The organism is Bifidobacterium subtile (assembly GCF_000741775.1).
GTDB lineage: Bacteria > Actinomycetota > Actinomycetes > Actinomycetales > Bifidobacteriaceae > Bifidobacterium > Bifidobacterium subtile.
In genome coordinates, this window is sequence record NZ_JGZR01000003.1 from 230,461 (window position 1) to 288,131 (window position 57,671).

At 62.0% G+C, this 57,671-nt stretch carries 40 protein-coding genes and 2 pseudogenes (1 of these 42 running past the window's edge); 10 read left to right on the forward strand and 32 right to left on the reverse strand.

Features of this window, described 5'->3' with window-relative positions; translation table 11 throughout:
* Positions 1-266 precede the first annotated feature (266 nt).
* The 4 genes from BISU_RS02855 (at position 267) to BISU_RS02870 (ending at position 3,581) form a co-directional block, all read left to right on the forward strand.
* Complete coding sequence (locus tag BISU_RS02855; protein WP_226839184.1) at positions 267-1,010, forward strand: amino acid ABC transporter permease; 744 nt, start codon at positions 267-269, stop codon at positions 1,008-1,010.
* Positions 1,011-1,012: 2 nt separating this feature from the next.
* Positions 1,013-1,804 (forward strand): amino acid ABC transporter ATP-binding protein, encoded by a 792-nt coding sequence (locus BISU_RS02860; protein ID WP_024462720.1) that lies wholly within the window; start codon positions 1,013-1,015, stop codon positions 1,802-1,804.
* A 41-nt stretch (positions 1,805-1,845) separates the two neighbouring features.
* Entirely contained in the window at positions 1,846-2,628 is a 783-nt protein-coding gene (locus BISU_RS02865; RefSeq protein ID WP_152599017.1) for a FadR/GntR family transcriptional regulator, read from the forward strand.
* 158 nt (positions 2,629-2,786) lie between these two features.
* The gene (locus tag BISU_RS02870) at positions 2,787-3,581 is read left to right on the forward strand and encodes a DUF4391 domain-containing protein (protein ID WP_033502452.1); all 795 of its coding nucleotides are present in this window, start codon (positions 2,787-2,789) and stop codon (positions 3,579-3,581) included.
* Here BISU_RS02870 and BISU_RS13085 read toward each other — a convergent pair.
* A complete protein-coding gene (locus BISU_RS13085) occupies positions 3,559-4,089 on the reverse strand; it encodes a very short patch repair endonuclease (RefSeq protein ID WP_404801791.1) in 531 nt (176 codons plus the stop codon). The genes BISU_RS02870 and BISU_RS13085 overlap by 23 nt on opposite strands.
* A gap of 185 nt (positions 4,090-4,274) precedes the next feature.
* On the opposite strand from BISU_RS13085, the gene BISU_RS02880 reads away from it, so the two are divergent.
* A complete protein-coding gene (locus BISU_RS02880; RefSeq protein ID WP_024462716.1) occupies positions 4,275-5,318 on the forward strand; it encodes a Gfo/Idh/MocA family protein in 1,044 nt (347 codons plus the stop codon).
* A 160-nt stretch (positions 5,319-5,478) separates the two neighbouring features.
* Positions 5,479-7,344: a hypothetical protein gene (locus tag BISU_RS02885; protein WP_024462715.1), complete on the forward strand. Its 1,866-nt coding sequence runs from the start codon at positions 5,479-5,481 to the stop codon at positions 7,342-7,344.
* A gap of 213 nt (positions 7,345-7,557) precedes the next feature.
* Here the strand turns inward: BISU_RS02885 and BISU_RS02890 are convergent, their stop codons facing one another.
* The 3 genes from BISU_RS02890 to BISU_RS02900 form a co-directional block, all read right to left on the reverse strand.
* Positions 7,558-8,211 (reverse strand): peptide deformylase, encoded by a 654-nt coding sequence (locus BISU_RS02890; protein WP_024462714.1) that lies wholly within the window; start codon positions 8,209-8,211, stop codon positions 7,558-7,560.
* Positions 8,211-9,596, reverse strand: a complete 1,386-nt coding sequence (glmM, locus tag BISU_RS02895; RefSeq protein ID WP_024462713.1) for a phosphoglucosamine mutase — start codon at positions 9,594-9,596, stop codon at positions 8,211-8,213. The genes BISU_RS02890 and glmM overlap by 1 nt, the downstream gene beginning before the upstream one ends.
* Before the next feature lie 231 nt (positions 9,597-9,827).
* On the reverse strand, positions 9,828-10,406 hold the full coding sequence (locus tag BISU_RS02900; RefSeq protein WP_024462712.1) for a GNAT family N-acetyltransferase: 579 nt from the start codon (positions 10,404-10,406) through the stop codon (positions 9,828-9,830).
* A 195-nt stretch (positions 10,407-10,601) separates the two neighbouring features.
* Here BISU_RS02900 and BISU_RS02905 point away from each other — a divergent pair, with 195 nt between their 5' ends.
* Positions 10,602-10,976, forward strand: coding sequence for a hypothetical protein (locus BISU_RS02905; protein WP_024462711.1), 375 nt, complete (start codon positions 10,602-10,604; stop codon positions 10,974-10,976).
* Complete coding sequence (locus tag BISU_RS02910; protein WP_024462710.1) at positions 10,973-11,353, forward strand: hypothetical protein; 381 nt, start codon at positions 10,973-10,975, stop codon at positions 11,351-11,353. Before BISU_RS02905 ends, BISU_RS02910 begins: the two co-directional genes overlap by 4 nt.
* Before the next feature lie 397 nt (positions 11,354-11,750).
* Here BISU_RS02910 and BISU_RS02915 read toward each other — a convergent pair whose 3' ends face one another.
* From BISU_RS02915 to alsS, 15 genes are all read right to left on the reverse strand, one after another.
* The gene (locus BISU_RS02915) at positions 11,751-12,719 is read right to left on the reverse strand and encodes a C-terminal binding protein (protein WP_024462709.1); all 969 of its coding nucleotides are present in this window, start codon (positions 12,717-12,719) and stop codon (positions 11,751-11,753) included.
* 116 nt (positions 12,720-12,835) lie between these two features.
* On the reverse strand, positions 12,836-14,236 hold the full coding sequence (locus BISU_RS02920) for an aspartate aminotransferase family protein (protein WP_024462708.1): 1,401 nt from the start codon (positions 14,234-14,236) through the stop codon (positions 12,836-12,838).
* Positions 14,233-15,441 carry a phosphotransferase gene (locus BISU_RS02925; protein ID WP_034532925.1) on the reverse strand — a complete coding sequence of 403 codons (1,209 nt, stop codon included), beginning with the start codon at positions 15,439-15,441 and terminating at the stop codon, positions 14,233-14,235. Before BISU_RS02925 ends, BISU_RS02920 begins: the two co-directional genes overlap by 4 nt.
* Before the next feature lie 12 nt (positions 15,442-15,453).
* Entirely contained in the window at positions 15,454-16,497 is a 1,044-nt protein-coding gene (locus tag BISU_RS02930; protein WP_024462706.1) for a zinc-binding dehydrogenase, read from the reverse strand.
* Between the two features lie 160 nt (positions 16,498-16,657).
* Positions 16,658-18,307, reverse strand: coding sequence for an amidohydrolase (locus BISU_RS02935; RefSeq protein ID WP_024462705.1), 1,650 nt, complete (start codon positions 18,305-18,307; stop codon positions 16,658-16,660).
* 80 nt (positions 18,308-18,387) lie between these two features.
* Positions 18,388-20,409, reverse strand: a complete 2,022-nt coding sequence (locus BISU_RS02940; protein WP_024462704.1) for an amidase — start codon at positions 20,407-20,409, stop codon at positions 18,388-18,390.
* Between the two features lie 169 nt (positions 20,410-20,578).
* Positions 20,579-22,144 carry an ABC transporter substrate-binding protein gene (locus BISU_RS02945; protein ID WP_081672595.1) on the reverse strand — a complete coding sequence of 522 codons (1,566 nt, stop codon included), beginning with the start codon at positions 22,142-22,144 and terminating at the stop codon, positions 20,579-20,581.
* A 15-nt stretch (positions 22,145-22,159) separates the two neighbouring features.
* Positions 22,160-23,029: an ATP-binding cassette domain-containing protein gene (locus BISU_RS02950; RefSeq protein ID WP_024462702.1), complete on the reverse strand. Its 870-nt coding sequence runs from the start codon at positions 23,027-23,029 to the stop codon at positions 22,160-22,162.
* Positions 23,026-24,090 carry an ABC transporter ATP-binding protein gene (locus BISU_RS02955; protein WP_024462701.1) on the reverse strand — a complete coding sequence of 355 codons (1,065 nt, stop codon included), beginning with the start codon at positions 24,088-24,090 and terminating at the stop codon, positions 23,026-23,028. Before BISU_RS02955 ends, BISU_RS02950 begins: the two co-directional genes overlap by 4 nt.
* A 4-nt stretch (positions 24,091-24,094) precedes the next feature.
* On the reverse strand, positions 24,095-24,979 hold the full coding sequence (locus tag BISU_RS02960; RefSeq protein WP_033502451.1) for an ABC transporter permease: 885 nt from the start codon (positions 24,977-24,979) through the stop codon (positions 24,095-24,097).
* Positions 24,980-24,981: 2 nt separating this feature from the next.
* On the reverse strand, positions 24,982-25,935 hold the full coding sequence (locus BISU_RS02965) for an ABC transporter permease (protein ID WP_051245931.1): 954 nt from the start codon (positions 25,933-25,935) through the stop codon (positions 24,982-24,984).
* A 46-nt stretch (positions 25,936-25,981) separates the two neighbouring features.
* Positions 25,982-27,304, reverse strand: coding sequence for an aspartate aminotransferase family protein (locus tag BISU_RS02970; RefSeq protein ID WP_051245930.1), 1,323 nt, complete (start codon positions 27,302-27,304; stop codon positions 25,982-25,984).
* A 447-nt stretch (positions 27,305-27,751) separates the two neighbouring features.
* Positions 27,752-29,371 (reverse strand): helix-turn-helix domain-containing protein, encoded by a 1,620-nt coding sequence (locus tag BISU_RS02975; protein WP_024462698.1) that lies wholly within the window; start codon positions 29,369-29,371, stop codon positions 27,752-27,754.
* A 148-nt stretch (positions 29,372-29,519) separates the two neighbouring features.
* On the reverse strand, positions 29,520-30,356 hold the full coding sequence (gene budA, locus BISU_RS02980) for an acetolactate decarboxylase (RefSeq protein WP_081672593.1): 837 nt from the start codon (positions 30,354-30,356) through the stop codon (positions 29,520-29,522).
* A 152-nt stretch (positions 30,357-30,508) separates the two neighbouring features.
* Positions 30,509-32,332 (reverse strand): acetolactate synthase AlsS, encoded by a 1,824-nt coding sequence (alsS, locus tag BISU_RS02985; protein ID WP_024462696.1) that lies wholly within the window; start codon positions 32,330-32,332, stop codon positions 30,509-30,511.
* Positions 32,333-32,750: 418 nt separating this feature from the next.
* Here alsS and BISU_RS02990 point away from each other — a divergent pair, with 418 nt between their 5' ends.
* Positions 32,751-33,203 (forward strand): MarR family winged helix-turn-helix transcriptional regulator, encoded by a 453-nt coding sequence (locus BISU_RS02990; protein WP_024462695.1) that lies wholly within the window; start codon positions 32,751-32,753, stop codon positions 33,201-33,203.
* 234 nt (positions 33,204-33,437) lie between these two features.
* Here BISU_RS02990 and pepN read toward each other — a convergent pair whose 3' ends face one another.
* The 6 genes from pepN to BISU_RS03020 all read right to left on the reverse strand — a co-directional run bounded on the left by pepN (position 33,438) and on the right by BISU_RS03020 (position 42,701).
* The gene (gene pepN / locus BISU_RS02995; RefSeq protein ID WP_024462694.1) at positions 33,438-36,062 is read right to left on the reverse strand and encodes an aminopeptidase N; all 2,625 of its coding nucleotides are present in this window, start codon (positions 36,060-36,062) and stop codon (positions 33,438-33,440) included.
* Positions 36,063-36,297: 235 nt separating this feature from the next.
* Entirely contained in the window at positions 36,298-38,355 is a 2,058-nt protein-coding gene (locus tag BISU_RS03000) for a ribonuclease J (protein WP_024462693.1), read from the reverse strand.
* Positions 38,356-38,495: 140 nt separating this feature from the next.
* On the reverse strand, positions 38,496-39,410 hold the full coding sequence (dapA, locus tag BISU_RS03005) for a 4-hydroxy-tetrahydrodipicolinate synthase (RefSeq protein ID WP_226839083.1): 915 nt from the start codon (positions 39,408-39,410) through the stop codon (positions 38,496-38,498).
* A 108-nt stretch (positions 39,411-39,518) separates the two neighbouring features.
* Positions 39,519-40,397, reverse strand: a complete 879-nt coding sequence (gene gnd / locus BISU_RS03010) for a phosphogluconate dehydrogenase (NAD(+)-dependent, decarboxylating) (RefSeq protein WP_024462691.1) — start codon at positions 40,395-40,397, stop codon at positions 39,519-39,521.
* Between the two features lie 172 nt (positions 40,398-40,569).
* Positions 40,570-41,157, reverse strand: a complete 588-nt coding sequence (locus tag BISU_RS03015) for a gluconokinase (RefSeq protein WP_024462690.1) — start codon at positions 41,155-41,157, stop codon at positions 40,570-40,572.
* 125 nt (positions 41,158-41,282) lie between these two features.
* Positions 41,283-42,701, reverse strand: coding sequence for a GntP family permease (locus tag BISU_RS03020; protein WP_024462689.1), 1,419 nt, complete (start codon positions 42,699-42,701; stop codon positions 41,283-41,285).
* A 278-nt stretch (positions 42,702-42,979) separates the two neighbouring features.
* Between BISU_RS03020 and BISU_RS03025 the strand changes: the two genes are divergently transcribed.
* Complete coding sequence (locus BISU_RS03025) at positions 42,980-43,840, forward strand: FadR/GntR family transcriptional regulator (protein ID WP_024462688.1); 861 nt, start codon at positions 42,980-42,982, stop codon at positions 43,838-43,840.
* 292 nt (positions 43,841-44,132) lie between these two features.
* Here BISU_RS03025 and dapB read toward each other — a convergent pair whose 3' ends face one another.
* The 7 genes and pseudogenes from dapB to BISU_RS03055 form a co-directional block, all read right to left on the reverse strand.
* Positions 44,133-44,885, reverse strand: a complete 753-nt coding sequence (gene dapB, locus BISU_RS03030) for a 4-hydroxy-tetrahydrodipicolinate reductase (RefSeq protein ID WP_024462687.1) — start codon at positions 44,883-44,885, stop codon at positions 44,133-44,135.
* A 331-nt stretch (positions 44,886-45,216) separates the two neighbouring features.
* Positions 45,217-46,776: an MFS transporter gene (locus BISU_RS03035; protein WP_024462686.1), complete on the reverse strand. Its 1,560-nt coding sequence runs from the start codon at positions 46,774-46,776 to the stop codon at positions 45,217-45,219.
* Between the two features lie 152 nt (positions 46,777-46,928).
* A complete protein-coding gene (locus BISU_RS12775; protein WP_161787721.1) occupies positions 46,929-47,627 on the reverse strand; it encodes a GNAT family N-acetyltransferase in 699 nt (232 codons plus the stop codon).
* Between the two features lie 436 nt (positions 47,628-48,063).
* A pseudogene (locus tag BISU_RS13635) lies at positions 48,064-48,324 on the reverse strand (PD-(D/E)XK nuclease family protein); the annotation flags it as partial.
* Between the two features lie 110 nt (positions 48,325-48,434).
* A pseudogene (locus tag BISU_RS13640) lies at positions 48,435-52,653 on the reverse strand (ATP-dependent helicase); the annotation flags it as partial.
* A gap of 11 nt (positions 52,654-52,664) precedes the next feature.
* Positions 52,665-57,452: a PD-(D/E)XK nuclease family protein gene (locus BISU_RS03050; RefSeq protein WP_024462683.1), complete on the reverse strand. Its 4,788-nt coding sequence runs from the start codon at positions 57,450-57,452 to the stop codon at positions 52,665-52,667.
* Between the two features lie 218 nt (positions 57,453-57,670).
* A protein-coding gene (locus BISU_RS03055) for a DNA-directed RNA polymerase subunit beta' (RefSeq protein ID WP_024462682.1) crosses the window boundary here: on the reverse strand, position 57,671 shows a 1-nt sliver of it. The gene runs 4,007 nt beyond the window's last position; only 1 of the gene's 4,008 nt is visible here; its start codon lies off the right edge, out of view; the stop codon is cut by the window's right edge — 1 of its three bases falls inside, at position 57,671.

Genomic DNA, 57,671 nt, shown 5'->3' on the forward strand with positions numbered 1-57,671 from the left:
TTGCGCATGCGCTTCGCGCCGCCCCCCCCTCCGCCTTCGTGACTCTGTGCCACTGTGTGCCATTGCATGTGCGCCCGCGACAAGATCAGATTCAGCAATATCCGGGGAAACGCCGAGTCACATCCATCACGTCAAGTCACATCCATCACGTCAAGTCACATCCATCACGTCAAGTCACATAACGCCGTTGCCGAGCAAATTGGTTCACTGGTTTATTTACTGTACCATTTATCCGAAAACTCCTCGAAACATTCCATAACATTTCCATCCTCGCGATGGCCCTTGGCGTAGTGCTCGGCCTGGTGCTTGCGCTCATGCGCCTGTCGCACAATCGGATTCTGAGCACGATTTCCGCAGTGTATGTGTGGATTATGCAAGGCATACCGCTGCTGGTGGTGCTCGTGGTGATTTATCTGGGCCTCGCGGCGGCGAATATCTACAAGTTCCAAAACGTGCACGCCTTCGGCCTGGTCGTGGCAGGCTCGGTAAGCGCCGCAATCGTAGGGCTCACGATGAACAACGGCGCATACGTATCGGAAATCATCCGCTCCGCGATAACCGCCGTGCCCGAAGGGCAGGCCGAGGCATCGAAGGCGCTGGGGCACACCGGCTTCTCCTCGATGCGCTGGATCATTCTGCCGCAGGCCGTGCGCACCATGATTCCCCCGCTAGGCAATCAGTTCAACACCTTGATGAAGAACACGTCGCTGCTGAGCATCATCGGCGTAAGCGAGTTGTTCCTCGTCACGCAGGCCGTCAGCTCCGCGACTTTCAAGACCTTCGAGATCTTCCTGGTCACCGGCATCTACTATCTGCTGCTCACCACGGTCTGGACGATCGTGCAGAACGAAATAGAGTGCCATTTGAGCAGGCAACTCGGCATCCCCGCGCAGAGCATGCTGCACAAGGCTTTTTTTGCAATCGCATCAGTGTTTTCGCGCAAATCCGGTAAAGCCGCCAAAGCCGCGCCAAGTCCTGCATTGAACAGTTCCGAATCGAAAGAGGCGTAACGATGATTTCCGACAGCACGCTGCCTGACGGCGGCACCATCGTCAGCGCACGCAATATCTCCATGGCTCGCGGCGACAACGTTATTCTGCGCGATGTCTCGCTCGACGTAAAGAAGGGCGAGGTCGTGGTGCTGCTGGGGCCTTCGGGCGCTGGAAAGACCTCGTTCCTGCGCACCATCAACCTGCTGAACTCCTTCGAATCGGGAGAGATGTATGTCGACGGCCATCGCATGGGATACAGGCGCACCAAGTCGGGCGCCTACACCAAGGACAGCAAGCATCTCGCCGAGCAGCGGCGCAACATCGGCTTCGTGTTCCAGCACTTCAACCTGTTTCCTCATATGACGGCACTGGAAAACGTCTGGCACACGCCGGTGCGCATCATGAAGGCGCCCAAGGAGCAGAGCATAGCGGAGGCGGCCCAGCTGCTCGAAAAGGTCGGCCTCGGCGACCGCATGGATCAGCATCCGCGCTCGCTGTCCGGCGGCCAGCAGCAGCGTGTGGCCATTGCCCGGGCGCTGGCGATGCATCCTGCGCTCATGCTGTTCGACGAGCCGACCAGCGCACTAGACCCTGAAATGACCGGCGAGGTGCTGGGCGTCATGCAGAACCTCGTTGCCGAAGGCAATACGACCATGGTCATCGTCACCCACGAGATCGCGTTCGCCCGCCAAGTGGCGGACCGGATCGTGGTGATGGCCGACGGTCATATCGTCGAGCAGGGATCACCTGCAGCAGTGCTGGACAATCCGACGAATCCACGGACGCGAGAGTTTCTCGCCAAAGTGGTCTGAACCAATTGGGTTATACTTTCCAGTCAGTGCATGGTGATGAATTGACTGGAAAGGTAGCCATAAAAGACAACGACAACGCAGGAGGCGACGTTTTCCTGAAGACCGGCATGGGAAAGTCTGCGGAAATCGCGGCTTTGCTCGAACAGCGCATACGGCAGGGCGACTATCCGATAGGCTCGCAGCTGCCCAGTGAGCGCAAGCTTGCCGCAGGTTTCCATGTGTCCCGCAATACGCTGCGTGACGCAATCGCGATTCTGGCCGAAAAGAATCACGTCGCCACGCGATGGGGAGCTGGCACGATCGTGCTCGGCGCCGACGAAACGACCAAGGCCATCGAAGCGAAGTTCAGCGAAGTGCTCCCGGAGTGGGACAACATCATCGAGTTGCGCAATATGGTCGAGCCGCATGTGGCCGCCTTGGCGGCACGCAAGGCCGGAGCGTCTGATCTGCTTACGCTGAGCACCATTCTTGAGCGATCGACTCCAAGGATGCAGCCACGCGAGTCGCTTAAAATGGATATGGAATTCCATCTCGCCATCGCCAAAAGCACAGGGAATCCGCTGGTGGCGGCCTTGCTGGAATTCGTGAACGAGGCCACAGAAGAGACACGCGGAAAAACGCACGAGACCGTGGCCAGACGCAAGCTGTCGATTGACGGCCATACCAGAATTTTCGACTGCATCCGCAAAGGCGACGTCCAAGGTGCCGAGGAGGCTATGCGGCGACATCTGCAGGAAGTCGGCGCCGTAAAAAAAACGGTGGACGATAAGGGCGCTACTAAAACCGACGAAACCGCGCAGAAGAGCGAGCAGGACGAAGCATAGCGGCACGTCAGGCTCATAGCGCGCAAGGGATCGCGGCATGACGATTTTGCGGGCGGTGACGCGCCAGGGAAATCGCGCGGGCTGCGATCGCGTATACGATGGGGCAAGAGGCCGGCGCAGGTTGAAACCGGTGAAACAGCTTGGAAAGAAGGCCGCTGATGACCGTGGCACATTGTGGTTCCGTTTCGGCGCTCTCTCTCGGGCTGCCTGCTTCCTGCGCCATTCCCGAGGCGAAAGGCACGCTGCCCAAGCAGATGTTCACCGCCAGGACGCCGGTTTCAGCCAAGCTCAAGCAGCGTTTCGCCAACGACATCGAGAGCGTCACCATGCTGGCGCTGCTGCGGCCGAATACCATCGGCGTCGCCGCGGCCCCAGAGGGCAAAGGGCCGGCAGAGGTCATGGTCATCGGGATTCAGCATCGGGGCGCAACTGCTCCGGTCGAGGTTATCGAGCATATCGCCGGGATGCGTCGCTCCGGCATCGTGTTCGTCTGCGTGAGCGACGAGGTGCCGGCGGAAGCCCAGGAGTCGCAGCCGCAAGGGTCGCAGTCGCGGTCTGACAGCGGCGAGCGCGAGGCGAAGTCCACGACTTCCCATGACGAATCCTGCGCCTTCGCGGTGCGGCGGGCGATGCCAGGCAAAGCGGGGCGTCCCCGCGTCAACAGGATATTCGTCAGCGACTATCAGCCAAGCGGCAAAGCGGCACTCGCGATTAGCGGCACCACGCTCGATGAAGTGTGGGAAAGCCTCGACGCCCAGATCATTCTCGGCAGCGCTGACGCTCATGACCTTGACGCGCGTATAGCGAATCGCGACAACCTTGTGTCCTTGCGCGCCGACGAAGCCAAGCTCGTCAAGGACCATGCCCGCGCCAAGCAGCCGGCGCAGCGCAACGAACTCTATGCCAAGCTGCACAAACTGCGCGCCGAAATCAGTCGGCTGGAAGCTGAGTAGCTTCTTCCGTTATCTCGTCGTACAGCCGCTCCAGCCTTTCCTCGCGTACGTTTTTCTTAAGCTCGCACTCCCAGACGTCAATCACGCGCCAGCCCATCGCCGCAAGCTGGGCATGCTGCTCGTGGTCACGCTCGCGGTTGCGCAGCAGCTTGGCGCTCCAATACTCCACGTTGGATTTGGGCATCGTATGCTTGGCGCAGTGCTCGTGAGCGTGCCAGAAGCACCCGTTCACGAAGACAATCACATGCCATTTCGGCAGCACCACGTCGGGATGGCCAGGGTAGCGTTTGTCGTTTTTGCGGAAACGCAATCCTCGCGCGAACAGGTAACGGCGCACTTCCACCTCGATGGCCGTATCCTTGCCGTGGATATGCGACATCGTGTAGCTGCGCGTGCCCCGGGCGTATTTCTCGGCAACCCCCTTCGTTGCGCGGTCCTTCTTGAGACTTGTCTTGCTCTTCTTCCTACGCTTGGCAGACCTAGGCTCTGGCAAGCTGGCCGGCTCCAGTGGCGAAGCCGCCTTTATCGCTTCACGTTGCGCAGTTGATGGCAGCACTTCCCCGCTGTCTGGCGCCTCATCCTGCACGATGGATTCCTCAGCTTCATTCACACTGTCCATTATCTCTCGTCGGATCACAACGTAAAGCGGGGTTCCTAGACTGGAATCACGACCCTACGATTCAAGGAGGAATGATGAGCAGACTCAATGGCAAGCGCGCCGATGCCGAACGAGACGGTTTGAAGGTCAATGTCGCGATACTCGGCGCCGGCAGCATTGCGAACGCGATGGCCACGACGCTCAACGCAATGATCAAAGATCCCCGATACAGCGGTCTCGTCGCGCCGTATGCCGTAGCCGCACGGGACGGCGCGCGGGCAGCGGCCTTCGCCAAGCAATACGGCATTCCGGTCTCGTATGGCTCGTATGAGGAGCTGGCGGCCGACCCGAACGTCGATCTGGTCTATATCTCCACGCCGCACAGCCTGCACGCCGAGCAGGCGATCCTGTGCCTCAATGCCGGCAAGAACGTGCTGGTCGAGAAATCCTTCACCGCCAACGCCACGCAGGCGGCGGCCGTGCTGGACACGGCCCGTGAAACCGGGCTGCTGTGCACCGAAGCCATTTGGACGCGGTACATGCCCTCACGCGGCATCATCGACCGTATCATCGCCTCGGGCGCCATCGGCGAAGTGCACACCGCGCGGGCGAATCTGGGATATCCCATCTTCGACGTTCCCCGTTTGGCCGACCCAGCGCTGGCTGGCGGCGCACTGCTCGATATGGGCGTGTATCCGCTTAATTTCATCGACATGGCGATGGGCCCGCGGCCAATCGAACGGATCATCACCGCTATGATCCCCTACGAGAGCGGCGTCGACGCGCAAAGCTCGACTATGATCTGCTACCAGGATGGCACGATGGGCGTCGCCGACTGCTCGATGGTTTCCGTCTCCGAGCGCGCCGGCACCGTCTGGGGCACTGAAGGCTACCTCGTATGCAACAACATCAACAACGTGGAGTCGGTCGATGTGTATGACGCCGACCATCGCCTGACCAAGCGCCACAGCATTCCCGAGCAGCTGACCGGCTACGAGTATCAGGTGGCTTCGGCGGCCAACGCGATTCTCGACGGCAATGGCGAATGCCCCGAGATGCCGCACACCGACACGATGCGCATCATGCGGCTCATGGACCGGATTCGCAGCCAGTGGGGCCTCAAGTATCCCTTCGAATAGGTCGAAGCATCATCACATGGTCTGATCTGTCAGTCTTTTCGCGCAGGCTGTTACACGCAGTGCGCCCGGAGCGATATAGCGCGATACAGGGATTCGGTAGGCTGGTAACGACGGAATCAGTTATCGGCAATCAACCATCGGAACGGAGGAATGACCGATCATGACATACCATCCTTCCGAATTCAGCGACGGGCACGACGCTGACCGCACTGACGACGGTAAGCGACGCCACGCTTCGCAGGCGCATCCGAGCGGCGGTACGCGCGGGCACGAAGCCGATCGGCACGGCGTCGACCATAAGCGCTCCCCCGGCACCCGCGCCGATACGAGCGCCAATGACAACGCCAACACGGATGCCGTCGCGGGCATTCACACGCACGCAGAGGCAAAGACGAGCGCGGATACCGCCATGAATACGAACGCATCCGCCGGCACGCTGCCTCACGACGAAGCCGATGCCCTGCGCGATTTCATCGCGACCGGCTGGCCGCTCGGCACCGAGGACGACAGCCCCACGTTTCTGTGGAACGAGGTCCTCGACGATCTCGCAGTCGAATGCGACGCCACACGACTGTCCGGCCCGGTAGCGCCCTTCGACCAGGCACGCGCGATCATGAGAGCGCCGATTGACTGGTATTTCCAAAGTCTCGCGGCATCCGTGCCCGATACCCAGCTCACGCCGGAGGGGTATGCGATGCGCCAGGCCGCCCTGCCCACCTTCCATATCGAAACGCGGGCCCTATCTGGCGTGCAGGCCGTGGCGGGCAATGCGATGATGAGCGACCATTGGCAGGATGCGGCCGCGAATCTTGCGGCAGCGCTCGAAGTCACAGCGGAATTCATTGGCAACATCGCCGACAGGGAAGACGAAGGCTTCGTCTTCCTCAAACGGCTGATTCAAGACATCCGCGTCTATTTCGAATCCCTGGCGCGAAGTGCCGACCCGATCACCGGAGCCGCATCCCTGCAGGCGATACTCGATGTGGTCTGCAGCGAGGATTTTCGCCTCAACCCCACGCAGATGGTCGAGCTGCTCTCTTGCGCGCTGCCTTTCGCCCGGTGGGACGACACGCGCGTGCTCGCCTACGACGCGCTGGACAAGGCGTCGGGCGCGATGGACCGCATGCTGCACCAGGCCAAAACGGATGTGCAGACCGATCTGGCGAGCGGGCTGATGGAGAATGCGGACGGCGATCTGGTGGATTACCCGATCGAACTGGTGCATATGCATTTCGAGCAGACGATGCTCTTCCTGCGCCACGATCTGCTGCGCTTGAGCGGCGAAGCCGAGGCGGCGGACCGTTTCCTCGCCGAACACCACGATATGGAGCCCTTCGCGGACTCCTACGCCGCCCGGCTCATCGCACAGGAGCGCTGGCAGGAGCTGCTGGACTTCAGCGAGTTGGTGATGCGCGACGACCCGAACCAGCAACTTATGGTTATCCCTTCCGATGTGGCCCCCTACGAGTGGGAGTCCATACACGAGGCCGCTTTGCAGGCTTTGGGACGGCGCGAAGAACTGTGCGAGCTCTATCGCGAGCGCGTGGTCGAGGCCTTCGATTCCGACGAGGTGTTCAACGTCTCACGGCTGCGTGCGGCGAGCGGCGACGACTGGCCTCGCCAGGTCAAGCTGATTCTTGAGGAATACGACGACGGACGCGAGCATTTCACGCGCAATATGGCCTATGAACAGCTGCTCATCAGCGAAAAGCTCGGCGAACGGGCCTGGCGCTACGCACGCCAGTTCCCCAAGTCGCGCACGAAGCTGGCGAAAACCATTGCGCTGGCGAGACCAGAGACAGCGAAGCACATCATCCTGGGCCCCATCGGCATGGACGGCAGTTACGAAGGCGAGATGCCGGCGCGGCAGGCCGCCTACCAGCACATCGCCAAATCGCTGATGAAGTATGCATCGGTGTTCAGCATGAACGAGGCGCAATCCATCGCACGCAAGCTGGTGGAGCACTACCCCGCCAGAGCCAAGCTCGCGCAGGCGTTGTATGCGCTGCTTGAGACTGAGGGCTAGGCGCTAAAGGTCGGATGGCGCCCTGTTGGTATCGATGATCCAGAGATAATGCCCCTTTCGTGACGCCAATCTGCGATAAGAGGCCCAAAAGGGGCAGAGCTTCTTCCCCGATGCCCCTTTCGTGACGATTATCCTGAGTTAGAGGCCCAAAAGGGGCAGTAAACCCCGTTGGTGCGCGAGAGAGGCCAAGTCCCCGCCAGCCCCGACCCTTCGCTAGATAGTAAACCCGAGCTCCTCGGCGGCCTCGGTCGGTACCGGGTCTTCGGCCCAGAAGTCGCTGAGGTTGTCGTCGCTGCTTAAGGAGCGGATCTCGGCCTTGTCGATGTAGACTTCTCCGCTTAAGTGGTCGGTCTCGTGCTGGAAGATGCGGGCCGGCCAGCCGTGCATGCGTTCTTCGTGGCGTTTGCCGTCCTCATCCTGCCAACGGGCAGTGATGTCAAGCCAGCGCCGGCGCACTGCCTGGTACCCGGAAAAGCTCAGGCAGCCTTCGTAGAAGCTCCGTGTTTCCGAGCCGACCGGTTCATACGACGGGTTGATGATGACGCGGAACGGCAGCTCGCCGATTTCGCGCGGATCATCCTCATCATCGCGCAGGTGGTCCTCGATTAAGGCGATGGCCAGTCCCAGACCGATCTGCGGCGCAGCCAGCCCGACGCCGGGCGCTTCCAGCATGGTCTCGTGCATGGTGTCGAGCAGTTTGGCAAGCGTGCGGTGGCTTAGCTGGCCCGCGTATTGCCCGGACGGCTGACGCAGCACCGGCTCCCCCATCTGCACGATGGGCAGGATGCGATCCTTGCCCGCCTCGTGCAGCAGACCTTCGACATCGCGGTTGAGTTCAGTGTCGACTTTCGCGTTGCGCCCGAACATCACAGCGCCAGTTCTTCGGCGACCACGGCGGCGAGACGTGCGCAGACCTCGTCGGCCTGAGCCTGCGTTTCAGCCTCGGCCATCACGCGCACGAGCGGCTCGGTGCCGCTGGGCCGCAGCAGCACGCGTCCGGTGTCGCCCAGCAGCTTCGATTCGCGCTCGACCGCAGCCTGCACCGCGGCATTGCCGGAGGCCGCGCCCTTGTCCACATTGGGCACATTGACCAATTGCTGCGGCAGCTGCGGGAAGTCGGCGGCCAACTGACGCAGACTGCGCCCTGAGGAAGCCACTTCGTTGCACAGGGTCAGCGCGGTGAGCGTGCCGTCGCCGGTCGTGGCGAATGCGCGGTTGATGACATGGCCGGACTGCTCGCCGCCGAGCGAGTAGTCGCCGCGCAGCATCTCTTCGAGCACATAACGGTCGCCGACACCGGTCTGCACGGTCGCAATGCCCATGTCGGCCAACGCGAGCTTCAGTCCCAGATTGCTCATCACGGTGACCACCAAAGTGTCATGGTTGAGCTTGCCTGCATGCTTTTTGGCGCGTGCGAGGATGCCCATGATCTGATCGCCATTGACCATGTCGCCGTTTTCGTCCACGGCAAGGCAGCGATCGGCGTCCCCATCGAAGGCGACGCCCATCACGGCGTCCGAAGCCTTGACCATGGCCTGCAACTGCTCAGGATGGGTCGAACCGGCGTTCTTGTTGATGTTGTAGCCATCCGGCGAAGCGTTGATGACCACGACTTCGGCACCAGCCCTTCTCAGGGCTTCCGGTGCGACGACCGAAGCGGCGCCGTTGGCGCAGTCGGCCACGATTTTCAGGCCTTTGAGCGGCTTGGGCTGCGTCTTGTCCGCGCTGATGGGCGCTATGGTGTCCACCAGATGGTCGATATACAGGTTGGTGGCGGTGGCGGTGTCATGGCTCACGCGACCCACGCCGGCCCCGGTCGGCCTGTTCCAGTCCTGCCCGAGCAGCGCCTCGATCTCGTCTTCCTTGGTGTCGGCGAGCTTGAAGCCGCCGCGTGCGAAGAACTTGATGCCATTATCGGGCATCGGGTTGTGCGAGGCTGAGATCACCGCGCCCATCTCGACGTTGAGCACCGAGGTGAGGAACGCCACGCCGGGGGTGGGGATGATGCCGGCGTCGATCACGTCGAACCCGCCGGCGCTCATGCCAGCCGACAGGGCCGAAGCGAGAAAATCACCGGAAACGCGCGTATCGCGGCCGACCAGCGCACGACGCCGTCCTTCCGGATGGTTGCTCTTGGTTCCGGAATCGCCGAGGACGCGCACCGCTGCATCGCCCAAGTCAAGCGCCAGCCGCGCCGTCAGAACCCTATTTGCCAAACCTCGCACACCATCGGTGCCGAACATCCTGGGCATGTATCTCTCTTATCCTTAAGTTTCCTGACTACAATGCAAGTCACCATCGTACCCAAGGCCACGCACCAAGCGACGCCTCGACGCCAGATGTGCTCGGTTCCATCGCATTTGGCGTGGGGCGAGTGGGACTGCGGGCGTAATTGCGAACGTGCTGAGTTCGTGTCTTTTCTGGCTTTCCGGCTGATCTGACTTTCCCGACCAATCATCCACGACAATCACCACTGCGACCTATTAGAGCGCAAGCGACACGACGGCGCGCGATGGCGTAGGACGGGACACAATCTGGAATCCGGCGCGAAGGAAAGTCGTCAGCACGCCGACGAACAATGAGTTATTCGACGGCGAAGACAACGCTGTGTCGACCGGATACGCTTCGAGGACCCGCGCATTGTGCCTGCGCGCATGCTCGACCGCCGCATCAAGCAGGGCCGCGCTCAGCCCCTGATGCCGGTATTCCTTTCGTATCGAGAAGCAGGTGGCCGCCCAGACGTCCGGTGCGTCGATTGGTTCACCGCTGCCTTGCCGCACAATACGCGAACGCGAAAGCCGCTGCTGCGCTGTCCTCGGCCCGACCCGCACCCATCCGGCGGGCGTCTCGTCGACATATGCCAACACGCCCGGCGCAAGCGGACCCGACAGCTCGTCGCGAAGCGCATCGGCTCGTTCCGAAACTCCAGTCGTGCGCCACTGGGACGCAGACATCACCGGCCACGCGCACTGGCAGCTGCGCCCATCGCCACCGCCGCACAGCACCGCCTGCACGTCATCCCAGCGTCCGCGCATCGCGGTCTGCGTCGTTATTGTCGTCATATAACGAGCATATGGGCTTCGAATGACAGCTGCGCAGGGTCACGGGCACAAGGCTGTGGGTCTGCGGCTATCAGCCGACCTGCGTACGGACTCACAGGCGTGGCACGTTAGACCAGAAAACAACTTGATCGCATATATTCATGTATAATAATACGTAATAAATAACGAAGTTTAATACGAAAGAAAGTGGCCATTATGACTGCTCCAATCAGGGAACGTGCTGAGGCGATGCTCGAGGCGTCCCGCGAGGATTCCCGTGTCAGCCTAACCGACTTGGGTCGGTCCAACGCATGGCGAAGCAAGCTGTCGAGCAAAGGCGTGCTTCAGTTGATGGACCGGTCCGATACCGCCGCATTTGTCGTGTCCGTCGACGCTATGAACGACCTGCTTGATTCGCTCGACGAATATGAAGCACAGCTTGAGACCGCGTCCGTGCGCGATATGCTCGAGGCGCGTAAAAACCGTACCGATATCAAGTCGGGCAACGGCCTGCGTGACGCGGCGGCCGCGAGCTTCGATGCGCGCATTGACGGATTGCTGGATATCGCTGGCTCAAAGGCAACGCGGTGATCGATACAGCGACAATCCGCGATGCCGTTCGCATGGTCGCCGGCGTTGACGGCCTTGCGATGAACCCGGACGATCTGGTCGATGATGTCGCGCTCATGGCGCAGGCCTGGCCTGAAGAAGAGGACTTTATGAGGGCCGTCCTCGCCGTCTGCACCGCCATGAGCGACCTTATCTCAGGGAAGGTCGAGGGAAAATCGCTGAAGTACGATCTGTCCGACTGGCACTCATTCCGCTTTCAGCACCACCGCGCCCGTGGAGCAAAGGCCGATGCCCGAATCATCTACCGCCACATCGAAACTGGGATCCATGTCAAAGGATTCGGCAACCGACATAAGCCGCAAGACATCTACCGCCACATGATGGCCGAACGGACGTGAGCGAACGCGCCTAATCGCAGATTTAGTGATTCTTCGTATTCGGGTGTGTACGTCGGCCGTCGCATGGCTTCTTCACGAGTGTTCGAGAGCAGGTTTCCAGTCGCTGTATTCATGGACACCCTTCGAAAATAGGATATCTCCGTTATGTGTAGCGTTAAATTGACCTTGCGGAGGTCTATCTGCGTTGTGTGAGGCGCTATTTCGCGCAACGTCGAGTATCAGGCGTCCCAAAGCCGCCATTTTCCGACGGCGATACTTAGGGTGCAGCAGATTTAGCGCCTCACACAACGCAGATAGACCTCCACACGAGTGGATTAACGCCTCACACAACGCAGATACCTGCGCGCAACCGGCAAATCCACGGGTTCACGCACGCCTGCACCAACGTTGAGCGGCATCAGCTCACCAGATCGTCAACGTGCCCGTCCGAATATTTGGACAATGCCTGCACGATATGCTTCAACGCCCGCTCGCGCAATTCGTTGAACGAATCCTCGCTTAGGAAAGCGGAATGCGGCGTGAGAATACAGTTGTCAATCTCGGCGAGTTCGCCCGCGCCCGCACCTTCGCCCTCGACCACATCGAGCGCGGCCGCGCGAATCACATGTCGCCTTAGCGCTTCAACGAGAGCCTGCTGATTGATGACCCCGCCGCGCGCAGTATTGATGAGAAACGCGCTGTCCTTCATGATATCGAACTCGCGAGCGCCAATGAGATTATCAGTGACGCCGGCTATAAGCGGGCAATGCAATGATACGTAGTCGGATTCGGCAAGCAGAGCGTCAAGCGCATCGGCTCTTCGGCATCCATGCTCGGCCAGCAGCTCGTCGCTGGCGTGCGGCGCGTAGACCAGCACATCGAATCCCAAGGGCCTGAGCATATCGGCCAGCCGCATGGCGATGCCGCCGAAGAACACCAGGCCGAAGACGAGGCCGCCAATGCGACGCATCGGATACCCGGACAGCGCGTCCCACTGTCTTTCGCGCACCTGCCGGTCCTGGAACGTGATCTGCCGCGTAAGGTCGAGCGCCATCGCAAGCGTATGCAGCGCCACGTCTTCCAAGCAATACCCCGGCACGTTGGTCACTTGCACGCCGTGCGCGGTGGCGGCGGCAATGTCGACCGTGTCGTAGCCGATGCTTTCCAGGGAAATGATCCGCAGGCTTGGGCACCGCGCGAGAACATCAGCAGTGGCAGGCTCGTACGTCAGCAGCGCGCCGGCAGCCTGATATTCGTTGACATGCGCATCGAGCGGCCTGGAATCGTTAATCTCAATAAGATTGATATCATCAATCCCCCACTGCACGAGCAGCTCGCGTTCGAAGGCGAGATCGAGGCCCAAGTTGGGGCATATGACATTATTCATCGCAGTGACTCGTTTCGTGGGTTAGGGAATTTCCTGACTGCTGGACAGCAACTGCCGATACGCAGCAATCCTCTTTTGTCTCCGTTGTACATACTATATAAGCGGAAGCGCACCCCTCACCTCAGCAATCCCACGGACTTCACCTGCTGCATGGCATCGAGCAGACGGTCTGCGTCGGCGTCGGAGAAGACCAGCGGAGGGCGGAGCTTGAGGGTGCTGGCGTCAGCTCCGGAGGCGGAAATCAGGACTTTGCGCGTGCGCAGCTCGTCGACGATGCGCTGCGTGGCGGCGGGATCGGGCAGGCCGCGATTGTCTCGGGATGTGATGTCGAGGCCGATGAATAGCCCAGCATGGCGAATGCCGCCGAATCCAGGAGTATCACCGAGCAGTGATTCGAGTTCACCGGCGATGCGGTCGCCGATTGTTTCGGCATGCCGCAGCAGCTCGCGCTGTTCGATCTCGTCAAGGACGGCACTGGCGGCGCGCATCGATACGGGATTGCCGCCGAAGGTGTTGAAATACCTCGTGCATTCGGCGAAGCGATCGCCAATCGGCGTCTTGTAGACCACGGCGCCGGTGGGGATGCCATTGCCCATCGGCTTGCCCATAGTCACGATGTCGGCATCGGCGTTGTGCCGCTGGAAGCCCCAGAAGGCGTCTCCTGTGCGGGCGAAGCCGGACTGGACTTCGTCGGCAATCAGCAGTCCGCCTGCTTCATGCGCCGCCTGCGCGACCCGGCCCACCCAACCGGGAGCGCCGGGCAACACGCCGTCGGATGAGAAGATCTGGTCGAGCAGCACCGCGCTGACGCCGTATCCTGCATCGTGCAGCTGGCGGAAGGCCGCTTCGAACCTGCCCAGCAGTATTTCCTCGGCGTCTGGACCAGGATTTTTAAGTACATCAGCGACTTCAACCGTCGCCAAGAAGGACGCGAGCGGAATGCCAGTACCGAAGCTCGGCGAGATGGAAGCCACGAGATCGGTGATGCCGTGATAGGCGTTCGACGTGACCACCACGCCGCGATTGCCGGTGTAGGCGCGGGCCATGCGCAGCGCCAGATCGTTGGATTCGGAGCCGGAATTGGTGAAGCTCACATGGTCGAGCGTCTGCGGAAAGTAGCCCAGCAGTCGTTCGGCGTAATCGAGCACTTCGTCCTGCAAATAGCGCGAATGCGTGTCCTGCCTAGTCAGCTGGTCGGCCACCGCTTCGCGCACATGGGCGTTGACATGGCCCACGCAGGCGACATTGTTGTAGCAGTCGAGATAGTCGTTGCCCTGCGCGTCGAACAGATGAGCGCCCTGACCGCGCACGACATGGATCGGCTGATTGTAGAACAACGGCCCCAGCGTGCCCAGCACCCGCTTGCGCCGTTCGATCAGCGTGGCCGAATCGGCGTCGAGGCCCTGCGTGCCCTTGGAGAAGTCGAAGCCGTTGGCGAGTTGCTTCTTGCCGGTTTGCTTGGTCTTTGTGTTGTTTTCTGCACTGTTTGTTGCATCGCCGAGTTGCGTTTCATTCATAGGGACTCCTTGCCTGCCAGTTGTGAGATTGCGTGTTGTGTGATTGCGTGTTGCGCTATGCCAAGCTGCTCCGCCATTGCCGGCCAACCAAGATCCTGTACCAACCGAAGTTTGTCCAGCCGCCGCTGCGGATCGACCAGATAATGGCCGGCTTCCACCCCAGAAAAGCGCTCGGCCATCAATGGCAGAAGCACCACCAAGGCACCTCGTGCCTCCATGATCGCGGGAAGAAGATCGAGCTGCTGAACGTCAAAGCCGCTATTGTTGTCATCGTTACAGTTGCCATCACTATAGCCATCGTCATCATAGCCACCATCAGAACCAGAATCGGAGACATGACTGGCACGACTGTCTACTTCCCGCATGTAGTTTTCCAGCGCAATACGGCATGGCATCAGCGGGTTGTTCGGATACGACAAGGCATCGATGAGGTAAAACAGGCATGTGCCCAAATCGCAGATGGACGGCATCATATGCATATCACCGAAATCCAGAATGCCGGACAGGCGCTGCGGCGCATTGGGGTCAACCATCATATTGCCAGGATGAAAATCGCCATGGCATAGGGTTGCGGGCAGTCGTTCGATCTCGGGCTCGACAGACATATAGTCATCCACCGCTTGCGTCACTCGGCTGCGGCTCTCAGCATCTTCAAACATCGGCAGCAGATCCTCTGCTAATTGCGGCAGCAACCGCACGTCCCACAGCACACGCCCCGGAATATCGTGATATTGCAGCGGCGAGAGCACATGCTGCAGCTGCGCGAGCCGCACTCCGATGTCATCAAGCAGCGGCTCAGACAGCGGCCCCGGCAACGCCGACACCATAGCCCCATGCAGAAAAGTCGTGAGCGTGGTCCAACGCACGGTGTCATTTTGCTCGAAGCGAGTCACCAGTTCCTCACCACGCGCGGGAATCAGCCGCGTGGAAGGTATATCCGGCTGCGTCTCCTGCAGCAGCGTCAAAGCTTGGGCTCGCAACAACACACTGTCTCGCGATTCTGCAGGATGCTCGAATTTGAGGATATATCGCGGCTCTGCTTCACCGCGCAGACTTACGGCAAAGGTGTCGTCGCGCTCGGTTGCGATGCGCCGGGTCGCTACATCATGCAACCCGTACCAGTACTCTGCGAATTCGGACGCCTCGCCCGTCGAAACCGCATCATGGGGAACGCGCAGCATCTCATATCCTGCAAAATCGTGCATGGTCTGCGCTCCCTACCGCACGCGAATCAGCGGCTTGATGGTGCGCCGGTGGTCCATGTCGTCGTAGGCGAGCGCGATATCGCCCAGCGGGTATTGCTTGGTGTATACCATGCCGGGATTGATCTCGCCCGAAAGCACGGCTGGCATGGTGGCAGCAATATAATGGTGCGCCGGCGACATGCCGCCTGCAATCGTGATGTTGCCGCGGAACAGCAGCCCGGCATCGATGGCCACGCCGTGCGGCAGCCCTACGTAGCCCACGGTTCCGCCTGCCGTGCACATGCGGAGCGCGGTATCGAAGGACTGCGCGGAGCCCACGCATTCGAGCACCACGTCGCTGCCTTCGCCGCCGGTCAGCTTCATCACGTCATCCACGGCCTCATCTCCGCGCGAGGTGATGATCTGGTCGGCCCCGAATGACTGCGCCAAAGCATTACGATCCGCATGGGAGCTGCCGGCGTTGATGACGCAGCTTGCGCCCAGCATTTTTGCCGCCATGATTGCGCATAGTCCCACTGCGCCGTCGCCGACGACCGTCACCACGTCGCCTTTGCTCACATGGGCGCTTACGGCCGCATGGTATCCGGTGGTGAACACGTCGCTCAATGTCAAGAGGCTGGGTATCAGCCGCTCATCGGGGCGCGAACCGTCAGGCAGCGCCTTGACCAGCGTGCCATCGGCGAAGGGCACGCAGGCCGCCTCGCCTTGGCCTGCGTCGGCAGTCTCTCGCCCCCAGAATCCGCCGTTGACGCAGCTTGTCTCCAAGCCCTTGCGGCAGTAGCCGCACGTCCCGTCGCTATAGCGGAATGGCACAATCACCCAGTCGCCGGGCCTGACGGAGCGAACCTCGCTGCCGACCTCGCGCACGGTGCCCACGAATTCATGGCCGATGCGGTTAGGAGCGGCAGCGCCCTGGTCGCGGTAGGTCCACAGATCCGAGCCGCATACTCCGGCGTACTCGATGTCGACAATCGCATCGGTCGGATGCTTGATCGTCGGCTCGGGCACCTCATCGAGACGTATCGTATGGTTACCGTGGTAGACGGCAGCTTTCATGGTGGTTGTCCTTTCCTCGGGATACTTATGTCGCCTGAATGCCTATGACACTACGTCATGCGTTTTAATCGAAATCGTCGGATGTTGCCATGGATGACATCATGCGCCAGGGCCTTGCCCATAGGCGAAACCATCCAGACCCATGACCGGCAGCTTCAGCTCAGTGGCTATTGTGGTCATACCGCACCTCGCCGCCGATAATGGTCTGCGCGACCGTGACCTCATGCAGAGCTTCCGGCGGCACATCGTGCGGATCGGTGTCCAGCACCGCGATGTCAGCGTATTTGCCACGCTCGATCGTTCCCAGCACGGCTTCCTTATGCGATGCGTACGCACTGCCGAAGGTATAGGCGCGCAACGCCTCATCAAGGCTCAGCTGCTCATTCGTGCCGAGCACATAGCCGCTTTCCGTGGCCCGCGTGACCATGCCTTCGATGGAGATCATCGGCGCGAGCGGGGCGCACGGCGCATCCGTGCTGCCGGGAATAATGGCGCCGCGGTGGACGAAGGATCCCATCCGGTAGGTTCTGCCGGCCCGCTCCTCGCCCAGCAGACGCACGTAGGCGTCCCCGTTGTTGTACATGAAGCTGCCCTGCGGATTGGGAATGACCCCGTCTCGAATCACGCGCTCGACCGTGGCATCGTCGGCAAGGCCGCAATGCTCAAGACGGTGGCGCACATCGCGACGCGGATAGAGCCGCTGCGCATTCTCGATGGCGTCAAGCGCAATGTTTATGGCTCGATCCCCAATGGCATGCACCGCCATGCGCCAGCCCTGGCGATGCAGCTTCGCCACCTGCCGTATGAAATCTTCAGGATCCCAGCTGAACACGCCGCAGTTGTTCGCCGACCCAAGATACGGCTCGTTCAAATACGCCGAAAGACTGCTGAATGCGCCGTCGAGTATGATCTTGAACGGCCCGATATCCAGTAGATCGCCGCCGAAGCCGGTGCGGATTCCCAGGTCCAGCCCGAAACCATCGCTGATATCACCGGCCAGCTGCCCCAGATCATGCAGCGCCGAGAAATACGGCATCAAGGTACCGCGCTGGTGAATCATGCCGCGCTCATAGGCGGCTTGGAACAGGCCGATATCATACGGCGTCTGGCCGATGCCCTCCCAGTTGCGGTCGGTGCCGGTGCCGGCGTCGCTGAAGCTGGTGATGCCGTACGACAGCGTATACTGCGCTGCCAATTCCAGCTGATGCAGCAGCGTGCGTTCCGAGACGCGGTTCGCCAGGCCATTGAACATGAAGCACATCTTGTCTTTGACCAGGCCGGTAGCCTTGCCTTGCTCTTTGATCACCAAGTCGGGCTGGTCGATGTCGTCAGGATGCTCGTAGCCGCCACGCCGGAACGCTTCGGTGTTGATTACGGCCGCATGGTTCGACAGGTGCAGCACTAAGACGGGGTGACCTGCCGAGATCTCGTCAAGTCTGGCGCGATCAGGGAACGCGCCAAGCGAGAACTGGTCGAAGCCCCATCCCAGTACCCACTCCCCCTCGGGTGCCTGCGCACAGGCTTCCTGTATCTTGCGATACAGTTCGGCTATCGTGGACGTCGTCTGCTTGCGCAGATCGACTTGATTGAGGTTGGCGCCAAGCAGAGAGAAATGCAGATGGACATCGTTGAACCCCGGGCAGGCATAACGCCCTTGCAGATCGACATGATGCCTCGCCTGCATGCCTTCGAGCTCATCATCCACTGCGATGATTCTGCCATCGTACACGCCGACTTTGCTCACGTAGGGCCTGCCCGTATCCATCGTCTGGAATCGGCCGTTTTCGAATATCGTATCAATCGCAAACATTGATTGCGCTCCTTGGTATATATGTCTTTCCAGCCCGTTTCACACCGTCAAATGCGACTGTGCGGATTGCAGCGCCGTGCCTAAATCAAAGAATTGACCGGTTGGGCGATTCTGGGCATAGGGCTGGCGCTCACGTCAGCGCCGATACCGCCGCCGATTCCGGAGAACAGCGCCACCACGGCCACCACATCGGCGTCGAACAGCTGCGCCAGCGACATGGAGCCCTCCCACGGCTGCGTGCCGTCCCATTGCTCGATGAGCAAGCCGTTGACGAATATCCTGCACGAAAAACGTTCGTCCGGACGCTCGGCCTGGACACGATAGCGCAGCGAACCATGGTCGATGTCTACGTGCAGCTTCGCGGGGAACGTTCCGCCTCGCCGCCCAGAGTCCGTATCCTCCAGCGGAATCCGGTTCAGATCCTCTATCGCCGGCGTACGGCCCGGAGCAAGACGCCTGCGCGTGGATTGCTCGTACTGGTATGCGGCGGCGAGCAACAGCCGGTCGCTGCCCGAAGGTCCCATGAAGGTCAGCCCTGCGGGGACGCCAGTATCGTCCATAACGCCCATCGTGACATTCACGGTGGGGATGCCCAAATGCCGTATCATGCGGTTCCCGTTTGAGAACCAGGTGCCGTCCTGCCATGCTTCGGTGTTGTGTACTTCGTCCACATCGGTGTCGGCGTGGGCTATGTTGCTGTTCACCGGGAACACCAGCACGTCGAAGCCTTCCGCCTGCATCCATGCTTCGAGGTGTCGCTTGCGGATAGCCTCCAGACCGCGCAGCCCCTGTTCGAGCTGCGGGGTTTCCAGCGAGGGCTTGAGCTTGCCTTGCCGGATGTATTCGTAGGCGTCGCGGTAGAAGCCGTAGCGCCGGCCTTGCTTGCGGGCGAGCGAATTCAAGGGATTGGGGAACACGTCGTCGGGATTCACATCGGTGAGGCTGCTCACGCCGCTGATGTCGAAGCCCTGAATGAACTCTTCGAGCACGGCGGCGTTCAGCTGCAGCCACTCATGCTCCATCCATTCGGCCGGAATCAGGCCTTGATCAGCAAAGGTTTTCAACGTGCGCGGAGCAAGTTCGTAGGCGTCGCGCAGAGGCAGATTCGTCCAGCGCACGTCGGCGCCGAGCGAGCGCAAGTCATCAATGGCTCGCAGCAGCAGCCGACTAATGCTCGGCCGCGTGTACACGGATGGAATCACCCCGCCCAGCCGGCCGGCGTATTCGTTGACGACGCCGATGCGCAGCCCGTCAAGCGCATCCATATCCGCAATGCCGGCAACGCCTTCCTCACGGAATTGCTGAGCGCCTTCGAGCGGCACGAAGCGCTGCCTGCGCCACATATCGCCGCGCGTGTCAGCGTCCTCGCGCATCAGCGTCGGCAGCAATTCGAGCAGGTCGGCCACGGTGCGCGTATGCGGCACCACTTCGTCCTTGGTGGCGTGCAAGGGCCAATTGCCACGCAAAGAAATCACACCGCGTGAGGGGGTGTAGGCCACCACGCCGTTGTTCGCAGCCGGCGAGCGCCCGGACGACACGGTTTCCTCGCCTAGCCCGAAAGCGGCGAAGCTCGATGCGGTCGATACCGCTGAGCCGTTCGACGATCCCGAATACCAGGCGGCGGCAAGATAGTCGGCATTATATGGGTTTTCGGCGCGTCCGTACAGGCCGCGCTGCACGCCTCCGGCGGCCATCGGCGGCATATTGGTGCGCCCCATGAGAATGGCCCCAGCCTCGCGCAGCGCCTGCACCGAGAAGCTGTCCTCATTCGCCACGACATGCGCGAAGGCCGGAGACCCGGCGGCCATCGTCATGCCCCGTGCCATATAACTGTCCTTCACGGTGTACGGCACGCCATGCAACGCCCCATGCGCCTTGCCGCTGGCCCGCTCGTCATCCTTGCGCATGGCCTGTTCGATCGCATCGGCGGCGATGATCGGCACGGCATGCAGCCGAATGCCGTTGACGTCGTAGTAGAACATCCGGTTAAGGTAACTGACCACCAGCTCGGTGGAGGTCAGCTCGCCGGAAGCGAGCATGCGCTTGATGTCGGCGATGGACAATTCGCAAGGATCGGACGCCGAAGCGGTGTGATCAGTCATATGAGTTCCTCGAAAGGGTATGAATGGATGTGGTTGGATGCTTCACGGACAACAGGCTTCCTTATGGGCCACGGTATGGTGCCCATAAGGAAGCCCGTCTGTCATCTGATCGTGTGGCTATGGGATCCGAATCCGAAACCCGATAGCGCCAGGGTCAGCGGCATGTGACTTATTGCTGCAGCTGGATGTTGTAATACGCCGGACCCTGCATGCCTTGGCCGTATCCACTGACCTTCTTGGAGACGGCGCTGATCTGCTGGTAGTGGCTGATCATAATGTTCGGCACATAGTCGTAGAACCAGTTCTGCAGCTGATCGTACCCGGACTTCTGGTCGGCTTCGGTGGTCGCCGCGTTGATGGAGTCGGCGATCTTCAGGAACTGGGGATCGGTGTTCCATCCGGCGCCGGAGGCCTGGAAGAAGGAGTAGCAGATCGGATTGGCGGAGAAGCTGTAGCTGGAGATCAGCATATCCCATTGATCCGGCTGGAACATCTTCTGCAGGAGGGTGGCCCAGTCGAGCACTTGGATATTGGTGGCGATGCCAACCGCCTTCAGCTCGTTTTGGATCTCCATGCTTTCGTCGTACATGTACGGATAATCCTTGGTGGTGAGGAAGTTGATCGTCTGCCCGCTGTATCCGGATTCAGAGACCAGCTGCTTCGCCTTGGCGACATCCGGAGCATTGTACTTGTCCAGTCCGGCTTCGGAGCGCAGCGGGTTGCCCTTCGGCATCAGCCCGCCATCAGTGGTATACAGATCGGCATTCTGGTGACCGGCTTTGGCGATTTTGCTCATATCGAGAGTGGCCAGAATCGCCTGACGGAGCTTCTGATTGTCTTTGAACAGCCCCTGCTTCTTGTTGAAGATGAGGGTTTCGAGCATCGTATCACTTTCGACGCTGACGTCGGAGCTTGCCTTCGCCTGAGCATACTGGGAATCGGCGAGCGAATAGCCGATTTCGTACTGTCCGCTCAGTGCGCCGGTCATGCGGGTCGTGCCATCGGTGACGAAATCGAATTCGAGCTTGTCGACATGCGCCTTGCGGGCACCGGAATACCCATCCGAGGTACCGGTCGGCGAGCTGTAGTCGGCGAATTTGCTCAGCACGATGCTGGTGTCCTTCTTCCAAGATGTGAACTTGAAGGGACCCGTGCCGATGTATTCGCTCACGCCGGTATCTGTGGCCTTGTCGATCACGCTTTTCGGCATGATGGCTGCGATGCGCCCGGTATCAGCCATATCGTACAGGCCAGTGGACACTGGCTTCGGCGAGGCGATGACCACCGTGTCCGCGTCAGGGGACGACACCGTGGAACCGGTGAAGAAGGTGCTGCCGATCTGGGATAGCTTGATCCAGCGCTGCATGGACGCCACGACGTCCTCGGCCTTCATGGTTTTGCCGTTGTGGAATTTCACGCCAGTGCGGAGCTTGAAAGTGAAGGTCTTGTTGTCCTTGCTCACGTCGTAGCTTTTGGCGAGCAGCGGGGCTACGCTGCCGTCTTTTTTCAGCGTGACCAGAGATTCGTAGAGGCTGCGCATCGTATCGCGCGCCACATAGGCACCAGTCATCATGGGATCGAGGCTAGTCACCGATGCGTTGAGCGCGACATGAACGGTGCCGCCATCCGTAGGAGTGCCCGAGGAACTGCTCGACCCTGAGCCGCATGCTGCGGCTCCGAACATCATGGCGACGACAGTCATCGTCGTTGCGATTCTTTTGCCTAAGCGTTTCATGGTTTTCTCTCTCTTTTAGTTGGTTTGTGGTTGGAATGGGGTTGGGGGTTGTGGATGGGCCCGTGGCAACTGGCTGTGCTGCGGATCGGGTATCGGTACGCTTGCCAGCAGATCACGTGTGTATTCGGTGCTGGGATGGGCGAAGATGCTGTGCGCATCTCCCTCCTCCACCAGCACTCCTTTGCGCAGGACGCCGACTCGGTCGGCGATGAATCTCACCACGCTCAAATCGTGGGTGATGAACAGGTAGCTCAAGGAGAATTCCTCTTTAAGATCCTGCAGCAGATTGAGTACCTGCGCCTGAATGGAGACATCCAGCGCGGACACCGATTCGTCAAGAATCAGCACCTTGGGACGGATGACCAAAGCCCTGGCGATGTTGACGCGCTGCAGCTGACCGCCTGAGAACTGGTGCGGATAGCGTTGCATATGCCATCCGGGCAGGCCTACCCGCTCCAGCATTTCTGTCGCCGAAGCGCGCCGTTCTTTCGCCGAATCGCCCAAGCCTTGTATTTCCAAGGCCTCCACTAATGCATCGCCTATGGTTTTACGCGGGTTGAGCGCGGAGAAGGGATCTTGGAAGACCATCTGAATCTGGCCGTGGATGCGTTCGCGCAGCAGCTTGGGGGAATCATCGACATAATTGCGATCTGCAAAGACGACTGATCCCGATGTCGGTTTCTCCAAGGCGCAGATGATCTTGCCAGTGGTGCTTTTTCCGCTGCCGGACTCCCCCACCAGCGCATAGGTCTGTCGCTCGAACAATTCGAAGGACACGTTCTGCAGCGCGTGGAAGACGGTCGAGCGGCGAGCGGAGATCCCGCGCCTCACGAAATCCTTCGTCAAGCTGTTCACCTGCAGCAACGGGGTCTTGGGGCTGGTCATGCGATCACCTTCCTGAATTCGCTCACATGCTCAAGCCGTATGCATCGGGCCTGATGATGATCTCCCACCTTCTGCAGCGCGATGGGCGCGACCTTGCATTCCTCGGCAACGAAGGGGCACCGGGAGGCAAAACGACACCCTGGGCCGACCTCGGCCAAGCGCGGCACCGAGCCGGGAATCGTGCTCAAACGCTCAGGGTGCGGGCCTTCGAGCGGCGGCGTGGCTTCAAGCAGCCCTCGCGTGTAGGGGTGCCGCGGGTGTGCGAACAGCTCGTCGACCGATGCCGACTCGACGATTTCGCCCAAGTACATCACCGCGACTCGGTCGCAGACCTGCGCGACGACGCCCATATCGTGCGTGATGAGCACGATGCTCATGCCCTGCTCGTCGCGCAGGCGCATGAGCACGCGCAGCAGCTGCATCTGAATCGTCACGTCGAGCGCCGTCGTAGGCTCGTCGGCGACGAGAAGCTTGGGGCCATTGACCAGCGCCATGCCGATAACCGCGCGCTGCAATTGGCCGCCGGACATCTGATAGGGGTATTTGCCCATCCACTCCTCAGGTTCATCGGCTCCCGCGTCACGCAGCGCGTGCAGACACTGCTCCCTGATGCGCGCCTTCGAAAGCCCGGAACCGTGTGCAGTCACTGTTTCGCGCATCTGCTGGCCAATGGTCATCAGCGGGTTCAGGCTCGACATCGGGTTCTGGAAGATGAAACCGACATCCCCGCCGCGCAGCGCATGCAGCTCGTGCTGCGACATGGAGAAGACGTCGTGGCCGTTCACCTCGACATGGCCGTCGTAGCGTGTGGTGCGTTCGTCGTGCAGCCGCAGGATGGAAAAAGCCGTCACGCTTTTGCCGCAGCCCGATTCGCCGACGATGCCGAGGATCTCGCCCGGAGCGACCTCGTAGGATACTCCCTCGATGGCCGGGACCATCGTTTTCTTCTGACCTGCGAAACTCACCGTCAGATTGTCCACTCGCAGCAGTGCGCCGCTGGCGTCCGGCGCATCGGCCGCTATGGCCGTGGTCGCATGCGCGTTTTTTGTCGTTTCGTCCATCGCCTTACCTTCTCCTCTTGGGATCGAAGACCTCGCGCAGGCCATCCCCGAACATGTTGATGACGAATACCGTCAGGGCCAACGCGACTCCTGGGAACACGGTCATCCACCACGCCGAGTAGATGTAGGTGCGGCTGTCGTAGAGCATGTTGCCCCAGCTGGGCTGCGGCTGCGGAATGCCGGCGCCGATGAAGCTCATCGCCGCCTCCACGAGAATCGCATCCGCGAACACGAAGGTGACCTCGACGATCCAGACCCCGATCACATTCAGCGCGATGTTCCGCCACAGAATGCGCATGCTCCCAGCGCCCAGATTCACGAGCACCGCGACGTAGTTCTCGTTCATATTCGACAGCGTGGCCGAGCGCACTATGCGAGCCACCATGGGCATGAACACGATAGAAAGCGCCATGACCACGCTGGAAGTGCTCTGCCCGAATGACCCGACGAACACGATGCCGAACAGAATCGCAGGGAAAGCCATGAGGCCATCGCAGATGCGCATAAGCACATAGCCGATTTTCGGATAGTACGCGGCATACATGCCGACGATGAAGCCTATGATTCCGGCTATCGCCGCTGCGGACAGCCCGACGGTCAGCGAGGCCTTGCCGCCGAGCAGCACCCTGGTGAAGATATCGCGGCCGACATTGTCGGTCCCCATCAGATGCGAGGATCTGGGGCCCTGCAACATCGACGCGGTGTCCGTGCCGTAGGCGTCCATATGCCCGATCCACGGGATGAAGAAGCACGACAAGGTGATGATCAGCAGCGCGATGCCTCCTGCCAAAGCCGAGGGGGAGGAACGCAGCGCCTTCCACCATGATGCTCCGCCAGCATTGTTCCGAGCGCGGGCCAAGGGTTTCGTCTGTGCCGTCGTGCTGGTCATAATCAGAAGGACCTTTCTCGGATTCGCGGATCGATCACCGCGTACAGAATGTCCGTGATCAGGTTGACGACGATGAAGACCATGGCCACGAAAATCATGATGCCCTGGATCATCTGGTAATCGCGCCGCAGAATCGAATTGACCACAAGCTGCCCGATGCCGGGAACGTTGAACACCGTTTCGACCACGATCGCCCCGGCTATCAGCTCGCCGAAGGACTGACCGACGACGGTGAGCACCGAGATCGAGGAGTTCTTGAAGGCGTGCCGCCACAGCTGGATAGGGCGGGACATGCCTTTGGCCTTCGCCGTACGTATGTAATCGCTGTCAAGCGCATCGATCATCGAGGAACGCGTCATGCGCGAGATGATGGCTATCTGCAAAGTCGCGACTGAGATGCCCGGCAATACCAAGTGCAGAATATAGCCGCCAAAGCTGTCCGCCGGATAGATGAATCCGCTGGCTGGCAGCAGTTTGGCTTGCAGGACGAAAATGATCATGAGCAATAGGCCGGCAAGGAAGCTAGGCAGCGAGGTGGTCAGCGTGGCGAAGGCCAACACCGCCTTGTCGGCGAAACGGCCCTGCTTGTCTGCGGCAAGCACACCGAGCGGTATGGCCACAGCCAGCGACAGCAGCTCGCCGAATACCGCGACGGAGAGCGTGGGAAAGACGTGCGAGAGAATCGTCGGGGTCACCGGTTCGTTCAGAATGTAGGAATATCCCAGATTGCCGTGCAGCAGATCAACGAACCAGGACCACAGCTGGTCAGGAAGCGAAGCGTTCAGGCCCATCTGCTGCCGAAGCGCCTCGACCTGGGCATCCGTGGCGCCATCGCCAGCGATCACACGGGCCGGATCGCCGCCACTCATATGCGCCAGGGCGAACGCTATGATGCCGACGATCAGCATGACCGGTATTGCGGATACCAGCCGTTTCGCCATGTATTTCAGCATCATTCCCTCCTGTTCCTATACGTAGCCTGCGTGCAGTTCAGCGAGGTCGTCACAGCGAAGCCAGCACCCCGTCGAACACATCAAGACCCTCGTCAATCTCCTCCGTGGTGGAGTTCAGCGGCGCGGCGAAGCGAATCGCGTCGTGGTCGGCACCGCAGCCCAGCAGCAGCAATCCGGCTTCCAGTGCCTTGGCGGAGACTTCGGCGAAAAGATCCGAGCCGTTCTTGCTGCCTTTCGAGCCGAACTCGATGGCGAGCATCATGCCTTGGCCTCGCACGTCCGCGATGAAGGAGTATTTCTGCTGCAATTCGAGGAGCTTGGACTTGAAGTAGTCGCCGAGCTGCGCGGCGTGATCGACGATGTGATGCTCTTCGAACTCGTCCAGCACCGCCAGCCCAGCGGCTCCGGCGACCGGATTGCCACCGAAGGTGCCGCCATGCATGCCTGGCCGCCACTGGTTCATATGCTCTTCGCTCGAGATCACCGCGCTCATCGGGAAGCCGCCGGCGATGGCCTTGCCCACGGTCATGATGTCGGGCACCACCTGCGAATGCATGCCGGCGAACATCTTGCCCGTGCGGCCGTAGCCCGACTGAATCTCATCGAAGACCAGCATGATGCCGTGCTCCGTGCACATCTGGCGCAGGCCTTCCAGGAAGCTGGGGTCGGGCACCACATAGCCGCCCTCGCCTTGCAGCGGCTCCACATAGATGCAGGCGACTTCGTCCGGAGAGACGCAGTATTTGAACAGCTTCTCGACCTCGCCCAAGCACCACGACGCACGCTGCTTGGCATCGTAGCCTTCCGGACACAGATCCTTGGACGGGTAGGGCGCGAAGTAGACGCCGCCCATCAGCGGCTCGATGCCCTTGCGATAGAAGGAGTTCGACGCGGTGATGCTGACAGCGCCCATGGTCCTGCCATGGAAGGAGCCTTTGAAGGCGATGACGGCCGGGCGGCCCGTTACGACCCGAGCGAGCTTGATGGCACCATCCGTGGCCTCGGCCCCGCCGTTGGCGAACAGCAGCGAGTTGAGATCGCCGGGGGTCACTTCGGCGATGCGCTCGGCGAGCTTCAAGGTGGTCGGATAGTTGACGACGTTGAAGCTGGCCGTGATCAGCTTCGCGATCTGATCCTGCGCAGCTTGCACGACCCGCGGATGGGCATGGCCCAAGGCGTTGACCGCGATGCCTTGCACCCAGTCGATGTAGCGCTTGCCGTGCACATCCGTCAGGTACATGCCCTTGCCCGATTCCACGACCAGATCCGTGGCCTTGGATAGCGCCGGGCTGAGATACCGCCGGTAATCGGAGAACTGGACCTCGGAATCCTCGATATCATGCGTGAACGTTTCTACGAGCTGCTGTGGCATCTGCGTACCCTCCATATGGTGGATTTCGTGTGACTTGTCTACGGATTACTCACGGATTTCATGTGAACTGCGTGCGATGAATAACCATTGATGGTGGCCATTGTCCGACGTCGAAGAGCGCTGGACAATGGAAAATATGCCAATATGAAATACAAAACTGGATACGATGTCCTATCAATCACCACCGTAACAAAACGATTAGGGGGGGGGTGACCTAAAAACGTCTGTATTATCAGCCTTGCGGCGGTTGCTTGCTTCGTTTGGCAAACAGCGCTGCGTTACATATCAGTGACCCGAATGAAGTCATGAAATTAACACGTTGGTGACAACAACCCTGTTGACGACATTCTTGTCGGCAACAATCTTGTTAACAGCATTATCGGTGCCAGCTGCATCGCCTGCACCGATATCGCGGCTCGGTCACCAACGATGATAAGCGGCAACGGCTCAGGCTTGCTCCGCATCGCGGATGAAGGAATAGGCGATCCACAGGCGCACGCGGGCTGATTCGTCGGCGAAGTCCAGTCCCAGCAGCCGTTCCAGCTTCACGACGCGATTCTCCACCGTGTGCCGATGCACTTTCAAACGGCTGGCCGCAGTCCCGATGTTGAACGAGGCCGACATCAACTCCCGCAAGGTCGCCATCAACGAGTGATTTTCGGCAGCAGGAACATCCTTCAGCGGCGCGAACAGCTCCTCGGCATACATTTGCGCGAGATCGGGATCCACCAACTCGTGCGGCGTGATGTCCAGCACCGAGTCCCGGCTTCCGGCGCGGTGCAGCAGCAGATTCTGCACGGCTTTGTTGAATGCGCCAGGGAAGGAACGCGGGCCGCGCACTGCGGCATAGCCAGAATCAAGCGCTCCGCTGCCCTCGATCCAACGCTCGACTGCATCGCAGCCGTCTTTGCTCGTCAGAATCCATAGCCGGTCTTCATACTCGCCGAACACCGAATCAGGGCATGCCGATTCAATCGACATTGTGGCGAAATCCATGTCATTGCTCACGCCGAACGGCTCCACGCAGTACAGCCGCGCCGGGTACGACGGCGTCCACTTCCACAGCGGGCCCATGATGGACGCCGCGGACTGCGCCCGGCCTGCCTGCAGCTCCCCCATAGCGATGGCACGCAGCCTGCTTTCGCTACGAAAGCGTTCGATATGCTGCGGAAGACTCCACATCAGAGCGTCCGCTGCGGCAACGCCCAACGATCTGAAAATGTCGCCATATGAGCCGCTTCGGGATGTGGAGACGACGAGCATGCCGAAAGTCTGTCCCTTTTGGCCTATCAGGCACACGCAATAGCGGATGGCGCCGCTCGCCACGCCGAACAGCGTTTTGGCCGCGTCCCCATCGCGTTCCTTCTGCTTGCGCATGCGCACCGCCAGCAGCATGGCCCGCTTGCGCATCGACTGGTTGGAAATGGATATGATGCGCATCTCGGTATCGATGAAGGCAGCCCAGCCCGAGGAGAGCAGCGCCGCCCGATTCACTACGGCCTCGATGGGATTCCTGTCATTCGAGGCTTCGAACAGTTCACGTTGCGCCGAATACATGACGCGCTGCACGTTTTCGCTCTCTTCGGCCTGGCTGCGAATCACCGTTTTAGCGATCTGCGAGAAATTGACCTCTTCGGGAACCTCGAACAGCAGCATATTATGCTGTTTGACCGCATCGATGCAGGCCTGAGGAATGACCGGATGCTTCATCTTGACGCCGAAGCCGATTGCCATAACGCCCGCCCGGCTCAAGCTGGATACGTAATGCATCCACAGCTCGTCGTAGGCCTCCTTGGCACTCTCGGCGTCCTTGAACGATGATGACAGTCCGAGCTTGTGTCGATCACGCCGCAGCAACGACAGATCGTTGGCATTGCTCATGTCTTCCAGCGGAAAGTTGGTCGAGCATGTCAGCAGCACCTCGCCGGGTTCTGCGAATTCAGCGGCATTGACCACGTCAGTGGCATGCACCCATACGATGCTTTCCGTGCCATTGCATCCGCCGTCATGAACGAGGCGGAGCTTGAGTTCCGGCACGGCAAGCAGCTGGCCAATGGTAATCGACATACCCGTATGGTCGCACGCCCAGATGTCGAACGGTTGTCTTGCGTATTGCGTGGGGTGCGTGGGCGAAGAACTAAGCGACGGTCTGACGCACGGGCTGCAACTCGCTGCGGACCGCAACCCACGGCGACTCGCAGCGATCCGCGATGCCCTAGCTTTCCGCCCGCGCGATGGCTCCGGCGATGTCGTCGTCAGAGAAATCATGCACCGAATAGGATGGGCTCGCCACAGGCAGATGCTCCTGCAGGGTGTCGAAGCGCTGCATCGCCACTTGGGCGTGGTCGATGCGGAAGTCGAGCGCATGGCCGCCGATTGAATGATCATCGGCAAGATAATGCATATGGAAGCCGCCGACCGCCACGCCGTTGAACACCTGCGGCGAATAGTAGGCGAGCAGCGTGCCTTCGGTCGATTCGGCGGTGAACAGCCGCTGATGCTGCGCGGTCTGCTCAAGCGTGGGATACGGTTGCTCCTGCTTGGCGAAAGCACGCGTGCGCATATTCGAAAAGCGACCGGTCACCGTAACAGCAAAGAAGATATTCGGCAAGCCCGTCGCCTTGGGCAGCCAGCCCGCCAATTCACTTTTGCTGCGATCCTCGATGCCGCACAGCGTCGAGAAGTCGGCCCAATGCGCGTTGGCGAAAGGAAGCGTGAAGGAGTCGGGGACGACGACGACGCTGCCGTCATGGCGCACCTGATAGGGCGTGCCGTGCAGGATGATGATTTCGCCGTTCAGCCCCTCGCCGGTGCCGATGCCCATGTCGCCGTGAGCGAGCAGCTCGCCCATGCTGATCGTGCCATCCAGAAGGCCCGGCACCAGCAGCGCCAGGGTACCGTGCTGGTAAAGCGTGCGCGTGTTCGGAATATGCCGCGTTCTGGCACCGATTTGGGCCTTGCTCTGCGTTTTGCCCAAGTCCGCGTTCTGCGCCTTGCCGCCGAGCCAGAAAGCGTTTGGCCTCACTCTGACGTCTTCGATGAATTGCGTCATCGTCTTTTCTCCTATCGTTATCGAGTTCCTTGTGGGATCTCTTGGTGATTACGTACTAGGCTTGCGCGTCCGGCTGTTTTCGCCGGCCGCATGGGTTGCGGCGCGTCCGGTCTTGTGAACCGCAGTGCGCCGCGAGTGCTATGGCCGCACGATCAGCTCAGCTCGTCGCTGATCAGCGATTCGTTGAGTTCGTGGTTGTGGGAGTAATCGACGGGAATGTCGACGACGACCGGGCCGTCCTGTGCGAAGGCCCAGTCGAGGGCCTCGTCAAGGGAGGTCTCGCCGTCGACATGCCTGCCTTTGGCCCCGAAGCTTTCGGCGTACCGCACGAAGTCCACATGGCCCAGCGCCACGCCCGCGTCCCTGCCGTATTTGGATATCTCCTGGAAGCGGACCATGTCGTAGTGCTCGTCGTTCCAGATGAGCTGCACGATGTGCAGATGCTCGCGCACGGCCACGTCGAGCTCCTGGCCCGAGAAGAGGAAGCCGCCGTCTCCGGAAACCGAGACCACGGTGCTGCCGGGCCGCACGAGCGCGGCGGCGATGGCCCATGGCAGACCGACGCCCAAGGTCTGCATGCCGTTGCTGAACAGCAGGTGACGCGGCTCGTAGCTGCGGAAGTTGCGGGCCATCCAGATGTAGTGGCTGCCCACGTCGACGCTCACGGTCATGCTGTCGCTGACCCGACGCTGCAGCGCGTTGACGATCTGCAGCGGGTGCACGAGGCCGAGTCCATCGGAGCTGCCTCGCCGCATCGGCTTGGGAGGCAGGCTCTCTTGTTCGAGCCTGCCGCGCAAGCCGTCAAGATAGGAGCGCGACGCCTTCGGAAGATGCCAGGCGGCATCGGCTGCAGCCGCGCTGGCTGCGCCGGTCTCATGCTCGTTTCGCGCCTCGCACAGGCTGGCGAGCGCGACGAGCGTCGGAGCGATGCCGTAGGAAATGACCGTATCCGGCTGGAATTCCCGGGTGAATTCCGGAATGACGTCGTCAATGCAAATGATCGGCGTGCTTGACGACGCATTCCAGTTGCGGGCCTCGTATTCGATGGGGTCGTATCCGACGGTGATGACCAAATCGCTGCGGCGCAGGATCTCGTCGCCCGGCTGATTGCGGAACAGGCCGACCCTGCCGAAGTACAGCCGTTCGAGGTCGCGCGGGATGACGCCCGCTCCTTGGAAGGTCTCCACTACCGGCACATGATTGACCGACAGGAAGCGCCGCAGCGCTGCGGCGGCATCGCGTTCGGAGGCCCTCATGCCCGCCAGGATCACAGGAAGCCTGGCGGCCCTGATCCGCGCGAGCAATTCAGCCAAGGCGGGGGAATTCGACATCTGCCGCGTGGCGGCAGGCATGCGCGAAATCGGCTCGGGCCGCACCGCATGGCCCATGACGTCCTGAGGAACCGACAGGAACGCGGCGCCCTTCTTGGCGCTGACAGCCGTGGCATAGGCGTTGGCGAACGCTTCGGAGAGAATGTCAGGATCCTGCACCTCGACGCTGCTTTTGGTGATCGGGGCCATCATGCTGCGGCTGTCGATGCTCTGATGGGTCAGGCGGGATATATCGCCGCGCGGCACCTGCCCGGCGATGGCGATGACCGGATCGCCTTCGGCTGTGGCCGTGACCAGACCAGTGGCGAGATTGGAGGCCCCCGGCCCGGATGTGGCGGCGACGACAGCAGGCGTGCCTGTCAGGCGCCCGACTGCGGCGGCCATGAGCGCGGCATCCTGCTCATGCCTAGTGACGATAAGTCTCGGAGCTCCCGGCAAGTCGCAGTATTGCAGCGTTTCGAAGAGCTGATCCACCTTGGCGCCGGGGATGCCGAACACGTATTGGATTCCATGGCCGATCATCGACTCGACCAGCGCCTCGGACGCCGTAACCGTGGCCACGGCTGCGCCGGCCGCAGCAGCGCCATCCGCCGCGTTCGCTTGCGTCGCGCTGCGCCGTTCCAGCACATGTGCTGCAGTACCCATGTCCCTCAACCTTTCCACCGCTATGCCGCCCACCGAACTTCATGCATCAGGCGCGGCATATGACATTGTGACTTTGTTACTTGGAAAGATAGAAGCTTTAAGTTGATATGTCAACACAAAATGCCGAGATCCTTGTGTAATCCTTGTCACTTTCGGAAATGCCCGTACGGCGCTGGGTCCTTTTCGCCGGTGCAGGCATCGTCGCAATGCCTGCAATTGACGAGAATCAGCTCGCGATATGCAACGACACGTGGAATATCGGCGCGATTTGCGTTCCAATGCGGCTACGCTGAAGCCTAGAGCACATGGCGGCTTCACGACGACCACACAAACGGTCGCGGAGTCCAAGGAACGCAAGACGCGCGAGCACACGATGCATACGGCACACAACGGCGTGGCGGAATAGAGGAGGAGAACAATGCACGATCTGGGGTACTTGGCGCAGGACATTTCGATCCTGCACCGTTCCTATTACAAGGACACCGCCCAGGCCTTCAAAAGGCTCAAGCTCAATCCCACGGCGGCCTGCATCATGATAGCGGTGTGCGACTCCCCAGGCATCAACCAGCAGCGCATCTCGGATTATCTGGCGATCGACAAGGGCCTCACCGCCCGCGAGGTCGCAAAATTGGAGTCTTCAGGCTATCTGCGCCGGGTCAAGGGCAAGGGAAAATCCGTCTCGCTCGATGCGACTGCCGCAGGCGAGGCAATCGCCGACAAGGCACGGCACGTCCGCGCCGCATGGTGGCAGACCCTCTTCTCACGCACCGGCGTCACCCAGACCAGCGAGCTTTTGCCCGGCATCGAACTCATCGTCCACACCCTGACCGGCCGCCTCGACAGCCCAAATTCTGAAATCGCGGAAGCCTAGCAACCCCGGTCTGCACGCTTAAGCAATACGCCGAATATGCGCATTCTCGTCGCGCAGCATACGGTTTTACGCACCGCGACGAGGCTCGTATCGGAAAACGTATGATAGCGCAAGCTCATCGTACGTTTTGCGATACGAGCCTCGTCGGCGTGCATGACAACATACGCTGCGTGCGGTAGGCCCGGCCCCACGCCAAGCCAGGCCAAGCCACAAGCCTTGGCTCAGCGCCCTGGCCTATAGCGACTCGTTGTACTCGCGCACGTGTAGGGTGCGCTGGGAGGCTTCGACGTTGGCGCTGATCATGTGGCGCAGGGCGCGGTCGGCGTCGGCGTGGGCTTCGAGCCAGCGGGTGCCGCCGGACACCAGCTTGGCCGGATCGGCGTAGAAGGGGTACAGCCCGCCGATGAGGTTCTCGGCCATATGGAAGGTCTTGTGCTCCCAAATCCAGTCCACGGTCTGGAAGTAGCGGTCGATATACGGCTCGGCCAGCTCGGCGTTCGCTTGCGCGAAGCCGCGGATGACCTCTTCGAGCTGGCTGTTGGTCAGCGTGTCATTACCCAGCGCCTGATCCCAGGCCCAGTTCTTGGCCTCGGCCGTGGAATGCGCGGCGCGGGCGCCGTAGGCGAATTCGCGGTTCTCCGTGGTGTCGCGCTTGGCGAGTTCCGCGTCGATTCCGGCCTCGTCGATCAGGTTGGCAACGGCCAGCGCGTGGATGATGGCCCAGCGCAGGTTGTTGTCGATTTCCAGTCCGTCGAGCGTGACGGAGCCATCGAGCAGGCCTTGCGCGTTCGCGGCGAACTCGGCGTCGCCCTCCTTGCCGTAGCCCAAGTAGGCGCTGACCAGCTGGAACTGCTCGTCGGAGCCGGGCTGCGCGTCATGGGCCAGCTGCCAGAGCCGCGCAGCCGCGTGCTGGGCGGCCTCGTCGGCGCGGGCGGCGGCGACGTAGTGCATCACCGTGGTACGCAGGGTAGCCAAGGCATAGCGGAAGGTGGTCGCTTCGTGCTCGGTTGCAAGCATCTTCAGGCTCAGATCGGCGAAGCGCTCAGCCGGGAATTCGGCGTCGCGCGTCATATCCCACAGCGACAGCCAGATCGTGGCGCGGGCGAGCGCATCGTCGAGACGATACAGGTTCTCGGCGGCGAATTCGAGCGAATCCGCGTCGAAGCGCAGCTTGGTGTAGGTCAGGTCGTCGTCGTTCACCAGAATGAACGCCGGACGCCTGCGGCCCACGACCTGCGGCACTTCAGTGCTCTCGCCGTCGACATCGAGCTCGAAACGCTCAGTGCGCACGATGGTGCCGCCGTCGCCAGCATTGCCATCAGCATTGTCAGCGTCATAGAAGCCAATCGCCAAGCGATGTGCGCGCAGCACCGGATGCTCTGCCGGCGCGGATTGCCTGAGCGTCATGGCCGTAATCGTGCCGTCCGCGTCCGTCTCCACATCGGCGGCAATCGTATTGATGCCCGCTTGTTCCAGCCATTGCGCGCTCCACGCCTTGAGATCGCGCCCGGAGGCGGCTTCCAGCTCGGTGAGCAGATCGGCCAGCGTCGCGTTGCCATACTGGTGCTTGGTCAGGTAGCTGTTGATGCCCGTGAAGAACTGCTCGCGGCCGACATACGCCACCAGCTGCTTCAGCACGGACGCGCCCTTGGCATAGGTGATGCCGTCGAAGTTCACTTCGGTGTCATGCAGATCGTTGATCGGCGCGACGATCGGGTGCGTGGTCGAAAGCTGGTCCTGATTGAGCGCCCAGCTCTTCTCGCCGGAAGTGAACGTCGCCCAGGAATCATGCCATTCGGTGGCTTCGGCGGTGGCCAGCGTCGACATGAATTCGGCGAAGGACTCGTTGAGCCACAGGTCATTCCACCACTTCATGGTCACCAGATCGCCGAACCACATGTGGGCCAGCTCGTGCAGCACGGTCACCACGCGGCGCTCGACCAGCGCGTCGGACACCTTGGATTCGAAGAGGTAGGAGTCGCGGATCGTGACCATGCCGATGTTCTCCATCGCGCCCGCGTTGTATTCCGGCACATAGATCTGATCGAATTTCGCGTACGGATACGGCACGCCCCAAGTCTTGGCATAGAAGGCGAAGCCCTTCTTCGTGATGTCGAAGAGGTAATCCGCATCCTTGTCGAGCGCGTCTTTGAGCGCCTGACGGCAGTACATCGCCATCGGCACGGTGCGGCCGTCCTCGTTGGCGTATTCGGTGTGCCACTGGGCGTATGGCCCCGCGCAGATCGCGGTGAGGTAGGAGCTCATTACCGGCGTCGGCTCGAACGTCCAGCGCTTGACGCCTTCGGCCGCGTGGTCGTTCAGCGTGCCTTCAGCGGTTGTGCCTTCCGTCGCTTCGCTGGAGGCCACTGGCATATTCGAGGTGACGATCCAGCTTTCCGGCGCCAGCATGGTGAAATCGAATACGGCCTTGATATCAGGCTGGTCGAAGACGGCGTAGACGCGCCGCGCGTCCGGTACTTCGAACTGGGAGTAGAGATACACGTTGCCGTCGGAGGGGTCGACGCTACGGTGCAGCCCCTCGCCGGTGTTCGAATACCGGCACAGCGCTTCGACAGTGACCTCGTTATGCTCGTGCAGACCTTCAAGCGCTATGCGGCTGTCCGCATACGCTGTCGCCGGGTCAAGCGACTCGCCGTTGAAGGTGATCGCCGTGACGCTTTCGGCGATGAGGTCGAGGAAGGTTTCGGCTCCCGGCGTCGCGTCGAAGCGCAGCGTGGTGCGCGAGCCGAAGGTCTTCGATCCCTTCGTCAGGTCGAGATCGACGGCGTAATGAATCGGGGACGAGACGACGCCCGCCCGTTCCTCGGCTTCGACGCGGGTAAGGTTTGCTCCTGGCATGGTTCTCCTTATGTGGCTTTGTGGCTATGCGGCTATGCGGCGCTGACCACTGGTGTTTGTCATTGCCATTGCGGATTGCGCAATGTCCTATGCGCCAACTACGCGAATGCGGCGCAATGCAGTTCATCCGCATTGCGCCGCATTCGCTGCAGCACCTTGGCCGGCACCCGGTCTGTTCCGACCAGCCCGGCCGCTGCTGCTATTCAGTTATCTCAACGATTTCATTCTATGCGTCTCAGCGCCTGTTCGAGGTGTCTACGTCCTGCGCGATATCGGCGACGACCGGCACCACCATGGGCTTGCGATGCAGCTGGCGAGCCACCCAGCTGCCGATCGTGCGGCGCATGATCTGCTGCAGCTTGTAGGTGTCCTTGGTGCCCTGCATCATCGCGTCCTCGAGCTGCTGGATGATCTGACGGCGCACCTGCTCGAATTCGCTTTCATCCTCCGCCATGGCGTTCAGGTAGATCTTCGGTCCAGCCACGACGTCCGCGCTGTCGGTGTCGACCACCGCGAAGCAGGAGACGAAGCCTTCGGTGCCAAGAATCCGGCGCTTCTCAAGCTCGTCATCGGTCAGTTCGCCGACCGAATCGCCGTCGACGTACACATAGCCGCACGGCACGGAGCCGACGACCGCGGCCTGGCCGTGGTACAGATCGACCACATCGCCATCCTCGGCCAGCACGACGTTGTTGGGATTCACGCCGGTCTTGACGGCGATCAGGCCGTTGGCGACCAAGTGGCGGTTCTCGCCGTGGATCGGCATCGCGCACTTGGGCTTGATGATGTTGTACAGGTAGAGCAGCTCGCCCTCGTCGGCATGTCCGGAGACGTGAATCTTGGCGCTGTCCTTGTTCACGACGCGCGCGCCCTTCTGCACGAGCTTGTTGATGACCTTGTAGACGCCGTGCTCATTGCCCGGGATGAGCGAGCTGGCCAGCACGACCGTGTCGAACTCATTGACGGTGATGTCGCGATGCGTGCCCTCGGCGATGCGGCCGAGCGCGGCCATCGGCTCGCCCTGCGAACCGGTGCACATGTAGACGATCTTGTCGTCCTGCACATCGTGCGCCTTCTTCAGGTCGATGACCGTGCCTTCGGGGATGTGCAGGTAGCCCAAGTCGGATGCGATGGCCATGTTGCGCACCATCGAGCGGCCGACGAAGACGACCTTGCGTCCGATCTTGTGCGCGGCATCCACGACCTGCTGCACGCGATGGACGTGGCTGGAGAAGCTCGCCACGATGATCTTGCGCGTGGCTTCGGCGAAAACGCGTTCCAATTCCGGCCCGATCGAGGTTTCGGGCCTGACGAAGCCGGGGACCTCGGCGTTGGTCGAGTCCATCATAAGCAGATCGACGCCCTGCTCGCCGAGCTTGCCGAATTCCACCAGATCGGTGATGCGGTGGTCGAGCGGCAGCTGGTCCAGTTTGATGTCGCCGGTATCGATGAGCGTGCCGGCAGGCGTACGCACATGCACGGCCAGCGCGTCGGGAATCGAGTGCGTGACGGCGATGAATTCGAGATTGAAGGGTCCGACCTTGAGCTTGTCGCGTTCGCCGACCTCGACCGTGGTGGGATTGAGATGATGCTCTTCGCATTTCGCTTTGACGAAGGCGAGCGTGAGCTTGGAGCCGATCAGCGGGATGTCCGGGCGCAGCTTGAGCAGGAAGGGCACGCCGCCGATATGATCCTCGTGCCCGTGGGTGAGCACCAGACCCTCGACTTGGTCGAGCTTGTCCTTGATGTAGTCGAAATCAGGCAGAATCAGGTCGACGCCGGGCTGCTCCTCTTCTGGGAAGAGCACGCCGCAGTCGATGAGCAGGATGTGGCCGTTGTACTCGATCACATTCATGTTGCGGCCGATTTCACCTAGGCCGCCGAGCGGCGTGATGCGCATCGAGCCCTTGCGGTACTTCGGCGGGGCGATCAGCCGCTCGTCCTGCTGCGGCGAAAGGCCGGCGCTGCCGGAACGCCCGGAGCGGCGCTGGCCGCCACGACCGGAATTGGACGAACGTCCCGAATTCGAACGGCCGGAGCCTGAGCGGCCCGTATTGGAGCGCCCGGAGTTGGATCGTCTGCCGCCGGAGCGCGAATTATGAGCGTGTTCGGATTTGCTGCGCGGTTCTTCGACGTATGCTTCCTCGACGGTCGGAGCCTGCGTGTCGGCGTCGTGCTGCTCGACTGCGGCCGTCTGCTCCTGAGGAGCCTGCGCCGCGGATTCCTTGGCTCGCCGGGATGACTTGCTGCCGCGGCGATGGGTGGTTGTTGCTGTTTGTTCTGCTATATCCATATCCTAGTGAATTTCTGTTATTTGGTGTCCGCGCCTATGCGCGAACGAGGATTGAGGTGCCGGCCGGCGCATGCGCCATGCAAGCTGCTGCCCGCCGATCGGGTCGACGCTAACGGCGTCCCAGCGTGCCGATGCCGGCGTCAGAGCAGCCCGGATGCGCGCATGCCGTTTTCCGCACGCGTGAATTCCTCGGAGCCAGGCCCGACGTTCGGCAGCCGCATGGTCGTCTCTTCGAGCACGCCGCGAACTTCGAGCGATGCCTTGGCCATCACGGCTTGGAAGCCGTTGCCGTTCAAAGCTTCGACGAGCGGGGCGAGCCGCACGGCGAGCTTCTGCGCGGCGTGGATGTCGCCACAGTCGAACGCCGCGGCCAGGTCGCGCATCGGGCCGGCGGCCACATGCGCGATGACCGAGATGATGCCGACCGCGCCGATCGACAGGAACGGCAGGAACAGACCATCGTCGCCCGAATACCAGGTCAGTCCGGTTTCGATGCGCTTGCGCACCGCGCCGGCTATGTCGCCCGTGGCGTCCTTGACGGCCTTGATGTGGTCCAGTTCGGCCAGACGCCGGTAGGTCTCCAGCTGTATGTGCACGCCGGTGCGGCCCGGCACGTCGTAGATGATGATCGGCTTGTCGGCCGAAGCATTCACCGCCTGGTAATGACGGAAAATGCCCTCCTGCGAAGGCCGCGAATAGTACGGCGCGACGACGAGCACCGCGTCGGCGCCCGCCTCCTGCGTCTGCTCGGCCATGCGCACGGTGTGAATCGTGTCGTTCGAGCCGGCTCCGGAGATCACCGGAACGTCCACGACGTCCTTGACGGCCTTGACCAGATCGACCTTCTCGTCCATATGCGTCACTGGCGATTCGCCCGTGGTTCCATTGACGACAAGACCATCCGCCCCGTCCTGCACCAGCTGGCGGGCCAGGCGTTGCACCGCATCGAAATCGATGGAGCCGTCGGCTGTCATTGGTGTAACCATTGCAGGAAGAATGCGCCCGAAAGGCGCCGGGTCAAGAAGATGCATGGAACCGTCACTCATAGTGCTCACGGTACTTCGCGGGCGGGACGCAGCAGCGCCCTATACGATGAGGGGCGCGGCTTGATGAGCAAAGCCGCACCCCTCGTCCGATAGCACATCACCTAGGCAGCTTTGCCGCTAGGCCTTGTCGACGGCATGGCCGCCGAACTGGTTGCGCAGGGCGGCCACCACTTTCATGGTCATCGGGTCGTCAAGCTGCGAATTCTGGCGGGCGAAGAGCGATGCGGCGGTCACGGGCAGCGGCACGCCGAGGTTCAGACCGTCCTCGATCATCCACTTGGCTTCGCCGGTCTCCTGCGCACGCCCGGCGATATGCTCCAGATCCTTGTCGTCATCCAGCGCGCGCACCAGCAGATCGAGCAGCCAGGAGCGCACGACCGAGCCTTCGCGCCAGGAATCGCACACATCGCGCGGATTATCGACCAGCTCGCTGGCCTCCATCATCGCGTAGCCCTCACCCAGGGCCTGCATCATGCCGTATTCGATGCCGTTGTGAATCATCTTGACGTAATGTCCCGCGCCGACCGGACCGGCGTGCACCAGACCGCTGTCGCCCTGCGGCTTCAGGGTTTCCAGCACCGGCCTGATGTGCTCGTAGTCCTCGGCGGAGCCGCCGGCCATAAGCGCATAGCCTTCGGTGCGGCCCCAGACACCGCCCGAGGTGCCGACATCCATGAAATGAATGCCGTGCTGCTCCAGTTCCTTGGCATGACGCTGGTCCTCGCGATACCGGGTGTTGCCGCCGTCGATCACGAGGTCGCCTGGCTCCAGCAGCTGCGCGAGCTGGTCGACGGTGCTGTCGGTGGGCTTGCCGGCGGGCACCATGATCCAGATGGCGCGCGGCGCCTCGAGCGCGGCGACCAGCGCCTCCAGCGAGTCCACGTCGCGGCCCGAGTCCGGGGACATATCGAAGCCGACGACATCGTGGCCGCCGTTTTTGAGTCTGGCGACCATATTGCCGCCCATGCGGCCAAGTCCGATCATGCCGATTTTCATGAGGGTTCCTTTCCCTAGGGGTTTTGCTGTTGTTGTGCGGTTGCGGTTAGCTGTTGTGCGGTTGTGGTTGCTGTTCGTTGCGGCTATTCGTTGTAGTTGCTCGTTGCGGCCGATCGCAATGAGGCGAAATCACGCGGATCGCCCCGGTCTTCGATCAGGCTTCCCGCCTCGCTCAGCCTTCCAGCGCGTCGATGACGGCCTGGGTCTCCTGCTCGACAGTCATATGCCGGCTCAGATCGATGGTCAGGTGCACCTCGTCCGCGCTCGGCGGCTCAAGGATCGCGAACTGCGAATCAAGCATCGCCGGCTTCATGAAATGGCCGCTGCGATGCGAGAGCAGCTCCATCACCGTGTCATAGTCGCCGCTGAGATACACGAAGACGACGCCGGGCAAGCGCAGCTTGTCGCGGTAGACCTTCTTCAGCGCCGAGCAGGTCAGGACACCCGGCTTGCCGCTTTCAACATGCTCGCGGATCCATGCGGCGAGCTTATCGAGCCAGCCCCAGCGGTCATCGTCGGTGAGCGGGATGCCCGCCGCCATCTTGTCGATATTCGCCTGAGGGTGGAAGTCGTCGGCTTCGGCGCTGTCCCAGCCCTGACGTTCGGCGATGGCTGTGGCGACGGAGGTCTTGCCGCAGCCGCACACTCCCATCACTACGAGAATCGGCGCGGCATCGCGCAGATAGCCGTCGGGAATGGTGTTTTCAATGACTTCTTCGGTGGTATCGAGTGTCATGGTCGGTGTCTCTTGCTCGCTCACGAGTACGCTCCGTTTCTTGTTTGCTGGTTTCTCGCCTGCTGCTGATTACTGATTATTACTGTGCATTGTTGCGCGATACGCGCCTGCGGTTGTTATCTTGCTCATATTTTTTTCGGTTCGCTGCGCTAGACGCCGATCGGCACGAAGATGCTCGCGATGAGCACCAGCGCCAGCACGACTACGGACAGCAGGCATTCCAGCACGGACCAGGTCTTGAAGGTCTGGCCGACGTCGAGGTTGAAGTATTCCTTGACCAGCCAGAAGCCGGCGTCGTTGACGTGCGAGAGGAAGATCGAGCCGGCGCCGATGGCGAGCACCAGCAGCGAAACCGCAGCCGGGGACGCGCCCATAGAGTCCATGACCGGGCCGAGGATGCCGGCGGTCGTCATGATGGAGACGGTGGCCGAGCCGGTCGCGACGCGCACGAAGACAGCGATGAGCCAGCCGAGCAGCAGAATCGAGATATGCGAATCTTGGACGAAATTGCCGATCATCGTGCCGATGCCGGTGTCGACGAGCACGCCCTTGTAGCCGCCGCCACCGCCGACGATGAGCAGGATGCCGGCGACGGACGGCAGCGCCGCGCCGAGGGAGTCGTTGATCTTCTTGAACGGGATATGGCCCACCGTGCCAAGCGTGATCATGGAGAACAACACGGCGATGAGCAGCGCCAGCTCCGGCTTGCCCAGGAAGCTCACGAGCTGGGTCGACATGACCTGAGAGGCATATGCCTTGGGCGCTGCGATCTCGCAGATCGCGTTGACCAGCATCAGGACGGCCGGCAGCAGGATGCACAGCACCGACAGGCCGAAGGAAGGCAGTCCGTGGCCGTCCGCGCCGCGATCCTCTTTGGAATCGGCGAAGTTCGCAGGAGCACCGACCGGCACCCACTTCGCGGAGATCGTGGCGAAGGCCGGGCCGACGATGACGATGGTCAGGATGGCGATCGGGATGCCGAACATCATGGTGATGCCGACGCTAGGGTTGTTCTTGAAGCAGCTCAGCGCCGCCAGCGGGCCGGGGTGCGGCGGGACGCACGCGTGCATCACCGACAAGCCCGCCAGGGTGGGGATGGCCACCTTCATCAGCGGCAGACCGGTGCGGCGCGTGACGAGTACGATCACCGGAACCAGCATGACCAAGCCGACCTCGAAGAACATCGGCAGGCCGATGAGCGCACCGATAACCGCCATCGTCCACGGGATCATCGCCTTCGAGGAGCGCGACACCAAAGTGTCGACGATGCTGTCGGCCGCCCCGGTGTCCATGAGCACGCGGCCGAGCATCGCGCCCAGCCCAATGAGGATTCCGACGCTGGCCATCGTCGAGCCGAAGGACGTGCTGAAACTGGTGATGGTGTTGACAGGTCCGTACCCCGATCCAAGGCCGACGACAAGACCGGCCAGAATCAGGGATACGAAAGGATGCAGCTTGGCTACGGTGACCAGCAGCACCAGCACGACGATGCTGGCGATCACGCTCACGCCCAGTTGCGTTGTATTCAGATGCGGTGCAGTCGCCGCCACAGCGAGCACAGTATTCATCCGCCACCTCTTCTTCGAGAACAATGAATATTTTATTGGATGTTATATGTCGGCAAACAACGTTGTTTTGTATGCCATAACGACAATATATACACGTATTGCATGTTTACGCAATCTGAAACACGCCGTATGATCTGTTATCTGCGTCATAGTTATGCCAGGCCTATGCCATAAGCAACCAGCCGAAGGCGTTATGCCGTACGCAACAGCGTTGCGCCGTACTTATAAACACTGTGCAGAAGACACTGTGCAAGTGACACTGTGCCATACTTGAAGGCATGACGGATAGGTACTCGACTGAAGCTGCAGCGGGCAGCCATATCCATTCCCCGGAGGCTGCGCCGCCGCCGACAGCCGCATCGACGAAGTCTTTGCGGCTGTCGGCGGCGGCGCAATCGCCGTTGGCGCAATCACCGGCGCAACCGTCGGCAGCCGGCCCGCAGGACGAGGCCAGCCTGCACGACCGTCTGCTTGAAGAATGGGGCTCGGCCATAGCCGCAGGACGAGTCGGGCCCGGCGAACGACTGCCGGAGCCAAGCGCGGAGCTCGGCGCCCCCTCGCGCACCGTCACCCGTGAGGTGACCCGCGTCTTGGAATCGAAAGGCATGGTGAGCGTCCGGCGCAAAACCGGCGCGATAGCCACCCCTTCGGCGCAGTGGAACCCCTATGACAGGCAGATCATCCGCTGGCGGCTCAACGGGCCGGAGCGGCTCGCCACCCTGCATGAGCTGTCGCAGCTGCGCGTGGCAATGGAACCCGCCGCGGCATTCCTGGCTGCGCAAAGCGCCACCCCGCGCGACTGGGCGATGCTCACGCAGGCCACCATGGATATGGTCGCCTATTCGAATCACGCCAACGAAACCGAATATCTGCAGGCCGACATTCTGTTTCATCGCACTTTGCTTGCGGCGACCGGCAATCGGATGTTCGCGGCGCTGGACGGCATCATCGTCGCCACGCTCGAAGGGCGCACCGAGCATCAGCTCATGCCGAGCGTGGCAAACGCCGACGCCTTGCGCCGGCACACCGATGTCGCCGCCTTCATCCGCAAAGGCGATGGCGCTGCGGCGCGCGAGGCGATGGCGGATATCGTCAACGAATCGGATGAGGCCATGACGCAGATGACCGGCGGCGAATGAGGTGCGACGAGTGCCAGACGACGGGCGCTTTTTATTAGGCCGATTCGAGGGAATCTCGTGAGTCCTGGCACGGGAACGCCTAGATATCGATGCTCGACAATGACGGAATTCCGCCAAAACACTGCATGCCGGATTCGCGCTCTACTGTGCGAAGAGCCTAATGAATGAGAAATCGGCCTAACGAACATCCCTAACGAACATCATTGCATGCACGTACGGCATGCATGTACGGCGAATATAGCCGCTCAATCGCGTGCAACGGCATGCGCGCCAAGGCGCAACATTCTGCCGCTCAGAGGTCGAGGAAGGTGTCGAGGCCGACGTTCAGCCCCGGATAGCCGCCATCGCGCAGCTTGCGCACGGCGAGCAGCACCCCCTGCATGAAGGATCCGCGATCGAAGCTGTCGGCGCGGATGACCAGCTGCTCCCCCGCGTTGCCCAGCAGAATCTCCTCATGCGCGTTCAGGCCGCGCAGACGCACGGCATGCACATGCACGCCGTCGACCACTTGGCCGCGCGAACCACCGTCAGTCACCGTGCCGTCGGGCATGGGGCCGAACCCAGCCTCGCGACGGGACGCGGCGATGGCCTGCGCGGTATGGATGGCGGTGCCGGAAGGCGCGTCGATCTTATCGGGGTGATGCAGCTCCACGACTTCGACCGATTCAAAGTACTTGGCCGCCTGCGCGGCGAAGTGGTCGGCCAGCACGGCGGATATCGCGAAATTCGGCGCGATGAACACGGACTGGTCCGCGCGGGGCGCGTTCGCCAAGGCCTGGCGCACCTGCTCGAGCTTGTCTTCGTCCCAGCCGGTGGTGCCGACCACCACGTCGACGCCCTGCGCGATCAAGGTCAGCACATTGCTCAGCGAGGCGGAGGGGACGGTGAATTCGACCGCGACATCGGTGTTGTCCGAATTGATCTGCGCAGGGTCCTGCCCATGGTCGATCGTATGCGAAAGCTGCATGTCATCCGCATCGTTCACCGCCTGCACCACGCTGGCCCCCATGCGTCCCTTCGCGCCTACCACTGCGACTCTGATCATCCGTTCACCCTTTCCACATGTCGTTCGCGACAGCGAACGCTATCTCTGCATTGCCTGCATTGCCGCCTGCACTACTGCGATTCTGCATTATCCGTATGCGCCATGCGCCGCTGCCGGTTCCACGCATTCAGGCCTTCGGCCCGGCGGCCGACCCCGGTGCGGTGCGCTGGTTTCGAGCGTAGCACCGGGCCTTCCATAACGGATGGTTCGCAGCATACGTCGCATACCATGCTCACGAGGGCCGTGTCGAGAAACGTACGCTGAGCTGCCCGTATCGTACGTTTCCCGATTCACGGGGCTGTTCCGATACAGAAAACGCACGCTGCGCGGGTCAGCGTTCTCTTGTACTCGTTCTCGTCCTCGCCGTGTGCCGACGCGACTGCGTCCAGCCCATAACCGCCAGCACCAGAGTCACGAAGGTCGTGGCGCAGGGCAGCAGCATACCGGTGTGGTAATCGGCGACGTCGAGCACGATGCCGCCGAATGTCGAACCCAGCGAAGCGCCGACCTGCCCGGCGGTGGTGATCCACGACAGACCTTCGGTCAGCGAGCGCGATGGCACGGTGTTCTTGACGACCAGATTGCCGGTGGCGAACACCGGCGCGACGCACAGCCCCGAAAGCACCGACAGGAAGCCGAGTAGGATCAGATTGCCCATGGCAAAGCGGATGAGCACGTATCCGATCGTAAGCAGGGCCAGAAACTCGACCATATGCCGCCAGTTCGAGCCTTTCATCTCCTTGGCGCCGAACACCAGCCCGCCGATGCACGAGCCGACCGCGAACATGGCCAGCTGCAGGCCGAGCAGCTGCTCCCTGCCCATCGCCTTCATCATGGCCGTCACCGAAACGTCGAAGGCGCTGAAGCTCATGTTGAAGGTCACGAACACCAGCAGCAGCGGGAGGATGCCCTGATACAGCAGCACGCTTTTGGGTCTGGGTCCGTGCCGATGCAGTTGGTGGATGCTGAATTCGGCTGATGCGGCGGCGTTCTTCGCAGCAGCGACCGTTGCGACAGTGCCGTTTGCGACAGTGCTGCTCGCACCAGCGCCGTTCACGTTTGCAACGGTGCCGTTTGCAGCAGTGCCGTTTACGGCGATGCCATGAGCAACAGCGTCGTTGATAACGGTAGCCGCTGCAGCGTTATGTTCGGCGGCAGCGTTGCGTTCGGTAGCAGCGTTCCCAGCCCCGCCATTGCTCATCGCGTCACGCACATCGACGTCGTCACGTGAAGCGGCAGTCACTTCGACCATCTCCACGACCGGCGGCTGCGTGCCTTTGAGCGAGAAGAACACCGCGCCGCCGATTCCGCAGGCGAGCGTAGGGACGAACAGCTGCGCAACCGGGTGCACGGAGGTCGCCAGGAAGGCGGCCAGAATCGGCCCCAGGATGAACACCACCTCGTCGATGGCGGATTCCATGGCGTATGCGGTGTTGAGCTTCTTCGCATTGACGGGCCCGCGCAGTGCGTACGCCCAACGGGTGCGCACGAGCGCACCGAAGGAGAACTGGGTCAGCCCCATCAGCACGGCCAGCACGAACAGCAGCGCGATCGGCACACGCAGCAGCGCCGCGAATGCGAAGACCAGCATCGCAATGACCTGCAGCACCAGCGCGACACGCCCGACGCGACGCTGGCCGAAACGGTCGAACAGCCGCGCGTAGAGCGGCGTGACGGCTGCGAGCGCCAGAATATAGGCCGCGCTCATCGTACCGGCAATCGTCCAGTTGCCATACAGATGGTTCAGCGCCAGCACGATGCCCAGGCTCATCATGGATGTCGGCAGCCGCGCCACAGCTCCGGAGAGGCAGAAGGCCTTCGATCCGGGGACGGTGAAAAGCTCGGCGTAGGGCGAAGAACCGCCGGTCGCGGGGGTGCGACGTGACGACATGCTATCGGCGCACTTGCCAGCCGAGAGTTTGCGATTCGGAGACATGTCATCGGCGGATTTGCTGGCCGAAGACTTATCGCCCGAAGCGGCAGGCATCGACAGGGATATGGTCGAGCGCCCGCGCCCGAACTGTGGCATACGGAAAAACGCCTTCACCGCGCACCGTCCCTTCGTTCTGCCATTGCGTGGCCTGATTGCCCTGCAGGATTCGATTGCTCCACGCAGTTCGATTGCTTCGTGTTCAATCGCTTCGTGTTCAATCGCTCTGCATCTGAACATTCCATGTCAGAACGTTCTGCCTGATGTAATCGTTGTGGCATATGACTCATCGGTGCCATGCTGCCCATTCGTGCCGTGCGACTCGTTGCAATCCGGTCTGCTTGTAGGCGGCCTAGGATCTGCTCCGTTTCGCCGGCGTAGATGCGCGAGATTCCAGGGGCGAACAACACCAGATCGGCATCATCGGCATCCGAGATATTGCGCTGCGCGACACAGGCCATGCTCTGATGGTCATAGAAGCCCATATCGCAATCGCTATCGGTATGCAGGTGGAAGCGCTGAACGCCTTCACTGGCAAATTCTTCGAGCATGGCGCGCCACAGGCCGCCGCCGACCCCATGTCCACGGGCGTCTGCTGCGACGAGGAACAGCTCAAGCTCGGCATCCGAGTCGTGGTCGACGCCCGAGTCTCGCTCCATCTGCATATCGATATCACGTTGGAGCGCCATGCCATGCAAGGCATGCCGACCGGCGTCGCTGAGCGCCAACTGGCGGTCCAGCTCCCGCAGCTCTTCTTCGGCGCGGGGAAACAGCGGAGTTTGGCCGGCTGCCCGCACGAGGGTGACCCCCATGAATTGATTGTCGAGGCAGGCGATTCGCGTGCCTGTGCTGGGCGCGAGATAGCGCAGCACGAAACGGCGCGATATCATCATGGAAAGCTGCGGACTGTCCGTCGGCGCTGTGCGGCCCCAAGTTCGGTCGAACTCCTGCGTAACCGTCTCGACATCATCCCAGATCATGGGTCGGCACTCGACACGGCTGACGCTTCGAGACCCGTTCGCTACGCTCTTCGCGTTCGCTGCGCTCCGGCTTGTCGCGCTTTGGTTCGCTGCGTTCCGATTCGTCACGTTTTGCTTCGTCACATTCTGCGCGGGCATGGCTATGCCCCTCCTTCGTTGCATCACCATGTATGCCGCCCACACATGAGGTACGAGGGTCGCAGCCCCCCTCCGCAACGGCATTGCGACGCGGTTTCCAGTCGCAGGGCCTTACCGCTCGCGCGGTCGCCTAGTCATTGTCGGATTGCTGGGGGATGCCGGAGCTCAACTCGGCCAGAATCTCCTGTTCTGTTTTCGCGCGAGCATGCAGCTCGCGACTGCCCTCTTCGGGCTCATCCAGATAGTACAGCGTAGCGTCAATGCTGGCCAATGGCACGTCCTCAATCGCCGAGAGCAGAAGACGATACATGTCCAGCTGACGCAATTTGCGCTCGGCATCCTCCGGCGTACGCGGTTTCGCGCCCGTCTTCCAGTCGACGATGGTGAAGCGTTTCGGCTCATCATGGCCGTCACGCCCATCATGCCGCTCATGTCTATCGCCCTGTTCACGTCCCTTGCATGCCTCACCTCGCTCATTGGAGCTGCTGCCCTGCCCGTCGAGACCTCCGAAGAAGACCGCATCGAGCTTGCCTACGACGATCTGATTGCCCAGCTGCGGCAGTGCGACGACGATCTGCCGCTCCGCCCATGCTGGGCGTCGGCGTGCCCATCGGGAATCGGCCAATCGGCGCTCCCACAGCAGAATCCGCCGCTGCTTGGCGTCGCTGACGCCGCGGTCGGCGGTTTGCTCATGCTGGGCGGCCGGCCCAGAGATTCGCCCTGATGCCGGGTCAGCAAACCGCCTCGATGCTCCTTCAGCGTCCCGCGCATGCCTGCTGGCAGTTCCGGAACTTCGTTCAACTGCCTGTTCGGCGGCATCGAGTTCTTCCAGCATTTGCGCCCGAGTCTGGCCGGACGTCTCGGCCGCAATCATGCGCGCATCCGCGTCCCATGCGCTATCCGGCACGTCGTCGCGTCCGAAGGCATTGACGAAGCGCTCGGCCCACGCATGCAGCAGCGTGCCTGAAAGCGCTGCAGGGGAGGCGACCTGGGGTATCGGGCGGACCAGACCACGCCAGAACCGCTGCTCCTCACGTGCATTCATCGAGCCGGAACGCGCCTGCAGCGCGGTGACGTTCTGCCGTCGATTGGCCAAGATCCGTTTGCCTCGCTCGCGAACGACATCATTCAACGTGCGGGTCGAAGTCCCGTCGCCGCCAACGGTCCACGGCATGAGGTCCTCGTCCTCGACCAGCATCCGAGCCCGGAACAGCAAGGATCGCGCGGGGGGCAGTGCGCCGGCATACGATGCGGCCTCAGCGTGCGACGCCGTCTGCGATTCCCCGAGCATTGACGATCCTGATGGCTCCTGCGCATCCGGCATGGATTGCGTATCGACTGCCTTTGGCGGGACTGCCGGCACCGGTGAGACCGATGCCGCTTGCGCTGCTGATTCCATATGCGGATCCGGTGCCGGTCGCAGATCTGCCGCGATCGGCGAAGACGACACCGATGGCGGATCCGACACTGGTTTTCGGCGGCGATCCAACGCCTCGCGCACTGCGTCGGCCGAACGGCGCAAGGCGTTCGACACGTTCTCGCCCATGGTGCTGGGCCACGGCAGCGCCCCCGGACCCTCGTCATCCTCCAACTGGGACTGCCAGGCTTCGCCCACCACACGCCGCTGGTACCATTCGGCCCGCTCGCCGACGAAGAAGCCCTCGGGCAGCACGGCCTCGGCAGCAGCGAGACTGTGCTCGGCAGCCCGGTCACGATCGAGCTGCGGTTTGGCGAGGTCCTCGTGATGGCATAGCGAGTCGCGCACCTCGAGCCAGAAGTTCGACGGCCTGACGCGTCGCCCCTTGGCCTCGCCCGGCTCGCGGCCAAGCTCGTTCGTGGCGCTGTAGGTGAGCAAGGCCTCCTCGCGTGCGCGGGTCAGCGCCACGTATGCCAGCCGTCGTTCGTCGGCGTGCAGGCGTCTGCCGTACTCCTCGCGCTGGGTCAGGTACCATGCCTCGCGGTCTTCCTCTCCGACGCCTTCGTTCAAAGGCGCGGCGCCCCGCATATCGCCGAAGATCTCGTCGTCGATCTGCTCGACGTCGTCCAGAGAGCGCAGGGCCTCGACAGGGTCTTCGTCGTCTTGTGCATCATGCGGGAAGCGGGGCAGAATGCCGGCGTCCGCTCGGATCGGCACCGGCACTGCGGCTGGATCGGTCAGCCAGGTGTTCGCGGTCTGCGCGTATTGCGGCGCTACCCATGCGCCGTCCTGCATGCCGCCGGGATGCTCTTCGTCCAGACTGATGCTCAGATTATCGCCTTGGCTGCTGGGGAATGTGCGTTCGGCAAGGCCGACCACCGCCACCGAATCCCATTCCAAGCCCTTCGCCTGATGGATGGTCATGAGCACGGCATCCGCCGATTCGTCCGGCGTTGCGGCGCTCTGATCCTGTATGGCGGCGAGCGCATCAACCCAGGAGACGAAGCCACGCAAGCTGGCCCGCTGCCCTTCGGCGATCTCCTGCGTATAGGTGTCGATCAGCTGGATGACCGCGTCCATCGGCGCACGTGCCACCGCCGGGGAAACCGGCTTATCCGGGTATGCGAGCGCCTGGGCCACAATGGCATCGATGTCCAGATCCAGCGCCTCGACCGCCGTGCGCACCACTTCGGCCAGCGGATGGTTGAGCACGCGATGCACCTGCCGTATTGCAGCGCCGGCGCGCGTTATGGCCTGCCTGCTGTGCAGCGTCAATGACGGCATATGCTCAAGCAGCTGCGGCAGGTCGGCTCCGGCAAGCACGTCGCCGAGGAACACCGCATTGGGCACCTCGTCGCGATGCTCGCTCACGAACTGCGCCCATTGGCTTTGCTCAAGATCCGCGCTGGCCAAGCCGGCCTGCACCAATGCGCGGAAGCGGAATTCGGTGTTGCGCCGCTCGGCGATATCCGCAAGCGCCTGCAGCTCGTGCGCCGAAAGCGCATACCTCGGCGTGGCGAGCAGCCGCATCAGCGCCGCCGAATCCGTGTGATCCGCGACCACGTGCAGCAGCGCGAGCAGGTCGCGCACCTCGGGGCGTTCAAGCAGCGCCGAATAGCCGACGATCTGCACCGTGAGCCCGGCCTGCTCAAGGCCTTGCGCGAATTGCGACATCAGCGATTTCGTGCGGAACAGCACCGCCACATGGGGTCCGTTGCCTGCGGAGCTGCTGGGAGCATCGGTTCCTGCACCGTCGAGCCCGTCGCCATGCCCGGAATGTCTGGCAATCGAGGCGAGCGTGAATCTCGCCACGGCATCGATTTCCTGGCCGAGCGTCTCGTACCCCAGCACCCCCAACGTGCCGGTTGGCGCAGCGTCCATCGCCTGCAGGCGGTCGACGTCGACCTCATGCATGAGCGAACTGCTGGCTCGTCGCTGCCGCCCAGCCGAGCGCAGCGGGGCGGTGAGATTATTCGCCGCTTCGAGCACGATGCGCGCATTGCGGCGGGTGACGCTGAGCGCATACGGGCGATTGGATTCGCCCAGCTCGAAATCACGTTGGAACATGCGGAATGCGCCCGGGCTGGCGCCTCGCCAGGCGTAAATGGATTGGAAGGGGTCACCGACCGCGTTCACCGCGCTGCCGCCCGCGCCTCCCGCGCCCGCACTGCCGCCTGCGTCTACGCTGTCTGCGTCTGCGTTTCTTGCATTTGCGCCCGCGAATGCGCCCGTGGCCGCGCTGGCGGACTCCCCCCGGGAATTGTCATCCTGTACGTGCGATGGCGCAGGATGAGGCTGCGCGGGACGAGGCTGCACGGGATGGAACATGGCGGCGAGCAGCGCGGCCTGGGTCGTGGACGTGTCCTGGTATTCGTCAAGCAGTACATGACCGTAGCGTCGGCGGTAGCGTTCGCCGATCGAGGGGAAACGCGTGACCAGTTGGAATGCCGCCACGGTGAAATCGTTGAATTCCGCCATGTTGAGCCGGCGTTTGGCCGCGTTGTATTCCTGCACGAGCGTGAGCAGCGTCTCGCGCTGCGCCACGACCTGCCGCAGCTGGCCGCAACGGTAGACGCACAGCCGCCTGAGCTCGGTCTCATATTCCTCAAGACGTTGCCGATAGTGAGTATCGCTTTCTTTTTTCGTGCGCTTTCTCATCTTCGGCGTGGGCTCGTCTTCGGGCATGTCCTCGTCGCCGACGGCTTCATCCAGCCGTCGAGCGAATCCCGCATCCCATAGTCGGATGCGTTCGATGGCCGCTTCGACGCTTGCGCAGCCATCACCGATCATCGCGCCTGAGATGGCGTTGGACAGTGCGAGCACCGCATTCGCGACGGTGGCGAACGCGCCCAGCTCCTGACCCGTCAGCAGATCCATATGCTCGTCGATGACATTGGCCGCCAGCTGGTAGGCGCCGGCTTCGCTCAGCGGCTGCGTGTCCTGGTCGAAGCCGACCAGAAGACCGTATTGGCGCACGACCGATTGGAAAAAAGCATCGTATGTCAGCACTTCGGGCTTCAGAAACGCCCGGTTCATCGCCTCAAAGGAGGCTTCGCCGCTGGCGCTTGCCGGCGCAGGCTGGCTCATCACGGCCTGCGAGACGCGGGCGAGCAGTTCAGAAGCCGCCTTGCGGGTGAAGGTCAGGCCGAGAACGCTCTGCGGGGCCACGCCGCGTTCGATCAGAGCGATGATTCGCCGGGTCATCGTGTAGGTTTTGCCGCTTCCCGCGCCTGCGACCACGAGCATGTCGTCGTCGATCGGCGCGTTGACCGCCAGCGCCTGCTCGGGGCTGTCATTGATCTCGGCCACGCCGTTCACCCCTTCCTGATCTCGAAAACCGTGTCGCTGCGCCCGGAGCAAGCCGGGCACACGGCACGCATGCGACAATACTTCATATGGCTTTTGCTGGGGCGAGCGACCAAATGCGCGGAGCGGCTCGCCGCAGCCGCGTAGAACACCCTCGCGATCATGGTCAGCGCCCACACCGCCTGCGTGCCGCGCAACGCGACGAATTGCCGCCATGCGCCCTCGCCCACATCTTCAGGCGCGGCATCAGGGTCGAGAGCAACCATATCCGTCAGCTTCTCCAAACTCGTGTAATGATATCGCGCGGTGAATGTCGCATCGTTCAAATGCCCGTCGACGAACAGCGGCGGCTGGAACAGGCTTTCTGGAGCGTAGCTTTCCGCAGGCATTTTTCCCTTCGCCACATAGAACAGGTCGCTTTGCGCGATGCGCGGCATGGCGTTCAGCGCCGCCGCGCCGCCCGGCCCCTCTACCGGGAACGCCAGCCCAAGCTGGTAGCAGACCAGCTGCAAATCGCTGAATTGCTGCACGACGTCGGGAACGGCGCCGGTTTTATAGTCGACCAGCCGCACGACCGCGCTGCCGTCCGGCAGCCGGCGCGTTTCCTCGCGGTCGATCCGGCCGCCCAAGCGGATTGCCATGTCCTCGCGCATCGCTTCGGGCCAGCCGCCGACGAGCGTGCCCATGATGCCGTACAGATCGCGGCGCGATATCGAGTCGACCTCGTCGAGGCCGTTATAAGCCTCGAGAATGTCATCCAGCGAAAACCTGGAGGCGAACGAGCGCTCGCATGCGACATCGGCCACCGTCCCTACGCTTATTTTCTCCGCGTTGCCGCCCAGATATTCCGTACTATTCGAAGTCACGAAGTATCTGGCGATGCTTTCCAGCACATCCTCGGCCGTCTCGTCCTTGCGAATGGCGTTGTATCGGCTTGCCGGGTCCCCGATGGCCTGGGGGTCGTCGCGCAGCTCGCGATAGATGCCCATCATGCGCTCCGTGACTGTTGCGATGTGCGCGTCCTCGGACAGTTCCTGCAGAAAATCGGGTCTGTCGAAGCCGTTTTCGCTGGCGCGCTGCGCGACCGCATGAATCAAGGTGCCGAAAGCCGTCGCCTCGCTGCCTCGCTGCGGGCCGGCGAACCGGTTTTCGAGCAGCCAGCACACCGGGCAGGCCCATAAGCCATCCACTGCGGAAGGGTACAGGGAGACTGCTGGCCCCGCTGGAGACACTGGAGGTTCCGGAAGTACCGGGAGTTCTCCGCCGGCTTCCTTCCCGGATCTTTCGTCCTGCTGCGAGATTGCCGCTTCCACGTCTCCTGCGGAAGCGCTTCGCATCGCGGCGGGAAGGCCGCCAGGATCTGGCGTCGCTATGGTTTGCGGTTGCGGATAGGCCCAGTTGTCCGGGTCGGCCGAGGTGATGCCATTGCATGCCAGCAACGCCAACGCTTCCGCGGCATCGGCGGATTCCTCGTCTTGCAGCGGTGCCGCAGCGACCGCCCTCGCCTCCGCTCCTGTCGCCGTTTTCGGTTCATTGCCCTCGTCGCCGCCGTTGCCGGATTGGGGCTCGACAGCGCTCTGCGCCTGTTGCATAACCCGCCTAGACAGCAGCGCACGCGCCGAGGCCACGAGGCCGCGCGGGTCGGCATCCAGCCCGGAGAAGTCATTGGAGCCGCCGACCTCGCTGTAGCTGCGGGCCGTGGGATCAGCCTGCATGCGACGATCGAACAACTCCGGAAGATAGCCGTACAGGAAGTCGGACGGGGACAGATCATCGTTGGCGACCGCGCTCAGCGTCACCTGCCGGCCTCTGGTCAGCGCAGCGAGGAAACTCTTCTGCTCGCCGCACAGCACAGCTGCCAATTGCGGGTCGTGCCCCGTCAGCTCGAGCTGCCGGTCGTCGGCAAGCCGGCCGCGCAGCATGATCTGCGCCAGTTCCTCGCCGCCGAACATCGTGTTGCGGGCTGCGAGATTCGGCCACACCCCCTCCTGCATCGCCACGATCCATACGTGAGGCCAGTGCTGGCCGTCGGCTCCCGCCGGCGTGGTCACGGTGACCGCCTGATCGATGGGCGCGACTTTGGCCAGCGAATCGGCCTCGATGCGCATGGAACGCACCTGCTCGAGGAAGCCCTCGATGTCGCGGCTCGCGCCGCTGCCTGCAGCGTAGTCGAACAGTCGCATCGCGGCATCGAGCCGATCGTTGGCCGCCCGCCCGTCATCGGTGTTGTTCAGCGCCTCACGCTGCCATCGCTCGGCCACTTTGCATGATTCCCATGCCAGCGACAGCGCATACTGCGGCTCGTTCGACGGCAGCGCCGCCATCCCGTCGGCGACCTGCGCCACCAGGTCCCACATATGGCCGAAAGCCTCGGCGTTGGGCTCATGCCCGCCAATGGAGCGAATCACGTCCACAACGTCATCCGCCGCAAGATCGTCGGAGCCGCCGCATGCCAGCATCACATACAGCGCCTCGGGGCCGAGCTCCATGCCGTCGTCATCCAAGGATCCGCCAGCTGCCGATGCCGTCGAAAACGCCCGGTCATCCACCTGCACGGCATCGCGCTCGCGCAGCCTTTGCTCCGCAAGCAGCCTGGAGCGCAGCCGAAGCCACGACCGTTCCAGCACGGCAAGCGCGGATGCCGCCCCCTGCCGTTCCTCCAACGCCGGCGCTGCGGACATTTCATTCGCCGCGGCCGCTCTGTCCCGCGCAAGCACTGCATGCAAGGAGCCGAGCGCGTTCATCGCCGATTCCACCGGTGCCAGGCGTGCGGGGAATCCCTCTCCTTGCGCCTGCGAACCGATTGCGATAAGCGGACTGGTCATCAGCGCGGCGACTCTCGTGCGCACATAGGCGGCCAGCGAAGGCATTCGGCTGCGGTTCGATGGCGAGGCGGGCCCGTCAGTAACCGACGCGGCATCAGGTACAGCTGCGGGCTCGACGACGGCAGAATCAGCCATGGGCTCGGCGGACGGCTCCATGCCCAGTCCAGCGGTCGGTTCAGCAGTCGGCTCGGCGGCTGCCTCGCCAGTTGGCGCGATGGATGCCTCAGCAACAGCGTCGGAACGCAGCCGTGCGGAAGAATCCTGCCCTGTCCACTCGCGCTGCAGCCGCCTGCGAAGCTGCGCCAATTCGATAAGCGCGAACAGGCCTTGCACAAAGGGCTCGTCCTTCAGCGGCCGCGTCACCGAGGAATAGCGCACCGGCACTCCATCGCGTCGCAGCCGTTCGCCGAAGGCTCGCACCGTGGCGTTGTCATGCGCGATGAGCGCAAGATCATTCCACTGCCTGCCTTGGGAAAGTCGGGCTTCCTTGACCTGCCAGACGATATCGTCCAGCTCCTCGTTCGCCGAGCGATGCAGGGCCGCATGAATGTTGCCGTCATAGGTCAACGCGTCGTCAGCAGCAGGCAAGCGCGCAATCGGCAGACTGCCTGTGTAGCGTGGCATCTTCCAAGCCCGACGGGTCAGCGCAGTCGCGTCATCCTCGGGCGAGAGAATCGAGAGCGAGACCCGCGAGACCACCAGCGCATGGTAATCGGGTGCCGGCCCCAAGGCAGCTGCGCTGGCGGCGGTTTCGAAGTCCGCGTCTTCCGCACCCGCACCTGTTCCTGCTCCTGTTCCATCCGCGCCGACGCCATCGCCGCCGCTTCCGAATCGTTCGCCGTAGTCGGGCTGCAGTCGCATAGCGTACGCCGAGAACGGCGGTTCCAGCACCCGAGCATAGAGATATTCGGGATATGAGCCTCGGAAGGTCTGCACCGCCTCGTCGGGGTCGCCCACCAGCGTCAGCCGGGTTCCGGCCTCCGACAACGCCTGCAGAAAAGCCAGTCCCGCCAGCGTAAGGTCCTGGAAGTCATCGACGACCACATAACGCGGCAGTTCGTCTGGCAGGGCCTTCGACGCTACGGCCACGCCTTCGACGAGCAGGCGGGAGGAATCAAGCCGATACTCCCCTGCATATTCCGCGGCGACCATGCTCGCGTATTCGCGGCGCAGCGCGAACGCAAGCCGCCATTGCACGCGCAGCCGCTCCGTATGAGGGCTCCATGCTCCCAGCCGCCCGAGGATCTCGGGTTCCTTCTCATCCGAAGCCCCAAGCTCATCCATGCGCGCGAGCATATCGCGCAGCTGCACGACAAAAGCATCGTTGATGCCCCGCATGAATAAGGATTCCGTGGTCGCGCGCGTCGAAGCCGCCGCGCCCGAAGACGCCGACGCGACGGCCTCTCCCGCGCGCGCAGCATGAGGCTTATCCGCCGAATCGTCAGGATTTCCGTGGTTTGCAGGCGAGGTGGGGTCAGCGATCATGCTCGACCAGTCGTCAAGGGCGAAATACTCGCGCAGCAATGCGCAGGTCGCGCACTCGTCGCCCGCCATCGCATGGCGCACATGCCCGGCCATCACCCGACGGACGAGAGCGTCCTGCTCCGCCCCATTGAGCAGCTTCGGCAACGGGGCGCCCTGACGGGATCGGAGCGCGGCGATTATGCGGAATGCGAGCGCGGACAAGGTCGTCACCGGCCGTGCCTGGGAACTGGCCCGCAGCTGACGAATGACTTCATCGGCATAGCGATCGGCCGTTTTGCGGTTCGAAACCGTCATCACCGCGCCAACGTCGCCAAAGGCACGAAGCCCTGCCATCAATGCTTCGGTCGCGAATTCGGTTTTGCCCGTGCACGGCGGTCCCGCGACAAGAATCGTGCGCGCAGGCGCCCCGGAGGCGTTGGCCAGCGAGCCTTTGATCAGCGCCTCGACGGCTGCAGGCGTCTGAGTCCCGTTGGTCTCGTTGTCCATGTGCATATCTCCACCCTAAGGTCCGCCCTGCCCCAGATACCGGCGAGCCGGGCTGGCTTCACGCGACACCCGGCCGCGCTGGCCCTGCAGACACTTACGCAAAAACACCAAGGGCGCTGTGCCGATATGCGCATATCGCATATCGGCACAGCGCCCTTGGCTCGACTTGATCAAGTCTGGCTCATGGCTCGTAAGTCACAGCCAGCCAAAACCACGACC

Bases quoted from the DNA above. Each gene is read 5' to 3' on its own strand.
- BISU_RS02860 (WP_024462720.1), top strand. From the start codon at position 1,013: ATGATTTCCGACAGCACGCTGCCTGACGGCGGCACCATCGTCAGCGCA.
- BISU_RS02870 (WP_033502452.1), top strand. From the start codon at position 2,787: ATGACCGTGGCACATTGTGGTTCCGTTTCGGCGCTCTCTCTCGGGCTG.
- BISU_RS02880 (WP_024462716.1), top strand. From the start codon at position 4,275: ATGAGCAGACTCAATGGCAAGCGCGCCGATGCCGAACGAGACGGTTTG.
- BISU_RS02885 (WP_024462715.1), top strand. From the start codon at position 5,479: ATGACATACCATCCTTCCGAATTCAGCGACGGGCACGACGCTGACCGC.
- BISU_RS02890 (WP_024462714.1), bottom strand. From the start codon at position 8,211: ATGTTCGGGCGCAACGCGAAAGTCGACACTGAACTCAACCGCGATGTC.
- glmM (WP_024462713.1), bottom strand. From the start codon at position 9,596: ATGCCCAGGATGTTCGGCACCGATGGTGTGCGAGGTTTGGCAAATAGG.
- BISU_RS02900 (WP_024462712.1), bottom strand. From the start codon at position 10,406: ATGACGACAATAACGACGCAGACCGCGATGCGCGGACGCTGGGATGAC.
- BISU_RS02905 (WP_024462711.1), top strand. From the start codon at position 10,602: ATGACTGCTCCAATCAGGGAACGTGCTGAGGCGATGCTCGAGGCGTCC.
- BISU_RS02915 (WP_024462709.1), bottom strand. From the start codon at position 12,719: ATGAATAATGTCATATGCCCCAACTTGGGCCTCGATCTCGCCTTCGAA.
- BISU_RS02920 (WP_024462708.1), bottom strand. From the start codon at position 14,236: ATGAATGAAACGCAACTCGGCGATGCAACAAACAGTGCAGAAAACAAC.
- BISU_RS02925 (WP_034532925.1), bottom strand. From the start codon at position 15,441: ATGCACGATTTTGCAGGATATGAGATGCTGCGCGTTCCCCATGATGCG.
- BISU_RS02930 (WP_024462706.1), bottom strand. From the start codon at position 16,497: ATGAAAGCTGCCGTCTACCACGGTAACCATACGATACGTCTCGATGAG.
- BISU_RS02935 (WP_024462705.1), bottom strand. From the start codon at position 18,307: ATGTTTGCGATTGATACGATATTCGAAAACGGCCGATTCCAGACGATG.
- BISU_RS02940 (WP_024462704.1), bottom strand. From the start codon at position 20,409: ATGACTGATCACACCGCTTCGGCGTCCGATCCTTGCGAATTGTCCATC.
- BISU_RS02945 (WP_081672595.1), bottom strand. From the start codon at position 22,144: ATGAAACGCTTAGGCAAAAGAATCGCAACGACGATGACTGTCGTCGCC.
- BISU_RS02950 (WP_024462702.1), bottom strand. From the start codon at position 23,029: ATGACCAGCCCCAAGACCCCGTTGCTGCAGGTGAACAGCTTGACGAAG.
- BISU_RS02955 (WP_024462701.1), bottom strand. From the start codon at position 24,090: ATGGACGAAACGACAAAAAACGCGCATGCGACCACGGCCATAGCGGCC.
- BISU_RS02960 (WP_033502451.1), bottom strand. From the start codon at position 24,979: ATGACCAGCACGACGGCACAGACGAAACCCTTGGCCCGCGCTCGGAAC.
- BISU_RS02965 (WP_051245931.1), bottom strand. From the start codon at position 25,935: ATGATGCTGAAATACATGGCGAAACGGCTGGTATCCGCAATACCGGTC.
- BISU_RS02970 (WP_051245930.1), bottom strand. From the start codon at position 27,304: ATGCCACAGCAGCTCGTAGAAACGTTCACGCATGATATCGAGGATTCC.
- BISU_RS02975 (WP_024462698.1), bottom strand. From the start codon at position 29,371: ATGTCGATTACCATTGGCCAGCTGCTTGCCGTGCCGGAACTCAAGCTC.
- budA (WP_081672593.1), bottom strand. From the start codon at position 30,356: ATGACGCAATTCATCGAAGACGTCAGAGTGAGGCCAAACGCTTTCTGG.
- alsS (WP_024462696.1), bottom strand. From the start codon at position 32,332: ATGGGTACTGCAGCACATGTGCTGGAACGGCGCAGCGCGACGCAAGCG.
- BISU_RS02990 (WP_024462695.1), top strand. From the start codon at position 32,751: ATGCACGATCTGGGGTACTTGGCGCAGGACATTTCGATCCTGCACCGT.
- pepN (WP_024462694.1), bottom strand. From the start codon at position 36,062: ATGCCAGGAGCAAACCTTACCCGCGTCGAAGCCGAGGAACGGGCGGGC.
- BISU_RS03000 (WP_024462693.1), bottom strand. From the start codon at position 38,355: ATGGATATAGCAGAACAAACAGCAACAACCACCCATCGCCGCGGCAGC.
- gnd (WP_024462691.1), bottom strand. From the start codon at position 40,397: ATGAAAATCGGCATGATCGGACTTGGCCGCATGGGCGGCAATATGGTC.
- BISU_RS03020 (WP_024462689.1), bottom strand. From the start codon at position 42,701: ATGAATACTGTGCTCGCTGTGGCGGCGACTGCACCGCATCTGAATACA.
- BISU_RS03025 (WP_024462688.1), top strand. From the start codon at position 42,980: ATGACGGATAGGTACTCGACTGAAGCTGCAGCGGGCAGCCATATCCAT.
- dapB (WP_024462687.1), bottom strand. From the start codon at position 44,885: ATGATCAGAGTCGCAGTGGTAGGCGCGAAGGGACGCATGGGGGCCAGC.
- BISU_RS03035 (WP_024462686.1), bottom strand. From the start codon at position 46,776: ATGTCGTCACGTCGCACCCCCGCGACCGGCGGTTCTTCGCCCTACGCC.
- BISU_RS12775 (WP_161787721.1), bottom strand. From the start codon at position 47,627: ATGGGGGTCACCCTCGTGCGGGCAGCCGGCCAAACTCCGCTGTTTCCC.
- BISU_RS03050 (WP_024462683.1), bottom strand. From the start codon at position 57,452: ATGGACAACGAGACCAACGGGACTCAGACGCCTGCAGCCGTCGAGGCG.